Here is a 57,355-nt window from a genome sequence, read left to right as displayed (position 1 = left end):
CTACACCACCACGTTCCGCTACGACCTCGACCACCGGCTGCTGGAGACCACCGACGCCGCCGGCAACGCGACGACCAGCACCTATGACTGGGACGGTCTGACCACCGCCGCCACGGACGCCGACGGCAACCGCACCGAGATGGTGCTGGACGCACGCGCCGCCCTGGTCGAGGCCCGGGTCCCGCACGACGGGGACGGCGACGACGCGGTCGTGCGCAGCACCCGCTTCGAGTACGACGAGGCCGGCAACCAGACCCGGGTCGTCACCCCGCGCGGCGTCGAGACCGGTGACGACCCGAAGGACTTCGCCGCCGAGACCGTCTACGACGAGCTGAACCGCGTCAAGGAGACCCTGAGCCCCTACGACCCGGACGACGCCCGCTACAACGCGCCGGACCGCACGACGTACGAGTACGACGCGCTGAGCCGGGTGAAGAAGGTCAGCGCCCCGCCGTCGGAGGGCCAGAGCGTCCGCAACGAGACGGAGTACACCTACTTCGACACCGGCTGGATCAAGACGTCCACCGACGCCTTCGACATCAAGAACACCTACCGGTACAACGACCTCGGCCAGCAGATCCAGAACACTCTGAGCAGCGGGGGCGGTTCGGTCACCCGCACCCTCGACTCCGCCTTCTACCCGAGCGGTGCGTTGAAGTCCCGCTCGGACGACGGCGTGCCGGTCGGTCTCCAGGTCGCGCTCGTCGACAACTCCGACATCAACAACACGGCCGCCCAGGGCACGTGGGCCGAGGCGGCCGCCGAGGGCGCGTACGGCTACAACGCGCAGACCCACCCGGCCGGTTCGGGCGAGGACCGCTTCGTCTGGCAGCTGACGATCCCGCAGGCCGGCGACTACACGGTCTACGTCCGGTACCCGAAGGTCGACGGGGCGGCGAAGGACGCCTCCTACGAGATCAAGCACAAGGACGGCACCGAGACCAAGACCCTCGACCAGACCGAACTCCCGGGTGAATGGCGGTCCCTCGGCAAATACGCCTTCGGCGAGGACACCGGCCAGGCCGTCACCCTCACCGACAAGGCGACCGGCACGGTCGTCGCGGACGCGGTCCGGCTGGTCCGCGACCACTCCAAGGACACCGACAACGAGGAGAAGGACTTCTCCTACCGCTACGACGCCAACGGCAACCAGATCGAGATCACCGACCGCAGCCCCGGCGTCGAGACCGACCGCTACACCCTGGCGTACGACGAGCTCAACCAGCTCGGCACGGTCGTCGAGCACGACGGCGACGCCGTGCGCAACACCACGAAGCTGACGTACGACGCCAACGGCAACACGCTCACCACCACCCACGACCTGACCTGGAGCAAGCTGGACTACGACGTCCTGGACCGGGTCGAGCGCATCACCAACGCGGCCTCGCCGACGGCGGGCGACCGGCAGGTCACGGAGCTGGAGTACACGGACCGGGGCGAGTTGGCCAAGCAGACCAAGCCCAACGGCAACGTCCTCACCGTCGACTACTACCGCGACGGTTCGACGAGGAGGACCAGCGAGAAGAAGTCCGACGACACCCTCGTCGCCGAGCACGCCCTGAAGTACAACGCCAACGGTCACAAGGTCGAGGACGTCCTGAAGCTCATGGACGCCGACGACCACGGCTCCACCATCGACAACGCCTACGCCTACACCTACGACCCGCAGGACCGCATCGCCAAGGTCGCCAAGACCGGCGACGACGAGACGACGGAGGAGTACCGGCACGACGCGGCCGGCAACGTGGTCTGGCAGAACGTGGCCGACACGACCACCACCCACCGCTACGACCGCAACCGGCTGCTCACCTCCACGGCGGACGGCGCGTCCTCGACGTACAACTACGACCCGCTGGGCCGCCTCGACACCGTCTCCTTCGGCGGCGAGACGATCCAGAAGTACCGCTACGACGGCTTCGACCGCCCCGAGTCGATCACAGCGGGCAGTGGCGAGTCGGCGAAGACGACCCGCATGACCTACGACGCCTTCGACCGCACGGTGAAGGAGACCGCGGGCAGCGGCGACGACGCCAGGACGACCCTCTTCACCTACCTGGGCATCACCTCGCACTCCCTGAAGGAGGAGGTGACGGACGAGGGCGTCACGGCCTTCCAGTACGCCTCCTGGGGCCAGAAGCTGACCCAGATCAAGGACGAGAAGGACAAGGACCCGGAGACGGCCCAGTACCTCTACCACCCGCACGGCGACGTCGAGGCGCTGACCGACAAGGACGGCAACACCAAGACGACGTACGGCTACACGGCGTACGGCAAGAACGACGCGGCCCAGTTCACGGGCGCGGACAAGCCGGGCGCGGGCGGCGGCGAGTCGGCCGCCCCGTACAACTCCTACCGCTTCAACGGCAAGCGCTACGACACCACGTCCGGCACCTACGACATGGGCTTCCGGACCTACGACCCGGGCCTGAACCGCTTCCTGACCCGGGACATGTACGGCGGCGCGCTGGCGGACATGGGCCTGACCACCGACCCCTACACCGGCAACCGCTACGCCTTCGCCGGCGGCAACCCGGTCTCCTTCATCGAGATCGACGGCCACCTGTTCGGGATGTCCTGGTCCGACATCGGGCACGCGGCCCTCGACGTGGTCGGCCTGATCCCGGTCGTCGGCGAGGCCGCCGACCTGGCCAACTGCGGCTGGTACGCGGCCGAGGGCAACGTCGTCGACGCGGCGTTGTCCTGCGCCTCGGCCATCCCCTTCGCGGGGTACGGAGCGACGGCAGCGAAGGCCGCCAGGTACGGCGACAAGGCCCTGGACGCCATCGACTCGGCGGGCGACACCGCACGCGCGGTGGACAACGCGACGGACGCGGGGCGTGCGGCTGATGCCGGTACACCCCCGGCCGGCGCCGCTCCGGACGCCCCCGCCGCGCCTCGGGACGCGGCCCCTGCCGACGCCGCACCCGCGGCACCGGCCAACCCGGCGCCCGCTCCGGCTCCGGCGGCGCCGAAGCCCCCAGAGGCGCCCCCCGCGTCCTGCCCCGTCGGCAACAGCTTCGTCCCGGGTACCAAGGTGCTGATGGCCGACGGCACGACGAAGGCGATCGAGGATGTCGGGGTCGGGGACAAGGTCGCCGCTTCCGACGTGGAAACGGACGACGCCCAGACCCGCACGGTGACCCGCACGATCAGTGGCGAAGGCGCCAAGCACCTGGTCACCGTCACGATCGACACGGACGGCCGCGCGGGCACCGACACCTCCACGCTCACGGCCACCGACGGCCACCCGTTCTGGCTTCCGGACCTGGGGCGTTGGGCGGACGCCGAGGATCTGAAGCCGGGTCAGTGGCTGAGCACCGGCAGCGGTACCTGGGTCCGGATCACGGCGGTCGAATCCCGTACCAGCCCGGCGAAGGTCCACAACCTCACCGTCGCAGGCGTGCACACGTACCTGGTGGTGGCCGGTGCGACGCCGGTCCTGGTGCACAACGCGACCTGCGGACCCGTACCGTACGGATCGACCGATCTCAGTCAGATGGCGATCAACCACCGGCGCACCGCCGGTGTGGGATCGGGCCAGAACGTCGCGATCTACCAGGTGGAACTGCCGAACGGGCAGATCGCCAACCTTCCCTTCGCCAACAACGTCCGCGGCCCGCACTCCGAAGCCAACGCCGACGACTTCCTGGAGTCGATCGGGTTCGGCCCGGAGACGGTCGTGGGCATCTACTCCGAACGCAACTTCTGCACCACGGCAGGGCATGCGTGCGCCGGCCGCATCGGGAAGTACACGAGAGCCGCCAACAACCTCTCCTGGAGCTTCGAAGCCGGCGAGAACGCCATGGCCGCGATCTCCCGGACGGTGTTCGGGCGAGGGCGGTGACCTTGTCGGCCGGGCGCGGCCATGGCTACCGTTTTCGTGGCCGCGTCCGGCCGACCAGGAGGCTCACGTGAACGCAGACGAGGCCCGCACCGAGGTGGCCCGCGTCCTCGGCGCCGAGCTCGGCGAGTTGACCGACAGGGGCCGGCTCGCCGTACTCCCTCCCGTTCACGCGGGAGACTGGGACCTGTCAGAGGCGGACAGACGGGCTCTGTGGAGCCACGGTCTGCCCCTGCCCGGGCAGGGCGACATCCTGAGCGTCGTCGGCGACTACCAGCGAGGGGCGGAACCCGGTTTGGACGAGGAGGGCACACCGCTCTACCGTCTCGGCTCCTACGGCGAAGCCACCATCGGGGCCGAGCGCGGCACCGGAGCCGTGCTCGCGTTGCCGAAGTACCGCGAGGTGCACTCCGCTCTCGGCCATCTCCACCCGGACGGCATCACCCCCAGCGCTGTCAACGCCACCGTCGCGGGGCTCGTCGACTGTGCCTGGCGGTGGTACTGGCTCGCGCCGCTCCTCGCCGAGCAGGAGATCCGGGCAGGAGAGGCCGAGGTCGAGGCCTGGCGGGCGGCGACATCGGCCTCCGGCGCGGAGGAGGACACCGAGCGCGACTACTACGCGGACTGCAAGGCGCTCTGCCGGGACGTCCTGGCCGACTTCGGAACACGCGACCCGCTCATCGCCTCGCACGAGCGTTCCTTCTGGTCGGACGTCATCCGCGGCGGACTGCTCTGAGGGGCTATGCCACCACTCGCCCGTTCAGCACCACCCGCAGTGGGTCCGCGAGCACGCGGACATCCGTGCGGGGGTCCCGTTCGTACACCACCAGGTCCGCCGCCGCGCCCTCCTCCAGGCCGGGGCGGCCCAGCCACTTGCGGGCGTCCCAGGTCGTCGCCGCGAGGGCCTTCAGCGGCGGGATACCGGCCGTCACCAGTTCCGCGACCTCCGCCGCGACCAGGCCGTGGGGAAGCGTGCCGCCGGCGTCCGTGCCGACGAAGACCGGGATGCCGGCGTCGTAGGCGCCCCTGACCGTGTCGTAGCGGCGTTCGTGCAGGCGGCGCATGTGGGCGGACCAGCGGGGGAACCGGGACTCGCCGCCCTCGGCCAGCCGCGGGAACGTGGCGATGTTGACCAGGGTCGGGACGATCGCCACCCCTCGCGAGGCGAACAGCGGGATCAGGTCGTCCGTCAGGCCCGTCGCGTGTTCGATGCAGTCGATGCCGGACTCGACCAGGTCACGGAGCGAGTTCTCGGCGAAGCAGTGGGCGGTGACGCGGGCGCCCAGGCGGTGGGCCTCCGCGATCGCCGCCTCGGCGGCCTCCCGCGGCCAGCTGGGTGCCAGGTCGCCCACCTCGCGGTCGATCCAGTCGCCGACCAGCTTCACCCAGCCGTCGCCGCGCCGGGCCTCCTGGGCGACGTACGCCACCAGGTCGTCCGGTTCGATCTCGTGGGCGAAGCCCCGGATGTAGCGGCGTGTGCGGGCGATGTGCCGGCCCGCGCGGATGATCTTCGGCAGGTCCTCGCGGTCGTCGATCCAGCGGGTGTCGGAGGGGGAGCCCGCGTCGCGGATCAGCAGGGTGCCGGCCTCGCGGTCGGTCAGCGCCTGCTTCTCCGCGACGTCGACGTCGACCGGCCCGTGCGGGCCCAGGCCCACGTGGCAGTGCGCGTCGACCAGGCCGGGCAGCGCCCAGCCCGACATCGTGCGGATGTCACGGGCAGCGACGGGGCGGTCGTAGGAGATCCGGCCATCGATGATCCACAGCTCGTCCCGGACCTCGTCCGGGCCGACCAGGATCCGCCCCTTCACGCGCAGCACCGTGCGATCACTCATGCACCGCACCTTAGTCAGCCCGGCGTCACTGCTCCCAGGGTGGTGGTCCCTCGAAGGCGAGCCGGTACACGTCGAAGAGGACCGCTGCCTCGACACCGAGCGCGCGCCCGGCCTGTCGGGCCGACCATGTCAGGAACGGGCGGGGCTCGAAGGCCTGGGCACCGAGGCCCTTGGTGTACTCGGCGTGGGCGGCGAGCGAGGCGATGCCCCGCTCCAGTGGTGTGCCCGTCACGTCCACGCCGTGGGTGGGCCGCTCGGCGCCGGCGAAGCACACGAAGCGGACTCCGCCCCAGGGCTCGAGCCCTTCGTCGGCGAGCTCCGGGAAGATCCACCGGTTGCCCGCGTCCCGCGCCGCGTCGAGGGCGGCGAGGCCGACCACGCGGTGGTCGGCCTGGTTGACGACTCCGGCGACCATCCGCACGGTGTACGCGCCCGTCAATACGACCTCGGGCCGGTGCCGGCGGATCGCCCGCACGAGGTCGCGGCGCAGGGCGGGCCCGTCCTCGACGCTCCCGTCGCGGTGGTCGAGGAACTCGACGGTGTCCACGCCCACTTCACGGGCTCCGGCCCGCTCCTCGGCCTCGCGCAGCGGGCCCGCCTCGTGCGGGGGCAGTCCGTCGATGCCCGCCTCGCCCCGGGTGACCAGCAGGTAGGTGACCTGCTTGCCCTGAGCAGTCCACCGGGCCACGGCGGACGCCGCCCCGTACTCGATGTCGTCCGGGTGTGCGGCCACGGCGAGGCAGCGTTCCCAGTCCTCCGGCAGTGAGGGCAGCGCGGTGCCGGCTCCGGAGCCGGCCGCGTCGTCGAGAGTCGTCATGTCCGAATGATGACGCTTCGCGGGCTCTGACCGATAGAGGAACGTATGTCCTCTTCAGTCACTGCCGCCCACCTGGTCCGACGTCTCCTCCTCCACCTCGGCCATCGCGGGATCGAGGAGGCGGGAGAGGAAGTGGCGGGTGCGTTCGTGGCGGGGGCCGGTGATGACCTGCTCGGGGGTGCCGTCCTCGACGATCACTCCTCCGTCCATGAAGACGACCCGGTCGGCGACCTCGCGCGCGAAGGTCATCTCGTGGGTGACGACCATCATCGTCATGCCCTCGTTCGCCAGTCTGCGCATCACCGCCAGGACGTCCCCCACCAGTTCGGGGTCGAGCGCTGACGTCGGCTCGTCGAACAGCATCACCTCCGGGCCCATCGCCAGCGCGCGGGCGATCGCGACGCGCTGCTGCTGGCCGCCGGAGAGGGAGGAGGGGTAGGCGTTCGCCTTCTCGGACAGTCCCACCCGCTCCAGGTTCTGGGCGGCGATCCGGGAGGCCTCCGCCTTGCCGCGCCGGAGCACCCTGCGCTGCGGCAGCGTGAGGTTCTCGGTCACCGACAGGTGCGGGAAGAGGTTGAACTGCTGGAAGACCATGCCGATACGGCGGCGTGCGGCGTCGATGTCGACGTCGGGGTCCGTCAGCTCGGTGCCGCCGACGAAGACCTGCCCCCCGGTCGGCTCCTCCAGGAGGTTCACACATCGCAGCAGCGTCGACTTGCCCGAGCCCGACGGCCCGATCACGCACACGACCTCGCCCCGGTCGATCTTCAGGTCGATGCCGCGCAGCACCTCGTTGTCGCCGAAGGACTTGTGCAGGGCGCGTACGTCGATCTCCGGGTGCGCCCCAGGAGTCTTCTCGCTCATTTCACGGCCTCCTGGGCCTTCGTCTCCATCCGGCGCACGACGAAGCCGAGCGGGACCGTGACCAGCAGGTAGCACAGGCCGGCGACCAGGATCGGCGTGGAGTTGGCGGTCGTGCTGGCCAGATCGCGGCCGTACTTGGACAGTTCGCGCTCCTCCAGGGTGACGCCGAGGAACAGCACCAGCGAGGAGTCCTTGAAGAGCAGGACCAACTCGTTGGTGAGCGGCGGCAGGATGATCCGGAACGCCTGCGGGATGATGATCGAGACCATCGCGCGTGCGGGCGAGAAGCCCAGGGAACGGGCCGCTTCCATCTGGCCCTTGGGGACCGCCTGGATGCCCGCGCGGATCGTCTCCGCCATGTACGCGGCGGCGACCAGCCCCAGCGCGAGGGCGACCTTGCCGTAGGTGCCGCCGATGATCTCCGTGCCCGGGAAGGCTAGCGGGACGGCGACGCCGATGAAGATGAAGATCAGCAGGGCGGGCAGGCCGCGGAAGATCTCGATGTACACGCCGGCGAACCAGCGGTACGGCCCGACCGACGACAGCCGCATCAGCGCGATGACCATGCCGAGCACCAGGCCGACGACGAAGCCGGACAGGGTGTAGAGCACGGTGTTCTTCAGCGCCAGCGTGATGACGTCCGGGAACATCTGCTCGGCGATGTCGGCCTGCGCGAACTGGTTCTTCAGCCGCCCCCAGTCCGCCGAGACCGCGAAGGCGATCACGACGGCGACGAAGACGGCGTACTGGATGCCGCGGGACAGGCTGCGCTTCTGACGCCTGGTCAGACCCTTTTTGCGGGGCGGGACTTCGAGCTTGGTGTCGTCACTCATGAGGCGGACGGAGAGGCCGCGGTCTCGTCGTACGGGCCGATCCACTGCTCGTAGAGCTTCTTGTACGTGCCGTCGGCCCTGGCGTCCGCGATGGCCTTGTTGATCGCGGCGAGGAGCTTGGTGTTGCCCTTCTTCACCGTGAAGCCGTACTGCTCACCGGTGTTGAGGTTGTCGACCACCTTGAAGGCGTCGGCGTTGGCCTTGTCCTTCAGCCAGCCCTGGACGACCGGGTAGTCGATGATGACGGCCTTGACCTGGCCGGAGCGCAGTCCGTTGAGGACGGCGTCGGAGGACTCGAAGGAGACCGGGTCGAAGCCCTGGCCCTTCGCGTAGTCCTCGCCGGTGGTCTGCGCCTGGGCGCCGAGCTTCACCTTCTTGGACTTCACGTCGGCGAGGGAGCCGACCCCGGCGTTCTTGTCGACCAGGACGGCCTGGGTGGCGTCGAAGTACGGGTCCGAGAAGTCGACGTTCTTCTTGCGTTCCTCGGTGATGGTCATGCCGGCCGCGGCGAGATCGCACTGGCCGGCGTTGAGGGACCCGCCGGTCTTGAAGTTCTCGAAGGGCTGGTCGAGGATGTCCTGCTTCACGCCCAGGTCCTTGGCGGCCAGGTCGATCAGCGAGACGTCGAAGCCCTGCACCTTGCCGTCGATCTCCGACTGGAAGGGCGGGTAGGGCAGGTGCGTGCACGTGGTGAGCTGTCCGGCCTTGACCAGCTCGACCCCGCCGGCGGCGGTCTTCGAGCCGCTGCCGCCGTCGTCGGTGGACGTGCAGGCGGACACGAGCACCAGCCCGGCCGTCGCGGTGATGGCAGCCAGGACGCGGGTCCGGCGCCCGAGGGGCGTGTTCACGGCGGGCCTTCCTATGGGGGAACTATGACGTCAGAGGCTTCAGATTATAAGGAGAACTTTGGGTTCCTCAAACCAAACCAATGGTTGCCGGTCCGTCCGGCCTAAGAAGGCTTCGGCCGGAGAGGGGCGGCGGGGGGCGGTTACCCTCGTCTCGTCTACCCCGTGAGTGACACTCGTTACCCCGCGAGTGGGAGTCGTTGCCCCGTGAGTGAAGAGAGCACTGCCGTGACGCATCCGTTTCTGGATCTGGCCCCGTTGACCGCGGCGCACTTCGCGTCGATCGAGGACCGCGTGGCGCGTCTGCTGAGCACCCGGCAGGACGTGGTGATCATGCAGGGCGAGGCACTGCTGCCGCTGGAGGGTGCGATCCGTTCCACCGCCGGACCGGGCACCACGGCGCTGAACGTCATCACCGGTCCGTACGGGCAGACCTTCGGCGACTGGCTACGGGACTGCGGCGCGCGGGTCATCGACCTGGCGGTGCCCTTCCACACGGCCGTCACCGCCCAACAGATCCGGGACGCCTTCGCCGAGCATCCGGAGATCGACTTCGTGTCCCTGGTGCACGCCGAGGCCGCGACCGGCAACACCAACCCGGTCGCGGAGATCGGCGAGGTCGTACGGCGGCACGGTGCGCTGTTCTACCTGGACGCGGTCGCCTCCATCGGCGCGGAGCCGGTGCTGCCGGACGCGTGGGGCGTCGACCTGTGCGTGATCGGGGCCCAGAAGGCGATGGGTGGGCCCGCGGGGGTCTCGGCCGTGTCGGTGAGCGAGCGGGCGTGGGCGCGGATGGCCGCGAATCCGGGGGCCCCGCGACGGTCGTACCTCTCCTTGCTGGACTGGAAGGAGCGGTGGATCGACGGCGGCCGCAAGGCGCTGCCGCACGCGCCGGCGCAGTTGGAGATGCTCGCGCTGGGGGCGTGCGTCGAGCGGATCGAGGCGGTCGGGCCGGACACCGTGATGGACCGGCACCGGCGCGCCGCCACGGCGACGCGGGCCGGCGCCCGGGCGCTGGGCGCGGGCCTGGAGCCGTACGTGTACGAGGACGCGGAGGCCGCGCCTGTCGCCACGACGCTGAGGGCTCCTTCGGGGGTGGTGGCGTCGGAGCTGGTGGCTCGGGCCCTGGAGTCGGACCCGGCGGTGCCGCTGGTGGCGGGCGGGGGTGCGCTGGCCAAGGAGATGATCCGGGTGAATCACTACGGGGCGGACGCCACGCAGGGGGCGGTGCGGGCGAGTCTGGCGGCCCTGGGGGCCGCGTTGCGCAACCAGGGACTGAGCGTGGATGTGGAGGGGGCGCTGCGGGCGGTCGAGGGTGCGTGGCGGTAGTCGCCGGCTGAGCCCCGCCTCGGCCCGCGGCGACTCGTCCCCAAAGGCCGGACCGGCCGCGAACCCCCGTGGCATGCTCGGTTCATGACCACCGACACTCCCTCAACTCTCCCCGACGGCCGCCCCGTTCCCCTTCTGACCGGCGACGAGCGCCCCATGCTGGAGAGCTGGCTCGCCTTCCACCGGGCCACGCTGGAGCTGAAGTGCGCGGGGCTGGACGACGTGCAGGTGCGCAGGGCGTCCGCGCAGCCGTCGCCGCTCACACTGCTCGGGCTGGTGCGGCACCTCGCGGAGGTGGAGCGGAACTGGTTCCAGCGGGTGGCCGCGGGGCAGGACGTACCGCCGTTGCACGGGGAGGGACACGGGTACGTCCTCGATCCGGAGCGGGGGCTCGACGAGGCGCTGGCGGTGTGGCGCCGGGAGGTCGCCCGCGGGGACGAACTGTGTGCGGCGCGGTCGCTGGACGACGTGGGGCGGATCGCCGACGGGTTCATGGCCGGCGTCGAGGTCAGTCTGCGGTGGGTGTACATCCACATGATCGAGGAGTACGCGCGCCACAACGGGCACGCCGACATTCTGCGGGAACGGATCGACGGAGTAACAGGAGCCTAATTCCGAGATAATTCCGGGTATTCTTTTACGTGCAGCTTCCCGTATTCTTCTGCCCGCTTTTTCTCGACCTAAACGCAAAGATTCTGCGAACGCCCATCGGTGGAATTCGGGCAGATCTCGTGGGGATTACATGGCTGTGACGCGTTACACATGCTGTCCATTTCGCCCCTTATTTTCCTTTCAAATCAGCACATTCCTCCGCATGCACCCGCGCGAATAACATAAACAGCGCCCGGACGTAACCCCATCCGGCGATGCATTTTTCAATTTCCCTCGGTAAATTCACTGGGCATGACTGCCGCACAAGCAGACCTGCAAATCGACCGCCCGGTGGTGGCGGACGGAGCCGCGCTGTGGCGGATGGCAAGGGACTCGAAGGTTCTCGACCTGAACTCGTCCTACAGCTATCTGCTGTGGTGTCGCGACTTCGCCGCCACGTCGGCCGTCGCTCGCGACGAGCACGGCGAGCCGGTCGGCTTCGTCACCGGCTACGTCCGGCCGGACCGCCCCGGCACCCTGCTCGTCTGGCAGGTGGCCGTGGACGAGTCGCACCGCGGGCGCGGGCTCGCCGCCGCCCTGCTGGACGGGCTGGTCGCGCGCACCGCCGCCGAGCGCGGGGTGACCGGCGTCGAGACCACCATCACGCCGGGCAACACCGCCTCCGAGCGGCTGTTCACGTCGTTCGCCGAGCGTCACGGCGCCCGCCTGGAGCGCGAGGTGCTGTTCGACGCCGGTGTGTTCCCCGACGGCCCGCACGACCCCGAAGTCCTGTACCGCATCGGGCCCCTGTCCCTCACTCCCGCCGCCTGACCCCCACGCAACGAGGAGCGATTCGTCGTGACCATCACCCAGCCCGACCTCAGTGTCTTCGAGACCGTCGAGTCCGAGGTGCGCAGCTACTGCCGCGGCTGGCCCGCCGTCTTCGACCGTGCGCAGGGCAGCCGCATGTACGACGAGGACGGCCACGAGTACCTCGACTTCTTCGCCGGAGCGGGCTCGCTCAACTACGGCCACAACAACCCCGTTCTCAAACGGGCGCTGATCGACTACCTGGAGAGGGACGGCGTCACGCACGGTCTCGACATGTCGACCACCGCCAAGCGGGCCTTCCTGGAGTCCTTCCAGAACCTGGTGCTGCGGCCGCGCGACCTGCCGTACAAGGTCATGTTCCCCGGGCCGACGGGCACCAACGCCGTGGAGGCCGCGCTGAAGCTGGCGCGGAAGGTGAAGGGGCGCGAGGCGATCGTGTCCTTCACCAACGCCTTCCACGGCATGTCGCTCGGCTCGCTCGCCGTGACCGGCAACGCCTTCAAGCGGGCCGGCGCGGGCATCCCGCTCGTCCACGGCACGCCGATGCCGTTCGACAACTACTTCGACGGGCAGGTCCCGGACTTCCTCTGGTTCGAGCGACTGCTCGAGGACCAGGGCTCCGGGCTCAACAAGCCCGCCGCGGTGATCGTGGAGACCGTGCAGGGCGAGGGCGGCATCAACGTCGCGCGTCCGGAGTGGCTGCGCGCTCTCTCCGAGCTGTGCAAGCGGCAGGACATGCTGCTCATCGTCGACGACATCCAGATGGGCTGCGGACGTACGGGCGCCTTCTTCTCCTTCGAGGAGGCCGGCATCACGCCCGACATCGTCACCGTGTCCAAGTCCATCAGCGGCTACGGCATGCCCATGTCGCTGTGCCTGTTCAAGCCCGAGCTGGACATCTGGGAGCCGGGCGAGCACAACGGCACCTTCCGCGGCAACAACCCCGCCTTCGTCACGGCCACCGCCACGCTGGAGGCGTACTGGGCGGACGGCTCCGTGATGGAGAAGCAGACCCGCAAGCGCGGCGAGCAGGTCGAGCAGGCGTTCATCTCCATCACCGAGGAGAACCTCGCCGACGTGAAGGAGTACCGGGGACGCGGGCTCGTGTGGGGCATGGAGTTCCACGACAAGGAGCGCGCCGGCAAGATCGCGCACCGCGCCTTCGAACTCGGGCTGCTCATCGAGACGTCGGGCCCGGAGAGCGAGGTCGTGAAGCTGCTGCCGGCGCTCACCATCACGCCCGAGGAACTGGACGCCGGGCTGAGCATCCTCGCCCGTGCCGTCCGCGAGACCGCCTGAACCCTTCGGGCCCGACCCATCAGCACATCCACCTAGGAGGCATCGCAGCACCGTGATCGTCCGTTCGTTCAAGGACCTCGAAGGCACCGACCGGCACGTGAAGGCCGAGTCCGGCACCTGGGAGAGCAAACGCATCGTCCTCGCCAAGGAGAAGGTCGGCTTCTCCCTGCACGAGACGGTCCTGTACGCGGGTACGGAGACGTCGATGTGGTACGCGAACCACGTCGAGGCCGTCGTGTGCGTCGAGGGCGAGGCCGAGCTCACCGACGACGAGACCGGGCAGAAGTACGCGATCACGCCCGGGACCATGTACCTGCTCGACGGCCACGAGCGGCACACGATGCGGATCAAGAAGGACTTCCGCTGCATCTGTGTCTTCAACCCGCCCGTGACCGGCCGGGAGGACCACGACGAGAACGGTGTCTACCCGTTGCTCACCGAACCCGAGGAGGTGTGACATCACCATGACGACCGCCACCAGGATCCCCGATCTCTATCCCAGTCGTGGCGCCACCGAGGTGGCCACCGAGCGCAAGGACCCGGTCGTGTGGTCCGCGCCCGGCACGCCCGGCCCGATCGCCCATGCCGGACTGCAGTCCTTCGAGCGCGACGGCTTCCTCGCCGTCGACCAGCTCATCGGCCCGGACGAAGTACCCCTGTACCGCGGCGAGTTGGAGCGGCTCGTCACGGATCCCGCGATCCGGGCCGACGAGCGGTCCATCGTCGAGCCGCGGACCCAGGAGATCCGGTCCGTCTTCGAGGTGCACAAGATCAGCGAGATCTTCGCGAACCTCGTGCGCGACGAGCGGGTCGTCGGCCGGGCCCGGCAGATCCTCGGCTCGGACGTGTACGTCCACCAGTCGCGGATCAACGTCAAGCCCGGCTTCGGCGCCAGCGGCTTCTACTGGCACTCCGACTTCGAGACCTGGCACGCCGAGGACGGCCTGCCGAACATGCGCACGGTGTCGGTCTCGATCGCCCTCACCGAGAACTACGACACCAACGGCGGTCTCATGATCATGCCGGGGTCGCACCGTACGTTCCTCGGGTGTGCGGGGGCCACGCCGAAGGACAACTACAAGAAGTCGCTGCAGATGCAGGACGCGGGCACGCCGTCCGACGAGGCGCTGACCGCCATGGCGAGCGAGTACGGCATCAAGCTGTTCACCGGCAAGGCCGGTTCGGCGACCTGGTTCGACTGCAACTGCATGCACGGCTCGGGCGACAACATCACGCCCTTCCCGCGCAGCAACGTCTTCATCGTGTTCAACAGCGTGGAGAACGAGGCGGTCGAGCCGTTCGCGGCACCGGTGCGCCGGCCCGAGTTCATCGGGGCCAGGGACTTCACGCCGGTGCGGTAGGTCCTCGGGGAGCGGGCGGTGTCACAGCCAGGCGAGTGACGCCGCCCGCTCCAGCACGTTCCGTACGGCCTCCTCGTCCCCGTCGGCGCCCCGCGGCACCTCGTCGGGTGCGTACCGTCCGCCGACCAGGAGGCAGAAGTCGACGGGGTTCAGGGCGAGTTCGGCGCGTACGGGCTCGTCCTCGGAGCCCAGCACCCATTCCTCGCCGCCGGTGACCGCGAACAGCACCGGCGGCGCGGTGGGTCCCAGGGCCAGGCCGAGGACGCGGACGGCCAGCCGGACCAGCTGCCACAGGTGTGCCTCGGGCGGCGGCGGGACGGACAGGCCGAGGGCGCGACCGATGTCGTCGGTGTGGATCCACACCTCGAAGGCCCGCACCAGGAAGTGCTCGGCGACCGGCAGCCGCATCCCCATCAACGTCACGGCCGACGCCGCCGGTTCGGGATCACGTGCCTCGGGCGTGGCGAGCAGCGCGTCCGCCTGTGCGGCCCAGTCGGCAACCGTCTCTTCGGGCGTACGGCCCGACTCGTGGGCGATGACCTGGGCGGTACGCCGGTTCCAGGCCTGCTCCCAGTTGGGGCCCTCGACGGCGGGCGGCGCGGCCGGCACCCGAGTGCCGACGCCGAGCCGCCCGGCCAGGGGCTCGTCCGCGGCGAGGAGGTGGGCCACGGTCGCGTGCACGTCCCAGTCGTGCACCACCCAGGTTCCCCAGCGGCCGTCCGCCTCGGGCAGCAGCGCCCTGAGCCCGGCGACGGCGGCGGCGTAGGGGGCGGCGTGCGGGGCGACACGGGGTGCGGGCGGGCGGACGCGCAGGGCGAGCGGCAGCACGCCGGGCGTCGCGGCGGGCCACTGCGAGGGCTCGGCCGGCGGCGGTCCGTCCAGCAGTCGTACCGTCTCCCGCAGCCGTTCCGCCTGCGCCGCGCAGTCCTCGCACTCGGCCAGGTGCCGGGAAACCCTCTTCTCGTCGGCCGGTTCCAGGGCGCCCAAGGCCCAGGCGGCCAGCAGGTCCCGTACGCCGTCGTGATCCGTGGTCATCGCACACCTCCTTCCCGCTCTTGCCGCGGTTCCCCGCCTGCCATCATGCGCCTGCCTCCCACGCCGGGTCGGGCGGGTCGGGCGCATCCGCCAAGGACGCGGCCAAGGTGCGCAGCGCCTTGCGCAGGCGGGTCTTGGCGGTGCCCTCGGGGATGCCGAGTTCGACGGCGGCCTGCCGGTAGGTGCGGCCCGCGAAGTAGGCGAGGTGCACCACCTCCCGTTGGGACTGCGGGAGTTCGGCGAGCGCGGAGTGCAGGAGCAGGGAGCGTTCCCGGTCGACGACCGCCTCGTCGGGGCCGGGAGCGGCATCGGGGATGGTGTGCAGAGCGAGGTCGTCGGCGCGGGCGTCCTTGCGGTGCCGGGCCTCGCTGCGCACCCAGTCGACGGCCCGCCGGTGGGCGAGCAGGGACAGCCAGGTGCGCAGGGTGCCCCGGCCGGCGTCGAAGGCGTACGGCCGGCTCCACAGCTGGGCGAAGACCTCCTGCGCCACGTCCTCGGCGGCGGCCGGAGTCCGGGTGACCCGCAGGGCCACCCGCCGCACCAGCCCGCCGTACGCCGTGTAGGCCTCCGTCAGCGCCGACTCGTCGCCGTGCACCAGCCGCCGGTGCAGCTCCGCGTCGGCGGACGGTTCGACGGACGTCTTGCCCCTGGACTCCAACGGCACCACCACCCCTGCGCCCTTCCTAGCGTCCCGGGCGGGCCGGCGCCACCGGTTCAGCCGGACAGGACCTCCAGCAGCCGGTCCACGTCCGCCGTCGTGTTGTACAGGTGGAAGGAGGCGCGCAGGTTGCCCGCACGGTTGGAGACCCCGAGGCCGGCGCTGTCCAACTCCGGCTGGCGGTGGCCCAGTCCGGGCACGGACACGATCGCCGAGCCGGGTGCGGGCACCGGTTCGCGGCCGAGGCCGGCGAGTCCCGAACGGAAGCGGTCGGCGAGGGCGAGGTCGTGGGCGTGCACGGCGTCCACGCCGAGTTCCTCGATCAGTTCGAGGGAGCTGCGCATACCGGCGTACGAGAAGAGGGCGGGAGGCAGGTCGAAACGGCGTGCGGAGTGGGCGAGTTCGGTGACGGGGCCGTAGCAGCTGTCCCAGGGGTTCTCCCCCGCGACCCAGCCCGCCAGGATCGGCGTCAGGGCGCCGAAGTCCTCCGGCACGACGAGGAAACCCACTCCGTGCGGCCCGAGCAGCCACTTGTAGCCGACGCTGACGGTGTAGTCGTACTTGTCGGCCTCGATCGGCAGCCAGCCGGCGGACTGGGAGACGTCGAGGTACGTACGGGCGCCGTGCGCCCGGGCCGCTTCCCGGAGGGCGGGCAGGTCGGCGATCCGGCCATCGGCCGACTGCGCGGAGCTGACCGCGACGAGCGCGGTGCCGTGTCGGACGGACTCGGCGAGGCGTTCCAGCGGCACGGCCCGGACCTTGAGGTCGCCGCGGGCGTAGAAGGGGTTCACGACGGAGGTGAAGTCGTCCTCGGCGGTGAGGACTTCGCTGCCCGCGGGCAGCGAGGCGGCGACCAGTCCGGTGTACGCGACGACCGAGGACCCGGCCGCGACCCGGCCGACCGGGACGCCGGCCAGCCGGGCGAAGGCGGCCCGGGCGGCCTCCACGTCGGCGAACAGGGAGTCCAGCGGCCGGCCCTCGGCCCTGAGCCGCACGGCCTCGTGCAGGGCCGCGACGGTACGGGCCGGCAGCAGCCCGCTGCTCGCGGTGTTCAGATAGGTGTTCTTCGGGGCGAACTCGGCACGGACGCGGCTCTCGAAGGTCTCCATGGGACCACTGTGAGCCCTCCGACAACCTCCGGTCCATTGCGAATTTTTACGTGATTCCTCTTAGCGGCGCTTATACGTCCGCTCCGACCTGCGCGTTTCCTCAGTGCTGCGGCACCGCGCACCCGTCCGGGCCGCACGCCTGCGCGTCCGTCTGGTCGAGCAGCTGCAGCGGCGGACGCTCGCCCCAGGCCTGGGTCAGCGCCTGGGCGAAGACCTCGGCGGGCTGGGCGCCGGAGACGCCGAACTTGCGGTCGAGGACGAAGAAGGGCACGCCGTTCGCGCCGAGCTCGGCGGCCTCCCGCTCGTCGGCGCGGACCTCCTCGGCGTAGGCGGCCGGGTCGGCGAGCACCTCGCGGACGGCGTCGGCGTCGAGGCCCGCGGCGACGGCCAGCTCGACGAGCCGTTCCTCGCCCTCGGCGAAGACGGACCGCTCCTCGGCGAAGTTGGCCTGGTAGAACAGGGCGAGGAGTTCGTCCTGACGGCCCTGCGCCTTGGCGAGGTGCAGGAGACGGTGCATGTCGAAGGTGCTGCCGTGGTCACGGCCGTGGGTGCGGTACTCCAGCCCTTCGGCGGCGGCCTGCGCACCGAGGTTCTCCTCGCCGGCCTGGGCCTGCGCCTCGCTCATGCCGTACTTCTTGGTGAGCATCGTGAGCACGGGCTGGATGTCGTCCTTGGCGCGGCCGGGGTCCAGCTCGAACGACCGGTGCACCACCTCGACCTGTCCGCGGTGCGGGAAGGCCTCCAGCGCCTTCTCGAAGCGGGCCTTGCCCACGTAGCACCAGGGGCAGGCGATGTCGCTCCAGATCTCGACGCGCATGGTGGCAACACTCTCCAGGTCGTGGCGGTGCGGAGGCTTTCTCCGTAGGTGCGTGAACGTTCAAGCAGCGGGATTCATTCCCCCGGTCTCGACGGTCGTGGTTCCCAGACGGCTGAACTGCGCCCGGTACGCGCTCGGCGTCAGGCCGGTCCGCCGGACCAGATGCGCCCGCAGCGAGTCGGCCGTGCCGAGACCGCTCTCGCGGGCCACCTGGTCCATGGGCAGGCCGGTGGTCTCCAATAGCTCCTTGGCGCGCTCGATGCGCTGGTGGAGCAGCCACTGGAGGGGGCTGACCCCGCTCTCGGCGTGGAAGCGGCGGGTGAGGGTGCGTACGGAAACCCCGGCGTGGCGGGCCAGATCGGTCAGGGTGAGCGGCTTGTCGAGGTTGCGCATGGCATGGCCGCGGATGTCGGCGCAGGCGGTGCCGCGCTCGGGCGGCAGCGGGGTCTGCGTGAACTGGGCCTGGCCGCCGGGGCGGACGGGGGCGACGAGTGCGAGGCGGGCGACCTGGTTGGCCGCTGCGGCGCCGTAGTCGGTGCGGATGATGTGCAGGCACAGGTCGATGCCGGCGGCGTAGCCGGACGCCGTCAGGTACGGCCCGTCCTGCACGAACAGCACGTCTCCGCACAGGTTCACCCCCCGGGTACCGCCTGCGGAGTTCCTCGGCGTGCGCCCAGTACGTGGTGGCCCTGCGCCCCTCCAGAAGGCCGGCCTCGGCGAGCTGGAAGGCGCCGGTGCACAGCGCCGCGATCCGCTTGCCGTCGGCGGCCGCCTCGCGCACCGCGGCCACGATCCGCGCCTCCGGCTCGAACGGCGCCCCGGTGCCCGCCACCAGCACCGTGTCCGCGTCCCGCACCGCGTCGAGACCGCGCCCCACGGCCAGATCGAGGCCGCCGGTGGTGGGCACCGGTCCCGGCTCGGCCGTGCAGATCACCACCTCGTACCCCGGCCGCCCGTCCCTGACGACCTTGCCGAAGAGCATCTCCGGGATGGCGAGGTTGAACATCGACACGGGCGAGGGCGCGATGACGACGACGCGGTGCGGGACGACCGACTGGGTCATGGCCAGAACCTCCGGGCATATGGCATTCCGGCCACTACTGTACGTCGCCGGGGATCCGCAGCATGTAAGCCATGTCAACGAACCGGACCCTCAAGGCCGACGAACCCGCCATCGAGCAGCAGGAGTTGGACGCCGACCGGCCCTCACCCGCGCTCACCCTCACCGCCGCCCTCCTCGGCTTCGCACTGATCTGTCTCGACGCGTCCGTGGTGAACGTGGCGCTGCCCGCGATCGGTTCCTCCTTCGGCAGCGGCATGTCCGGTCTGCAGTGGGTGGTGGACGCCTACACGCTGGCCTTCGCCGCGCTCATGCTGTCCACCGGGGCGTTCTCCGACCGGGCGGGGGCGAGCCGCGCGTACGCGCTGGGCACCGCGGTGTTCACGCTCGCCTCGGTGGGCTGCGGGCTGGCGCCGAACCTGCCTGCCCTGATCGGCGCGCGGACGGTGCAGGGCGTGGCGGCGGCCGTCGTGCTCCCGGCCTCGCTGGCGCTGGTGCGGCAGGCCTACACCGATCCGGCCAAGCGGGCCCGGGCGGTGGCCCTGTGGGCGGCCGGGGGTTCGGCGGCGGTGGCGCTGGGCCCGGTGGCGGGCGGTGCCCTGACGACGGCCTGGGACTGGCGCGGGATCTTCTTCGTCAATCTGCCGGTGGGGCTGGTCATCCTGGCCCTGCTGGTGCGGGCCCCGCGCTCGGAACGCCGTCCGGCACCGCTGGATCTGCCGGGCCAGGTGACGGCGGTGCTGGCCCTGACGGCGCTGACGTTCGCCGTGATCGAGGGCGGGGCGGCGGGCTGGGCCGCGGGGGCGGTGGCCGTCGTCGCCGGTGCCGCGTTCGTCCGGATCGAGGCGCGCCAACCGCACCCGGTCGTCCCGCTCGGGCTCTTCCACGACCGGACCGTGACCGCGACGGTCGCGGCGGGAGCCGCGGTCAGCGTCGCCTTCTACAGCATGGTGTTCGTCTTCTCGCTCTTCTTCCAGCAGGTCCAGGGGCGCTCCGCGCTGGCCGCGGGGCTGATGTTCCTGCCGATGACCGGGCTGATCGCGGTGACGAACGTGGTGGCGGGCAAGCTCGCCGGCCGGTACGGCCCCCGGTTGCCCATGCTGGCGGGTCAGGGGCTGGCCGCCGCGGGACTGCTGGTGCTGCTGTACGTCGACTCCGGCACGCCGTCGGCTCTGGTGGCCGTCCTCCTGGTCCCCATGGCGCTGGGCTGCGCCCTGACGGTGCCGCCGCTGACCGCGGCCATGATGGACGCCGTACCCGCCGAGCGGGCGGGGCTGGCGGCCGGGGTGCTCAACTCGGCGCGCCAGGTGTCCGGGGGGCTGGGGATCGCCGTCTTCGGGGCGCTGGTCTCCGACGGGTTCGTCGAGGGGATGCGGCTGAGCCTGATCATCAGCGCGGCCCTGCTGGCGGTGACGTTCGCGCTCAGCTGCCGTCTCTCAGGTCCTTCGGCCAGCTAGGCCGGAACTCGATGTGGTCGTAGGTCACCACGCAGCCCTCCCCCATCGGCGACTGCGCCATGAACCCGACCAGGGCCGCGCCGGTCTCCTTCTCGTCCCCGAGGGTGAAGAGCCGGACGAAGGTCCAGCGCTGTCCGTCGCGGGAGGCGTGGAAGGCGAAGGCGCGGCCGGTGCGGCTCACCCTGAGCCAGACGGAACTGCCCTCGACGGTCCAGGAGTTGGCGTCGTCGGAGTGCCCCCGGGTGACCACCGTGCAGACGGTGGCCACGTCCGGGGAGTACTCCAGACACAGCTTGGCCCAGGCCCGCTCACCGACATGGACGTAGAGCACCCCCGCGTCGAAGGCCCCGGCGAACCCCACGGTGACGCGCGCGATCAGCTGGAAGTCCCCTTCGGGGTCACCCAGCAGCCGCGGCGCGTCGGAGGCGGGGTCCAGTCCCTCACCGGTGGGCGGCACGAAGCGGTCCTGGCGGGGACCCGCCCATCCGGTGAGCACACCGTCCTCGTGGGACCAACTGCCGTCGGGCCCATAGGCACGCAGGGGAAAGGGCAGTTCGGGAATCTCCACGTCCAGTACCTGTTCGATCAGGGGTCAGGGGAACGTCCCCAGGGGCGCGGGGAACTGCGCGACCGGCCACGACGGACCGGCAGCCGGCAGCCCACCGCACCCCTGCGGCGCTACCGCTCCAGTCGCCCGTTGAACCGCCGCGGCAGCCCCAGCGGATTCTCGTCCCGAAGCTCCGCAGGAAGCAGCGCCTGCGGAGCGTTCTGGTACGCGACCGGCCGCAGCCACCGCTCGATGGCCGTCCCGCCGACGGACGTCGACGTCGACGTCGTGGCCGGGTAGGGACCGCCGTGATGCTGGGCCGGAGCGACGGCGACACCCGTCGGCCACCCGTTCACCAGCACGCGGCCGGCCAGCGGGGTCAGCTCGGCGAGGATCTCCGCGCCACGCCCCTCACCGGCCGCCTCCTCCGTCGACAGATGAACCGTCGCGGTGAGGTTGCCGGGGAGACGGGACAGGACGGCCTGCGCCTGCGCGTCGTCGTCGTAGCGGGCCACGACGGTCACCGGCCCGAAGCACTCCTCCAGGAGCAGGTCGTAGGCGCCCTCGCTGGTCAGCTTCTCCGCCGACACCGTCAGGAAGCCCGCGCTCACCGTGTGCTCGCCACCCGCACCGGGTGTCACCGGGGAGTCCACCTCGGGCAGCTCGGCCCGCTCGGCGACGCCCGCGACGAAGTTGTCCCGCATGCGGTGGTCGAGGAGCACCCCGGCCTCGGTGTCGCTGACGGCGTCGGTCAGGGACTTCAGCAGACGGTCGCCCGACGCACCGGACGGGGCGAGGACGAGCCCCGGCTTCACGCAGAACTGGCCGACGCCCAGCGTCATCGAACCGGCCAGGCCCGCGCCGATCGCCTCGGGGCGTTCCGCGGCCGCCGCCTCCGTGATCACGACGGGGTTCAGCGACCCCAGCTCGCCGTGGAACGGGATCGGCACCGGTCGCGCGGCCGCCGCGTCGAAGAGGGCGCGTCCGCCGCGTACCGAGCCGGTGAATCCCGCGGCCGAGACCAGCGGGTGCTTGACCAGTTCGACGCCGGCCTCGAAGCCGTGGACGAGGCCGAGGACGCCGTCCGGGATGCCGTGCTCGGCGGCGGCCCTGCGCAGTACGGACGCGACCAGCTCGGACAGGCCCGGGTGGTCGGGGTGGGCCTTGACCACGACCGGGCAGCCCGCGCCCAGCGCGCTCGCGGTGTCGCCGCCGGCGACCGAGAAGGCGAAGGGGAAGTTGGAGGCCGAGTAGACGGCGACGACGCCGAGCGGCACCTTGTAGCGGCGCAGGTCGGGGATCGGCGGCGTCGCGGTGTCGTCGGGGTGGTTGATGACGACGTCGAGGAAGGCGCCCTCGTCGACGATGTCCGCGAAGGCCCGCAGCTGGTAGCAGGTGCGGGCGAGTTCGCCGGTCAGCCGGACCGGGCCGAGCGCGGTCTCGGCGTCGGCGGCCTCGACGAGGTGGTCCTTGGACGCCTCCAGGCCGGCCGCGGCGCTGCGCAGGAAGGCCGCGCGGACCGTGCGGTCGGCGAGGGCGCCGCGCGCGGCGTGCGCGGCCCGGACGGCGGCGTCCACCTCCTGGGCTGTGGCCTCCACCGCAACCTGTTCACGCTGCTTCCCGGTTCGGGGGTCGACACTCCAGACTGGTGCTGCTGCCACCGCGGGTCCCTCCACGTTGCTCGGCCGTCGGCGTGTTTGCCGCTTTATTGCCGCTGTTTCCAGGTCATCCACCAGGTCGTTCGATATGCTGAACGCTGTCTCTGATGGTGAATATGCTGTCGGAGACTATTTCCCGTCGAACGAAGGGGTCAAGGGCGATGTCGGCAGCCGAGACAGGCGGCGGGGCACAGGTCAAGTCCGCGGTACGGACCGTTGAACTGCTGGAGTACTTCGCCGGACGCCCCGGCATGCACTCCCTGGCCGCGGTCCAGGAGGCCGTCGGATACCCCAAGTCCAGTCTGTACATGCTACTGCGCACGCTCGTGGAGCTGGGCTGGGTGGAGACGGACGCGACGGGCACCCGGTACGGCATCGGCGTGCGGGCGCTGCTGGTCGGCACGTCGTACATCGACGGCGACGAGGTGGTCGCGGCGGCCCGTCCGACGCTGGACCGCCTCTCGGACGACACCACGGAGACGATCCACCTGGCGCGTCTGGACGGCACGAACGTCGTCTACCTCGCTACCCGCCAGTCCCAGCACTATCTGCGCCCCTTCACCAGAGTGGGCCGCCGCCTGCCCGCGCACTCCACGTCCCTCGGCAAGGCGCTGCTGAGCACCTACTCGGACGAGCAGGTCCGCAAGATGCTGCCCGAGACCCTGCCCGCCCTGACCGAGCACACGATCACCGACCGGGAGAAGCTCATCGAGGAGCTGCACCAGGTGCGGGACCAGGGCTTCGCCGTGGACCGCGAGGAGAACACCCTGGGACTGCGCTGCTTCGGCGTGGCGATCCCCTACCGCACCCCGGCGCGCGACGCGATCAGCTGCTCGGTGCCGGTGGCCCGGCTGACTCCCGCCCACGAGCAGATGGTGAAGGACGCGCTGTTCGACGCCCGTGACCGACTGACACTCGCCACTCGGAGGCTCTGACGATGCAGGTCGCACTCCGCGATGTCCACGACAGCGACCTGCCGGTCTTCTTCCGGCAGCTCAACGACCCCGAGGCCCTGCACATGGCGGCCTTCACCCCACGGGATCCGGCCGACTGGGACGCCTTCGAGGCCCGGTGGAAACAGCAGAGGTCGTCGGCCGACGTGGTGGCGCGGACGGTTCTCGTCGATGGTGACGTGGTGGGCAACGCGGCCGTGTACGGGGAGCCGGGCGAGCGCGAGGTCACGTACTGGATCGACCGCACGCACTGGGGCCGGGGCATCGCCACCGCCGCTCTGGGCGCGCTGCTGGCCGAGGTGCAGGAACGCCCGCTGTACGCCCGCGCCGCCGCCGACAACGAGGGTTCCCTGCGGGTGTTGACGAAGTGCGGCTTCCGCGCGTCCGCCCGGGCCACGGGATACGCGAACGCCCGCGGCGAGGAGATCGACGAGGTCGTGCTGACGCTGGACGCCTGAACGCGGGCGGTGGCCGGCTTCATGAACACCCGATGAGAAATCCGCCGGAAGGGAACGTTCCGTCCGCTTCCGCTCGTCCTTCTGAGCGGGATGAACAAAACGATCAGGCGCGCCTCCGTCTTCACGCTGCTGCTCGTGTTCGCTCTGTTGATCAGGGCGACCTGGGTGCAGTTCTACGACGGCACGGCGCTCGCGGACGACAAGGACAACCGGCGCAACGCGATCGAGCTGTACAGCGAACCGCTCGGCGACATCGTCGTGGGCGGAAAGTCGGTCACCGGCTCGGCGCCCACCACCGGCAGCGACCTCAAGTACAAGCGAACGTACACGGACGGCGAGCTGTACTCGGCCGTCACGGGCTACAGCTCACAGGTGTACGGAGCGACGCAGTTGGAGGGCATCTACCAGAACCTGCTCGACGGAACGGACACCCGCCTGAAGACCGTGATGGACACGGTCACCGGCAAGCGCGCCGAGCCGGGCAACGTGATCACGACGATCGACCCTTCGGTGCAGAAGGCGGCGTACGACGCGCTCGGTGACAACAAGGGCGCCGCCGTGGCGATCGACCCGGCCACGGGCAAGATCCTCGCGGTCGTCTCCACCCCGTCGTACGACCCGTCGGCGCTCGCCACGGGGACCGGCGACGCGTGGACGCGGCTGACCAAGGATCCGGAGAAACCGATGACGAACCGGGCGCTGCGCCAGCCGCTGCCGCCGGGCTCGACGTTCAAGCTGGTCGTCGCGGCGGCCGCGCTGGAGGACGGGCTGTACTCCTCGGTGGACGAGAAGACGGACAGCCCGGACCCGTATCAGCTGCCGCTCTCCAACAGGGTGCTCTCGAACGAGAACCCGTCGGCGCCCTGCGAGAACGCCTCGATCCGGGTCGCCCTGCGGTACTCCTGCAACAACGTCTTCGCGAAGATGGCCGTCGACCTGGGCCAGGACAAGGTCCGGGCGCAGGCGGAGAAGTTCGGGTTCGACGACGCCTCGCAGGACGTGCCGGTGCGGGCGTACGAGAGCGTGTACCCGAAGGACATGGACGAGGCGGAGACGGCCCTGACGGGCATCGGCCAGTTCGACGTGACGGCGACGCCGCTCGAGATGGCCATGGTGTCGGCGGCGATAGCCAACGACGGCAAGCTGGTCTCGCCGCACATGGTGTCGCAGATCACCGACAGCGGTGGTGACGTCCTGGAGGACTACGACGACAACACGGACACCAAGGAGATCGTCAGCTCCTCCACCGCCGAGCAGTTGCAGTCGGCGATGCAGACGGTGGTCGAGCAGGGCACCGGTACGAACGCGCAGATCTCGGGCGTGACGGTGGGCGGCAAGACCGGTACGGCCCAGCACGGCGAGAACAACAGCAAGACGCCGTACGCCTGGTTCACGTCGTACGGCAAGGCCGACGGCAAGGAGGTCGCCGTGGCGGTGATCGTGGAGCAGTCGAACGCGGCCCGGTCGGAGGTCAGCGGCAACGGGCTGGCCGCGCCGGTCGCCAGGGCCGTGATGGAAGCGGCACTGAAGAACTAGACAAGCCGGGGCAGCCTCGGCGGAGGCTGCCCCGGATCCGGTGTGTTCGCCGCAGCGCTACTTCGCGCCGAGGATCTGCTCGATCGGATCGATCGCGAAGTACACCAGGAACAGTGCCGAGGTCGCCCACAGCAGCCAGTGGATCTCCTTGGCCTTGCCGAGGACCGCCTTGATCACCACGTAGGAGAGGAAGCCGGCGCCGATGCCGTTGGTGATGGAGTAGGTGAACGGCATGACGGCGATGGTGAGGAACGCCGGGATGGCGATCTCGTACTTGTCCCAGTCGATGTTCTTGACCTGCGTCATCATCAGGAAGCCGACGGCGACCAGCGCCGGGGCGGCCGCCTGCAGCGGGACGATGGTGAGCAGCGGGGTCAGGAACAGGGCCAGGGCGAACATGCCGCCGGTGATCAGGTTGGAGAAGCCGGTGCGCGAGCCCTCGCCGACGCCGGCCGCCGACTCGATGTAGGACGTGGCGGAGGAGGACGAGGCCGCTCCGCCCGCGACCGCCGCGGCACCGTCGATGAGCAGCACCCGGCCGAGGTTCGGGACCTTGCCCTCCTCGTCGAGGAGGCCGGCCTCGGCGCTGATGCCGACGACGGTGCCCATGGTGTCGAAGAAGTCGGACAGGATCAGCGTGAAGATCAGCAGGACGACGGTGATCACGCCGACGCCGGCCACGTCGAAGGCGCCGAACAGGCTGAAGTGACCGATCAGCCCGAAGTCGGGGGTGTCGACGATCTTGTCGGGCCACGCGGGTGTGGTCAGGCCCCACGCCTTGACGTCGGCGATCGAGTTGATGATCATCGCGATGACCGTCATGGTCACGATGCTGATCAGGATGGCGCCCTTGACCTTGCGGGCGAGCAGTCCGATCGTCAGCAGCACACCGAGACAGAAGACGAGAATCGGCCACCCGGTGAGGGCGCCGGTGGCGCCGAGCTGCACCGGGACCGTGGTGCCCGCGATGTCCGGGATACGGGTGACGAAACCGGCGTCGACGAAGCCGATGAAGGCGATGAACAGACCGATGCCGACGCTGATGGCCTGTTTGAGGGCCTGCGGGATGGCGTGCATGACGGCCTCGCGCAGCCCGGTCACCACCAGGACGCAGATCAGGAGGCCTTCGAGGACGACCAGGCCCATCGCGTCGTCCCAGCTCATCAGCGGGGCGATCTGGAAGGCGACGACCGCGTTCAGGCCGAGGCCGGCGGCGAGCGCGAGGGGCAGGTTGCCGCCGACGCCCATGATGATCGTCATGACGGCGGCCACCAGGGCGGTGGCGGTGGTGAGTTGGACCGCATCCAGTTGGTCGCCGAACTTGTCCTTGGCGCTGCCGAGGATGATGGGATTCAGGACAAGGATGTAGGCCATCGTGAAGAACGTGGCGAAGCCGCCGCGTATCTCACGGGCGAAGGTGGATCCCCGCTCGGAGATCTTGAAGAACCGGTCGACACTGTTCGCCCCGGGTGGCGGGGCACTCTGCCGGTCGGCCACCTTCTGTGGTTCGGACATGGTTGTTGCTCCTTGTTGCCTGAATGATCGGTGCGCGGGTGCTGGCTGGATTGTTCCTGCGTTGAACCTGTTTCAGGTTTTCTCCGTGTTACGGAATCAGGGTCGGGGGACCATACAGCGTTCGAAGGCCCGTACGAAGCACGTGTTCGATCACTGCTACGCTTCCGGATCTCGTCCCGGCGGACGCCGGACGATCACATGTCATTCACATGACACGCACAGGGGCCCTGCGGGTGCCCGAGTCGCCGTGAGGAGAGGTCTGCCCGTGGGCACAGTCGTCGACGACGCCGCCTCCGTGGAGTTCCATGCCTTCTTCGAGCGTCACTACGCCGAACTGTCCCGCCTCGCCCATCTGCTGACCGGCGAGGCGGACGCCGCCGACGACCTGGCGGCCGACGCGTTACTGGCGCTGTGGCACCGCTGGGACCGGGTCCGCGCGGCCGACCATCCGGCGGCGTACGCCCGTGGTGTCGTGGCCAACCTGGCGCGTACCCGCATCCGCAGCGCGGTCCGCGAGCGCCGGCGCATCGCGCTGTTCTGGTCGCAGCGCGAGGAGAAGACCGAGAACCCGGACGTCGCCGGCGTGGTGGACGTTCAGGAGGCCCTGCGCAGGCTGCCGTTCCGCAAGCGGGCCTGCGTGGTGCTGCGGCACGCGTTCGACCTCTCGGAGAAGGACACCGCGCTCGCCCTCGGCGTCTCGGTCGGTACGGTGAAGAGCCAGACCTCGAAGGGGATGGCGGAGCTGCAGCGGCTGCTCGGCACGCAGACGGCACCGCTTAGAGTGCATGCGGCGATGGCGCGCACCGGTGACGCCGTGGGAAGGGACCGATGACCATGCAGCGGGACGTGCACGACGAGCTGCGCGCCCGGCTGCACGAGACGGCCGGAACGCACGAGCCCGACCGCGCCCGCATCCTGGCCCGGATCGAACGCGGCATGACCGAGCAGGCCCGCCTCGACCACCGGGCGACCCGTCCGCCGGTGTTCGGCTGGGTGCGGGTGGTCGCCGCGACCACCGCGGTCGCGGGCGTTCTCGGTGTCGGCGGCTACGCGGTGGCCTCCGCGGTGAAGGAGGACACTCCCCCGCAGAGGAACGTCGCGGTCACGGCGACACCGTCCCCCGACGCGACGAGCCGCGCGCCCGCCCCGCCCGCGGACCCGACGCCGAGCGCCCCGCAGCAGTCCCCCGAGGCAGACAGTTCGCCGGCGCGGACCCCGAGCGCCTCCGCCACCGTCGAGGCGCCCGCCGCCTCCGGCGTCGAGGACGGCCCGCTGTGGTCGGACGGCTCGGTGGACCCGCACAGCAACGAGTTCTGGGGGCAGAGCAACGTGACCCTCAAGACGAGCGGGAAACTCACCGCGCTCACCGTCCGGCTGAAGGTCAGACAGACCGGCGGGGTGACCTCGGCGGGTGCCTGGCGGTCCGCTCCCGAGGGCGACTTCACGGCGACGGTCGTCGAGCAGGACGGTTTCCTCGTCTACACCTGGGTGCTCAAGCCCGACCGTTCCCTGTTGGCGGGCGAGTGGGTGTTCGCGGGCCAGTACGACCACGACCGCGGCGGGCGGGACGCGCGGGACGACAACTACGCGATCACCGCCACCGTGGGCGGCGAACAGCGTGCGGTGGCGGGCGACTTCGCCGCGCGTGATGACGACGAGGACGACTCGTAGAAAAATCCCGAAGAGGCGGCAACCCTTTCCTCACCCCGTGGCGACCAGGAAACGCAAGGTTCCTCCCCCACGCAAGGAATGGGCATGACTGCACGAGCCGAAAAGCGCGTCCGACACCGCCGCCGGGTCACCACGAGGCGGGCCGTGATCGCCTCGACCGCCGCGTTAGGCATCACCGGCGCCGCGATCGTCACCACGTCACTGCTGTCCTCCGCCGGCGCCGCCTCGGCGTGGCCCACCGCCAAGGGCAGCAAGGCCGTGTCGTCGACCATCAAGGTGTCCGGCACGTACGACGGCAAGCTCACGAAGTTCTACGGCTCCGGCGCCCTGGGCGGCAGCGGCCAGCAGGAGGGTCAGGACCCGGTCTTCCAGCTGGCCGACGGTGCGGTCCTCAAGAACGTGATCATCGGCACCCCGGCCGCGGACGGCGTCCACTGCCTGGGCAGCTGCACCCTGCAGAACGTGTGGTGGCTGGACGTCGGCGAGGACGCCGCCACCTTCAAGGGCAAGTCCGCGTCGTCCGTGTACACCGTCCACGGCGGCGGCGCGAAGAACGGATCGGACAAGGTCCTCCAGTTCAACGGCGCGGGCAAGCTCGTCGTCAGCAAGTTCCAGGTCGAGAACTCCGGCAAGCTGGTGCGGTCCTGCGGCAACTGCTCCACGCAGTACAAGCGCACGATCATCATCAACGACGTCGACGTCACCGCGCCGATGAACTCGATCGTCGGCGTCAACGCCAACTACGGCGACACCGCCGCCCTGCGCAACGTGCGCATCCACGGCGACAGCGGCAAGAAGATCAAGACCTGTGTCCGCTTCCAGGGCAACAACACCGGCAAGGAGCCCACTCAGCTCGGTGTCGGTCCGGACGCAACGTCCTGCCGGTTCTCGGCGTCTGACATCACGTATCAGTGATCCTCTGACTCCGGGTCGTCGTTCAGACGTCCGACGGCCCGGATGCCGGTCGGCCAAGCCCCCCTTGGGCCGACCGGAAGCACTGGTCGAGCCCCCCTCGGCCGGTACGCGGAACGCCCCCGCCGGTGACGACCGGTGGGGGCGTTCATCCCTGCCGGCTCCGGCCCATCGCCGTACCGATGGCCGTCGACCCCGTGGTCAGGAACGTCGTGGCGGGCAGCGAGCCGTCCGCCTCGCGGGTGCCCTGGGCCGAGGTGGCGTCCGTCGACTTCAGCGCCGGTGTGCTGACGCCGCTGTCCCAGTTGTTCGCGGCGGAGACAATGGACGAACCCAGCTCGGACGGACCGCCCTTGTTGCTCACCGCGAGGTTCCGTGCCAGCCGCGCCTTCCCCGTGGCGAAGGAGAACCCGCTCCCGGCGTTGGCGTAGGCGGTGTTCCGGTTCAGCACGACCGCGCCGGGGTTGGAGCTCTCGGTGAAGCCGTTCGCCCTGTTGTCCCATGCCGCGCTGTCGTTGACGACGTGCGCGACCGTGACACCCCCGCCGCCCAGCTCGAACCCGTTGCCGTCGCCCTCGAATGCCGGGTCGGCCCACCGGTTCTCTCCGTTGCCGAAGGCCCACGTGTCCTCGACGGTGACCGGTGAGGAGAACTGCCACAGGTCGAGGCCGGCGTCGGAGTTGCCGTACAGCCGTGCGCCGGTGATCCTGTTCCCCGTCCCGGAGCCGAACGTCACCGCGATGCCGTCGGCGTTCTGCCCGTGCCCGGCCGGGTCGTAGTTGCCGTGACTGTCCAGGTTCTGCACGAGGTTGTCGCTCGTGCCGTCGCCGCGCAGGGTGAAGCCGGAGTCGCCGTTCCTCACGGTGACGAGGTTCTCGAAGACGCCCCCGACGGAGGAGGTGACGACCAGGCCCTGGGCCGGGGAGTTCTGGAAGGTGAGGTCCTGGACGGTCCAGTGGTCGCCGTGGATCCCGGCGAGCCAGGAGCCGTCGGCCAGCCGGGAGCCGTCGATCCGCACCTTCTCGCTGCCGTACGCCCGCAGCGTGATCCGCGCCGAACCGGTGCCGTCGGCCGTGGACTCGAGGGTGGCCGTCGGGTAGTACGTGCCGGCGCGGACCTGGATGACGGTGCCCGCGGACGCGTTCTTGACGGCCGCCTCCAGCTGGCCGGTGGTGGACACGGTGACCGTCGTCGAGGCGGCCTGGGCGCCGCCCTCGGACAGGCCGAGGTACACGCCGCCCGCGCACGCGGCGAGGGCCACCGTCGCGGCGATCGAGAGGGTCCGCGTCCTGCGGTGGCGTCCGGTGCTGGGGCGCACGGGGCGTTCCTTTCCTGGGGAATGGGGGCGAAGCGGACCGGAGGGGCCGCCCCGGCCCGCTTCTGACATCCGGTCGTCGCCCCGGCCGGAAAGGTTGCCGGGGCCTCGCGAAAACGATCGAAACTTTCGCTTCCGTCGGCCTCATCCGCACCGATTGACCAGCTGTCCCCCTCCCATGACACTCCGAAGGCGAACCGACTCCACAGAAACCCCCACACTCACACAGGATGTGTCATGCGACCCCCCAGAGGCCGTACCGCCCGCACGCTCCTGATCCCCTTCCTGGCCCTCCTCCTCTCCCTCCTCTCCCTTGTCGCCAGTCCGCCCAGCACCGCGCATTCAGGAGCACCACCCGTGAAGCAGCCCAAGTACGCCGGCTACCTCTTCGCCTACTTCACCGGCGAGGGCACCGCCGACGGCGAGCAGATCCGCTATGCCCTCAGCCGTGGCAACGACGCGCTGCACTGGCGTGAGCTGAACGCGGGCAAGCCGGTCCTCACGTCGACCATCGGCGAGAAGGGGCTGCGGGACCCGTTCGTGATCCGCTCCCCCGAGGGCGACAGGTTCTACATGATCGCCACCGACCTGAGGATGTACCGCAACAGCAGCGGCAGCTGGGACCAGGTCCAGCGGCACGGCAGCAAGTCGATCATGGTGTGGGAGTCCACGGACCTGGTCCACTGGACCGACCAGCGCCTGGTGAAGGTCTCTCCGGACAGCGCCGGTAACACCTGGGCGCCGGAGGCCTACTGGGACGACTCGCTCGGCGAGTTCGTCGTCTTCTGGGCGTCGAAGCTGTACGCCGACGACGATCCGGGCCACACGGGATCGACGTACAACAAGATGCTCTACGCGACCACGAAGGACTTCCGCACCTTCAGCGAGCCGAAGGTCTGGGACGACCCCGGCTACTCGGTCATCGACTCGACGGTCGTGAAGCACAAGGACACCTACTACCGCTACACCAAGGACGAGCGGGACCCGTCCTCCAGCTCGCCCTGCTCCAAGTTCATCACCGGGGAGAAGTCGACGAGCCTGACGGACACCTCGTACGACTTCGTCTCCGACTGCATCGGCAGCGGCTCGATCACCCGCGGCGAGGGGCCGACGGTCTTCAAGTCCAACACCGAGAAGAAGTGGTACCTGTTCATCGACGAGTACGGCGGCCGCGGCTACGTCCCCTTCGAGACCACCGACCTCGACTCGGGCAGGTGGACGATGTCCGCGAACTACCAGCTGCCCGCGAGCCCGCGGCACGGCACGGTGCTGCCGGTGACGCAAGCCGAGTACGACCGGCTCCTTGCCGCGTACCCGGCCACGCCGGCGTCGGTCGTGGACGCGACGGTGACCGGCCAGAAGGGGTACGCGGTCGTCACCGAGGCCGCGTCGAAGACCGTGCTGCCGATGGAGCCCGGCGTGGACGCGTCGCGGCTCGCCCCGAAGCTGCATGTGAGCGAGGGCGCGAGCGTGAGCCCGCGGTCCGGTACCCGCCGGGACTTCCGCAAGCCGCAGACGTACACCGTGACGGCCGCCGACGGGACGAAGCGCGCCTGGACCGTCGAGGCGGTCCGCACCCGCAGCCCGATCCTGCCGGGCCTCAACGCCGACCCCGACGTGCACTATCTGAACGGCGAGTACTGGATCTACCCGACGACGGACGGCTTCCAGGGCTGGGGCGGTACGCGGTTCACGGCGTACTCGTCGAAGGATCTCGTCCACTGGAAGGGCCACGGCGTCATCCTGGACCTCGGGCCCGACGTGACCTGGGCGGACAAGTACGCGTGGGCGCCCGCCATCGCCGAGCGCGACGGCAAGTACTACTTCTACTTCTGCGCCGAGCAGCAGATCGGCGTGGCGGTGGCCGACTCCCCCGCCGGTCCCTTCAAGGACGCGCTCGGCAAACCCCTGGTGGCCAAGGGCGGTGCGCTGAGCGGCCAGATGATCGACCCGGCCGTCTTCACGGACGACGACGGGACGTCGTATCTCTACTGGGGCAACGGACGCGGGTACGTGGTGCCGCTCAACGACGACATGGTGTCCTTCGACGCGACGAAGGTGCAGGACATCACCCCGGACAACTTCCGCGAGGGATCCTTCGTGATCAAGCGGAACGGCACGTACTACTTCATGTGGTCCGAGGACGACACCCGCAGCGAGAACTACCACGTCGCCTACGCGACCGGACCGTCCCCGCTCGGTCCGTGGACCAAGCGGGGGACGATCCTGTCCAAGCGTGCCGAGTACGGCATCCTCGGCACCGGCCACCACTCCGTGGTGAACGCCCCGGGCACCGACGACTGGTATGCCGTCTACCACCGGTTCGCCCTGAACGGCCCCGGCAGGCCGGGCGGCGACGGCATGCACCGCGAGACGACCATCGACCGCATGGAGTTCGCGGCGGACGGGACGATCAAGCCGGTGGTGCCGACGCTGGAGTCGATCAGGCCCGTGCGGTCTAACTGACGAAGTACGACGGGTTCGGCAGCTTGTACGTGCGGTCGGCGTAGCCGCCGTCGAGGTCGGAGTACTGGTCGCCGAAGTTGGCGACGATGTCGTACCCGAGGTCCTTCTCTATGTGCCGCCGGGTGCCGGACTTGTACTGCACGGTGGTGCAGGTCCAGGCGCCCGGCGTGGCGCAACCGCTCAGGTAGGACGGCGGGTTGGCCGTGTCCTTGAGGAACATGTGGCCGGCGTCGAGATTCACGTCCGCGCCGACCTTCTTCAGGTTGTCGACGGCGGCGGAGCGCTGCGCCGCGCTGAACCCCGAGACGTAGAAGACCTCGACACCCTTGGACTGCGCGTACCTGACCAGCTCGGGGCTGCCGAACACGGCCGGACGGTCGGCCTGGTTCACGTACGCGGCCCAGGTGGCGCTGTTGTAGCCGTAGTTGTACTTCTTCTCGTAGTCCAGGCTGAGCAGCAGCGTGTCGTCGATGTCGAAGACGACCGCGGGTCTCTCCCCCTTGTGCAGCGACTTGGGGACCGCCTGGTCGATCTGCTTCTTCGCGGCGACGTCGATGCGGGCGAGGTCCTTGGCGTACGGACTGTCCGCGGACGCCTGGTAGACACCGTTCGCGTCGAGGGTGGTGCCGTAGTAGGTGTCGATGTCCTTGGCCAGAAGCCCCATGTTGTAGGGCTCGTGGGTGGAGTTGGCCGTGGACTGGCCGGCGGTGGCCGCACCTGCGCCGTACAGGGCGGCACCCGTTACGGCACAGGCGGCGGTGACAGCAGCGATACGCAGTGACTTGTGCATGTGACAGGTTTCTACGCGCCGCACCATCGCGAGCACGAGACCCGTTGCCCGATCTTGACCACTTCAAGGAGCAAAAATCGGGTCGACGGCCTCGGTCGGCTCAGTTCATCGTCGCGCCGATGGTGGTCGAGCCCGTCGTCAGGAACGTCGTGGCGGGCAGGGTGCCGCTCGAACTGCGGGCGTTGTACGTGCTGCTCGCGTCCGTCGACCTGAACGCCGGGGTGGAGATCCCGGAGTCCCAGTTGTTGCCGGACGAGGCCACCGAGGAGCCCTTGTTGACGGATCCGCCGCCGTTGCTCACGGCCAGGTTCTTGCCCAGCTTGGCCGCGCCGGTGGCGAAGTAGTAGCCCCACTTGGCGTTGGCGTAGGCGGTGGTGCGGTTGATGACGATCGCGCCCTTGTTGCTGTTCTCGGTGAAGCCGTTGCCCGCGTTGTCCCAGGCGGCCGAGTTGTTGATGACGTGCGCGACGACCTCGCCGTCGCCGCCCAGCTTGTAGCCGTTGCCGTCGCCCGCGAAGGCGGAGTCGGACCAGCGGTTCTTGCCGTTGCCCATGGCCCAGGTGTGCTCGACGGTGACGGGCGAGGAGAACGACCAGAAGTCCAGGCCGTCGTCGGAGTTGTTGTAGAGGCGGGCCCCGGTGATGAGGTTGCCGGTGCCGGAGCCGAACTTCACGGCGATGCCGTCGGCGTTCTCGCCGTGGGTGGCGGCGTCGTAGTGGCCGTAACTGTCGATGTTCCTGACGGTGTTGTTGACCGTGCCGTCGCCGGTGAGCGTGAAGCCGGAGTCGCCGCCGTTGACGGTCTTGATGTTGTTCCAGTTGGTGCCGGTGCACGACTGGCAGACGACGGCGCTGTCCGGGGAGTTCTGGAAGGTCAGGTTGGAGACGTTCCAGTAGTCGGCGGTGAGCTTGAGGATCCAGCCGCCGGAGGGGAGCGACGACCCGTCGATCTTCACCGTCTCCGAGCCGTACGCGGTGAGCGTGACCGGCGCCGAGGAAGTGCCGTTGGCCGTGGACTGGAGGGTGGCGGTCGGGTAGTAGGTGCCGCCGCGGACCTGGATGACGGTGCCGGGTGTGGCGTTCTTGATGGCGTTGGACAGGTCGGTGGAGTTGCTGACGACCACGGTCGCCGCCTGTGCCTGGGTGGGGAGTAAGGCGAGGGCGGCGCCGAGGGCGAGGGCCGTGCCGAGGGTGGTCAGAGCGGTACGACGAGTCATGGAGTGCGGATCCTTTGACGTCGTGCGGATGGGGAGGGGGTCACAGGACGCGGTCCAGCCAGGTGAAGACCTCGTCCTGCATGCGGTCGACGAAGACATGGCCGAGGTCGGGCCAGGTCTTGAGGTGCAACCGCTCCTCGGCGTGGCGCGAGCGCCAGACGGCGCGCAGCTTGTCGTGGGCCACCCGTACGCCGTCGGCGGGGAAGAGGGTGTCCAGCGCGCCGCTGAAGAAGAGCATCGGCCTGGGTGCGGCGATGCCCGCCACGTCGGGGAAGTCGAGGAACCGGGGAAGCCCGGGGTGGAGCATGTAGTACGACGACTGCCCGCGCAGCGTGTTGTTGCCGGGCACCATCATTTCCTTCAGCCCGGTCATCCAGCACATGCTCGCCGCGGCGGCGAGGTGGTCGCTGAGCGCGGCGGTCTGCCAGGCGCGGTACGCGCCCATGGAGAACCCGACGGCCGCGACCCGGCGTGCGTCCACGCGGTCGAGGCCGGCCAGGAAGGCGGCGGCGCGAGCGTCCTCGCGGGCCATGAGTCCGGCGAGCGAGGAGCCGAGGTTGTAGAAGTTGGAGGCGAGGGCCTGCTGCTGCTCGTAGGTGAGGGGGCCGCGGTCGCCCCAGCCGAGCGCGTCCAGGCACAGGACGACGTAGCCGCGCCGGGCCAGTTCGTCGCCGACGAAGCGTCCGCTGAAGTACTTGTCCGCCCATGCCTGCCCGGAGGCGAGGCGGGTGTCGTCGTACCAGGGCCGGACGAGTTTCTCCTTCCCGATGTCGAACCTGGCTCCGTGGTCGTGCAGGAGCAGGACGGCGGGGAAGGGGCCGGTGCCGTGCGGGGTGAGCAGGGTGCCGCGGACGCGTTCGTACGAGGTGAGGGAGAGGGTCACCAACTCCCTGGTGTATCCCTCCCCTTGGGGGCCGGCGGTGAACTCGGGCGCGTAGGGCGTCTTGTCCTGCCGGTCGACGAGGAGGTGCTCCTCGACCTTGGAACGGGCGGCGCGGCGCCAGGACCTGAAGTCGCGGACGGGTGACGTGCCCCAGGCGAGCGGGAAGCGCAGCTCGTCCTTCAGCGCCGGGTGGAAGTCGGGGAGGTTGCCGCCGACGAGCTCGGCGGCCTGGGCCTGTCCGGGAGTGCCGCCGAGGAACGCCGCCGCCGCGGCTCCCGCCACGAAGGTCCGGCGGCCGAACAGCTCAGTCATACTGCCTCCCGGGGCCGGCGTGACGCAGGACGTGGTGCTCGACCGCCGACGGGGATCGGAGCGGCCGGTGGTCGTAGACGTCGGCGGGGTCCCAGCCGACGTCGTTCGTCAGGCCGAGGCCGTTCGCCACGGCGTTCAGGTGGGCGGGACGGCCGTTGAACCAGGAGCCGGTGTCCCGGAAGTGCTCGCCCCCGTAATCGGCGACCGCGAGGGCCGGGGTGCCGCGCGGGTACCGGAGGACGTTGCGCTCGGAGAAGATCGCGGACTCCAGGCCGGCGCCGAGCGCGTACAGGGTGTCGGCGGCCCGGCCCCGGTAGACGTTGTTGACGACGTGCACCTGTCCGAAGCGGACGCGGGGGGCGCGCTGCACGATGTCGGTGAAGAGGTTGCGGACGAAGGTGACCTTGAGGTGCCCGCGGTCCCGGTCGCCGCGCCCGTCCCCCGACCCGATGAGGATCGCCTTGTCGTGGTCGGTGAAGCGGCTGTCGGAGACGGTGACGAAGTCGGAGCCGTCCTCGATGTCGAGGAGGCCGTCGTGGCGCTGGACGTGCTCGCCGTGGAAGCCGAGGGGCGCCTCGCGGTCCGGGAAGCGGCCGTCGGTGAAGGTGCAGTGGTCGACCCAGATGTTCTTGCCGGTGATCACGGTCATCGCGTCGAAGCGGGCGTTCCAGTTGCCCTGTGTCCCGTCGTTTGGCGACCAGCTGGTGAAGTGGTCGACGGGGGCTTCGAGGTGGAGGTTGCGGACGATGATGTTCGTGCCGGTGTTGACGGTCAGGAAGACGCCGAGGAGCCGGGCGTAGCCGTCCACGCCGACCAGGGTGGTGTTGCTCGGCACGGTCAGCTGGATCTGCAGCTTCTCCTTCGTCGACCCGGTCTGCCGTAACTGGCGCTGCTGTTTGCAGTAGTCGTGGCGGGTGTCGGACCAGGCGCCGCCGTCCTCGCCGAAGCAGGACATGTACTTGGCGAGGTCGTAGCCGGGCGCGTAGTCCTGCTCGCCGAGCAGCGAACCGTCCGCCGCCTCATGGCCGTTGATGTCGCCGACGACCCGGATCACCTTGGGTGCGGCGGGGTCTCCCCCGTTGGCCAGGGCCTCCTTGAGTTCGGCGCGGGTGTGCACCGTCCAGGTGGTGCCGCCCGCCCCGCCGGTGGTGCCCGTGCCGGTGGAGGCCCAGCCGACGGGTGCGCGCTCGGCGGCGGAGGCCGTCGTCGGCACGAGCAGGAACGCGCAGGCCAGGAGGGCTGTCACGGCCCTACGCACGGGGCCGCCAGTCGCCGAGGTACGTCTGCTTGGTGTGCCGCTCGGCTTCGGACGCCGTCAGTTGCGGCCGGTTCTCCGGCACGGTGATCGCCGCGCCCGGACCGGTGTTGCGGTACTCCCGGAACCGCATGGTCTGCCAGGGATACGCCTCGCGCATGTTGGTGTACGGCGCCACCGCGTCGATCCCGGGGCCGATCCGGGTGTCCCGCACGACGAGGGAGGGCCAGGCGGTCGTCTCGTACGACGGCACCCACGGCCGTGCCAGCTTGTACGCCCCGTCCTCCGCGGCGGAGGTGATCCGGGAGCGGAGGGCGAGGATGCCGTGCGGGTTGGCACGGGCGGTGGACGGGGCGAAGACCATGCCCTTGGGCGTGAAGCTCACGTCCCGTCGCAGCGTGCGGAAGTGGCAGTCCTCGAAGACCGCGGTCGCCCGGCCGAAGACGAAGTCCACGTCGCCCTCGATGTAGCAGCGGTGGAAGTACTGCCGGTCGAAGACGTCCAGCGCGGTCGTCTCGACGAAGAGGGTGTCCTGGTGGGCCAGCAGGCGCACGTTCTCGAAGTGGGTGCGGTCGCCGTACGTGTACGCCGCCACCGCCTGCGTTCCGGTGATCTCGGGATGGTCGGCGCGCAGCCAGTCGTTGGCGAGGGTGAGGTCGCGGACGGTGAGCCCGGGGGCCGCCGAGGTGAAGGTGGCGGAGCCCGCGGTGCCGTACGTGCCCGAGCCGTCGGGTTTCTGCGTGCCGTTGGCGTTGTCGTGGACGATGACGACGTCCCGTGGGTCGCGCGTGGCACCCCGCAGGGTCAGCCCGGCCTTGTCGGCGGGGACCTTGACGACCTCGCGGTACGTCCCCGGGTGCACGACGATCGTCCAGCCGGGGCCGGTCACCGCGTCGACGGCCGCCTGAACGGAGTCTCCGGGGCGGACGTGCAGGACACGGCGGCCCACCGCCCACGCGGGACCGGCACCGGCCGCCACCAGTGTGCCGGTGATGCCCGTGAGCAGCGTGCGCCTGCGCATCAGCGCGCCCCCTTCCACGGCGTCCAGTCACCGAGGTAGGCCGCACGCGTCGCCGACCGGGCCTGTTCGTCGGTGAGCTGGGGACGGTTGGCGGGCACGGTGATCTCCGCGCCGGGCCCGGTGTTGCGGTACTCGGCGAACCGCTGGTTCTGCCACGGGAAGGCGTCCGACATGTTGGTGTAGGGCGCGACCGCGTCGATGCCCGGGCCGAGCCAGGTGTTCCGCACGGTGAGCGACGGGCGGGCGGTGGTGTCGGAGCTGGGGACCCAGGGCCGGGCCAGCTTGTAGGAGGCGTCCGGGGCCTCGCTGGTGATCCGGCTGCGGAGCACCAGGTAGCCGAGCGGGTTGGCGCCGGCCGTGGAGGGCGCGAAGACGAAGCCGTACGGGGCGCTGGTGAGGTCGGTGCGGTTCAGGGTGCGGAAGTGACAGTTCTCGTAGACCGCCGTGCCCCGGCCGAAGACGAAGTCGACGTCTCCCTCGACGTAGCAGTGCGCGTAGTACTGGCGGGCGAAGACGGACAGGGCGAAGGAGTCGGCGTACAGGGTGTCCTGGTGGCCGAGGAAACGGCAGTGGTGGAAGGCCGAGCGGTCGCCGAGCACCTTGATGGCGACGGCCTGGGTGCCGGACACCCCGGGGTGGTCGGCGCGCAGCCAGTCGTTGGCGAAGGTGATCCAGCGGGCGGTGAAGCCGTCGGTGCGGATCAGGGTGGTGGCGGAGCCGGTGGTGCCGTAGGTGCCGGAGCCGTCGGGCTTCATCGTGCCGGCCGCGTTGTCGTAGACGATGACGACGTCGCGCGGGTTCTCGCTCGCGCCGATCCAGGTCATCTCGGCGGCGGCCTCGGTGCGCTGCCCGGTGGCCGGGTCGACGACCCCGGCGGACACCGTCTCGCGGTACACGCCGGGCGCGATGACCAGGGTGTACCCGGCGGTGGTGGCGTCCCGCACGGCTGCCTGGACGGTGGTGAAGTCGCCGCGGCCCTGCTGGTCGACGTAGAGCGTCTTCGGGGTCAGGCGCGCGGCCGGGGACCCGTACCGGCCGAACGGGCGGGGCCGGGCGGCGGCCTCGGAGGGCGCGGCGGCCAGCCCGAGCGCGGCGCCCGCTCCGGCGCTCGCCATCAAGAATCCCCTTCTGGACAGGGGCAGTTGGACGTGGGGCGAGGACATGCGGGTGCTCCTTGGAGGTGCGGCTGGGCGGGGTGGTCCGGTGGGGTGCTTCCTCGCGGGCGGGGGGAGGAACAGGAGCCGGGGCGGGCGCATCCCTGATCGGGGTGCGGTGCGGTCCCGCCCCGGCCGGTTCGCGGGCGTCGGCGCGGAAGGCCGACGCCCACTTGGTCCGGTGTGCGTCAGTGCAGGCGGCCGGCGCCCGCACGGTGGCCGACGATCGCCGGGACGGCCTTCGGCGGGTCGACCTTGGTGCGCAGGGTCGGCGTCCAGCCCGCGCCCGACCGCAGGGTCTCGGCGGGGATCTCCGCGTTGTGCACGGCGATCAGGTCGGTCAGCTTGCCGTTGACGTAGTTGTTCTCGGCGGTCAGCGGCGAGTCGTTCCACCTCTTCAGGACCTTGCCGACGCTTGCACCGGCCGGCAGCGAGATCGCGTTGTGGGTGGCGTGGAGCTGTGAGGAGATGCCGACACCGAAGATGTAGTAGTCGGACTTCTGCTCGTCGGACACCACGTAGTGGTTGTTGTAGACGTCGACCTGTCCGAACCGCACCCGCGGGGAGCGCTGGAGGATCCCGTCGAAGAGGTTGTGGTGCATGGTGACCTTGAGCTTGCCGGCGTCGAGGGCGGCGGTGCCGTCGCTGTTGCCGATCAGCATGTTCTTGTCGTGGTCCTGGAAGCGGTTCCAGGACACGGTCACGTGGTTGGAGCCGCGCACGATGTCCGTCAGCCCGTCGTGCTGCTGGAAGACCTTGCCGAAGTAGGACGGCCGCTCGCTGTCGGGGTAGCGCCCGTCGGTGAACGTGTTGTGGTCGATCCACACGTGGTCGGTGCCGAAGACGACCACGGCGTCGTACTCGGAGTTCCAGTTGCCGGTGTTGTTGTCGTCGGTCGGGTCCCACTTCGGGAAGCAGTCGAGCGGGGCCTCGATGGTGAGGTTGCGCAGGATGACGTTCGAGACACCCTTGATCTGGAGGCTGCCGCCGAGGATGCCGGAGTTTCTGCCGACGCCGACGATGGTGGTGTTGCTGGGCACGTTGGCCTTGATGGCCGTGTCCTGGTTGGCGGCGGACGCGACCCGGGCGTCCTCCTGCGGACCGCTGGCGACCTTGTCGTTGCCCCAGACGGCGGGGTCGTAGTCCTTCAGGTACTGCTGGAGGTCGTAGCCGCCGGCGACGAAGGCCTCGCAGCCCTCCGAGACGGCGTCGATCATCCCCTTCACCTTGATGATCTTGGGTGCGGTGCCGCCGGCCTTCAGGGCGGCCTTGAACTCCGCCCAGGTGCTGACGGTGTAGACGTGCTCGGCGTCCGCGGCCGAACCGCCGGTCGTCCCGGCCCCCTCGGAGCCCCAGCCGTCGTTCGCCCCGAGGACCTGGCGGCCGAGGTCACGGGACCCGGACCCGGCCTGGGCGGTGGTGCCGGTGACACCGAGGACGAGCGCGGTGCAGCCGATCAGCACGGCGATCTTCTTGGTGACATGCCCATGCCATATACGTGTGTTCATGGTGCCGCTCTCTCTCGATGAAAGGTGGTTACGCGGTGGCCGTCGGCCAGGTGATCCAGGACTCCGGGATCTCCGCGTCGAGCCGGCGCACGTCCTGGCGCCCCAGCACCCGGTGGTGCAGCAGCTCGGCGGCGACCAGCCGGGCCACGGCGATCGCGCCCGGCGGGTTGAAGTGCGTGTTGTCCTGCTCGGTCGCGGTCCAGTTGAAGTACTTCTTCGTCTCCTCGACGCCGAGCTTCTGCCACAGCGCGAGTGAGAGGGCCTGCAGGTCGAGCAGCGCCACGCGCTCCTCCTCGGCGAGCGCACGCATCGCCGCCGGATACTCGCCGTGGGTCGGCAGGGCGTTGCCGTTCGCGTCGAACCTGCGACGTTCGACGGACGTGGCGAGCACGGGCCGGGCCCCGCGGGCCCGGGCGCCCTCGATGTACAGGCGCAGATAGTCCTGGTACGTCGTCCAGGGCTCGGTGTGACGAGTGGGGTCCTCGGTCTTCTCGTCGTTGTGCGCGAACTGGACGAGCAGGAAGTCCCCCGGCCGGATCGCGGAGAGTATGGCGTCGAGCCGTCCCTCGTCGACGAAACTCTTCGAACTCCGTCCGTTCACCGCGTGATTGGCGACGGGCCGGTCCTTGTGCAGGAAGAACGGAAGCGCCATGCCCCACCCGGTCTCGGGGGCGGCGGCGGAGTACTTCTGGGCGGCGGTGGAATCACCTGCGACATAGAGGGTCCGCGGACGACGGCCTGAAGCCTGCGCGGTACCGGTTGCGGCAAAAGCGAGAGGAGCGGCGGCGAGCGCCGCGGTGGTGACCTGTCTGCGGGTGAGCGACACGACGATGTGCCTTTCTCGACGGCCTTACGAGATAGAGGGTGCCTTTCACGTGGGGGGTGTCCCCCGCGCCCCCGAAGGGGCGCGGGGAACCGCGCGGCCGGCCACGACAAACCCGCGGCCGGCCGCAAAGCCGAACCTGCCGAGTTCTTAGCCCTTCTGCTCGTTCCACTCCGCCTGAGCCGTGTTCAACTGCTCGGCCAGCGTGTCGAGGAAGTCCTTCGCGCTCATCTTGCCGAGCAGCACCTTCTGGAAGTTCGGCTCGTTGTCCGACTTCGAGATGGTGCCCCAGTCGGGCAGGTAGTACGGCAGCTGAACAATGGTCGTGGAACCGTCACTCAGCGCATCGGCCGCCAGCTTCGTGGGCTCGGCCTTCGAAACCCACGCGTCCTTCGCGGCGTCGTTGTTCGCCGGAACCTGACCGGCCGACTCGTTGAACTTCGAGTTCTCCGCGTGCGAGGTGGCGAACTCGATGAACTTCCAGGCGGCTTCCTTGTTCTTGGACGTCTTGAACAGCCCGAGCCCGTCCACGGGGTTGGACACCTGGACCCGCTTGCCGGAAGCACCGATCGGCTGCGGAATACCCCGGAACTTGTCGGTCCCGAACGCCTTCACATGGTCCTGGTAGGAACCCAGGTTGTGGTTCAGCATGCCGATCGTGCCGGAGTCCCACTGCGCGACCATCTTGGTGAAGTCGTTGTTCAGGTCGGCGGCCGGCGTGACCTTCTTGAAGAGGGCCGCGTACTTCTTCAGCGCCTCGACGTTCTTCGGGTCGTTGACCGTGGTCTCCTCACCGGAGGCGTCCCAGAAGGACGTGATGCCGGACTGCCCGTACATCGCGTCCAGCGCCTGGGCGATGGAGCCGGCACCACCGCGGATGGTGTAGCCGAACTTGTTCTTGCCGCTGTCGGTGAGCTTGTCCGCGGCCTCGTAGAACTTGTCCCAGGTGGTCGGCGCGTCCAGGCCCGCCTGCTCGAACAGGTCGGTGCGGTAGTAGAGCACACCGTTGTTGGCGGAGGTCGGGATCGAGTACAGGGTGCCGTCGCCGCCGCCGGCCGCCTTCAGCGACTTGACCATGTCCTCGTTGAGCTTGCCGTTGAGGGAGGACTTGGCGAGACGGTCGTCCAGCGGGTCCAGCGCGTTCTGTGCGGAGATCGCCGCGATCATCGCCGCGCCGACACCGCCGACGTCCGGCAGGCCGCCGCCCTGGATGGCGGTGTCGACCTTGGACTGGTACTCGGTGGAGGCGATCCCGACGTACTCGACGTCGATGTCCGGGTTCGCCTTCTCGAAGTCGGCGATGATCTCCTTCCAGATGTCGGTGCGGACACCACCGTTGTTGTCCCAGAAGAGGACCTTGCCCTTGCCGCTGCCCTCGGCGCCCTTGTCACCGCCGGAGCCGCTGCCGTCGTCACCGCACGCGGTGGCGGTGAGCGCGAGCACGGAACCCAGGGCGACGGCTATGGCAGCGCGCCTGCTTCTACGGATGCTGATCTTCATTGGTCGGCTCTCTTCTTCTGGATCCAGCGGGGACATGAAGTTGTGGGGGTCAGTGGCGGGCATACGGAGCCCAGTTGTCCGTGCCCTTGAGGTAGTTCGCGACGGTGTGCGCCTTCGCGTCGGCGTCGCTCAGCTGCGGCCGGTCCGCGGTGATGCCCGCCCCCGGCCCGGAGTTGCGGTACTCGGCGAACCGCGCGTCCTTCCACGAGAACCCGCTCATGTCGGTCCACGGGGAGGACTTGACCGCGGCGGGCAGCTCGGTGTCGCGGATCAGCACCTGGGCGACCGCGGCCGGTTCACCGCCCGGGTGCCAGGGCCGGCCGAGGTGGAAAGACCCGTCCGGCGCGTCGCTCACGACCTTCGACTTGGTGATCAGGAATCCGTACGGGTTCCCCGTCCAGGTCGAAGCCGCCGTGATGTAGCCGTTGTTGGTGGCGGAGCCCCGGCTGAGCGCCTTGATGACGGACCGCTCGATGACGGTGGTCGCGCGTCCGTAGACGAAGTCGACATCGCCCTCGATGTACGAGTCGCGGATGTAGACCCGGCTGATGACGTCCAGCTTGGGGCTGTCGGTCATCAGGGTGTCCTGGTTGCCCAGGAAGGCGGTGTTCTCGAAGACGATCCGGTCGCCGGTCGTCTTCATGGCGAGTGCCTGCTCGGCGCTGAGCTCGTGCGCGGCCTCGTCGAAGTCGTTGCTGAAGGTGAGGTTGCGGGCCGTGACGTCGTGCGCGGCGATCCGTACGGTCGCGCTCCCGGTGGAGCCGCCGTACGCGGCGGGCGTGTCGTAGACGATGACGGTGTCGGACCGGCGTTGTCCAGTCCCCTGGAGCACGATGTTCGGCTTCGTCGCGGGGATGAGGACCTTTGCCCGGTACGTGCCCGGCGCGACCGCGATCGTCACGGGCACGGCGTTGCCGTCGGGCACGGCGTCCACGGCGGCCTGCACGGTCGGATAGTCGGCGGGGACGTGCAGCGTGGTACCGATGCGCTTCTGCGGCCCGGAGAACCGCTGGACCAGAGCCGGCACGGCGGCAGCCGGATCCAGCCGGTAGTCGTAGAACTCCCGAGGATCGAAGGCCGCGCCCCACTCGTCGGTCCGCCCGCTCGTGTTCCGCAGGATCGATCCGCGTTCCACCAGCTCGGCGGTGGTGTCGGCCTGGTAGGGGTGCTGGACGTCCCGGTAGTAGCTGTTCTCGATGACCATCTTGGTCCGGCCGCGCGACCAGTTGCCGTACGTCCACACGGGGTCGCCCGGATCCGCCTGTGCCGTCAGGTGGTTGTTGTACAGGTGCGCGTAGGCGGCGTTGTCCACGGACGGGTTGCGCTGCTTGGTGTGGGCGAACAGGTTGTGGTCGATCGTGATCTGCGTCTTGACGTTGGTCGTCCAGCCGAGTCCGAACGTCTTGTTGTTGTTCTCGAACCGGTTGTACGAGACGGTCACGTACTCGCTGTCCTTGCGGACGTCCAGCTGCCCGTCGCAGATGTTCGAGAAGCGGTTGTGATCGACCCACACGTGGTGGACGGTGTCCATCTGGATGCCGTCGAAGTCGGTGTCCTTGCAGTCCCAGTTGCCCTCGACCGCCGAGTCGCGGATCGTCAGGTTGCGGATGATCACGTTGTGCGTGCCGGGGTTGAGGTGCAGCTCGCCCTGGACGATCTCGCCGGTGTCACCGACGCCGATGATCGTCTTGTTCGAGGTCACGACGATCTCCGCACCGAACGGCTCGACGGCTATCGCCCCCGACACCCGGATGACGTACGGCTCTTCGGCCGCCGCGTACGTCGCCAGCGCGGCCTGGTCGGTGACGGTCACGACCTTGCCGCCCGCGCCGCCGGTGGTACCGCCGGCGAGGGAGGCGAATCCGTGGGCCCGGTCGCTCCAGCGGTCGGTCGCGGCCGGTAAAGGGTCCGCGGCCTTCGCCTCACCGACCGTGCCGAGGCACAGGGCGGCCACCAGGCCGAGCGCGGCGGCCACGACTCTGCCGTGCCCCGACCTCGGCAAGCGCTTGCTCTGGGGGTGCGTCATTGCGGCTCCCAAAAGGCGTTCTACGTGCGATCAACAGACGTACGCGAGCGGTGTGTTACGGCGGGACTGATCTACAGCGGGCTGATCCTGAACTGCGTGAAACTCGCCGCGCCCGCGTGTCCCGGGCCCACTGGCGCCAGGGCGAACAGGCCGAGCAGGGCGCCGACCCAGCGCCAGGGGGTGGCGGCGAAGACCTGGCCGGAGGGGCGCAGTCCGTCGCCGACGTCGTAGAAGAAGCGGCAGCGTGCTCCGGCGCCGATCTCGATGCGCAGCCTGGCCCGCCCCTCGGGCGCGAGCCGCGGGTGGTCGGCGTCGCGTTCCTTCTCGGCGACGGTCTCGGCGAACCGGTGCACGAGGTGGACCGTCCCGTCGGCGCCCCGCTGGAGTCCGATCCAGTTGAAGGCGTCTCCGAGGACCGCGAGGCCGGCCCGTGCGCCCGGCTCCTCGCCGTGCAGGGTCAGCTCCACCTCGACGGCGGACGGGACGCCCGGCAGCCGCTGGGTGAGGACGTTCGGCAGTTTGCGCAGGTCGTGCGCGTCGGCCGTGCGGACGCAGGCCAGTCTGAGGCCGTCCCCGGAGTGCTGGGTGGCCCAGCCGTCCTGCGGGTTGGCCGTCCACTGCCACTGGCGGCCGAAGCGTCCGCCGGGGAAGTCGTCGTCGGTGGCGGGCGCCGCGGCCGGCTGTGGTGGCAGATCGGGCCTCGGGTGTTCGGCCACGGGGGCGCCGTCGTCGCCGAGCACCGGCCAGCCGTCCGCGCCCCAGCGCATCGGCTGGAGGTGGACGACCCTGCCGTAGGCGCCGCGCTGCTGGAAGTGCAGGAACCAGTCCTCGCCGGACGGGGTGCGCACCCAGCCGCCCTGGTGGGGGCCGTTGACGTCGGTGTCCTTCTGCTCCAGGACGATCTTCTCCTCGTACGGCCCGAAGAAGCCACGCGAGCGGAAGGCGCCCTGCCAGCCGGTCTCGACGCTCCCGGCCGGGGCGAAGATCCAGAACCAGCCGTCGTGCCGGTAGAGCTTGGGGCCCTCGATGGTGAACCAGCCGGGGATGCGGTCGCCGTCGACGATCACCTTGCCCTCGTCGAGGAGTGACGTGCCGTCGGGGTGCATGCGGTGGCCGGTGAGCCGGTTCTTGATGCCCGAGCGCGACTTGGCCCAGCCGTGCACCAGGTAGGCCGCGCCGGTCTCCTCGTCCCACAGGGGGCAGGCGTCGATGAGCCCCTTGCCCTCCTTCAGCAGATGGGGGCGGGTCCACGGGCCGCGTATCTCGGGGGCGTTGATCTGGAACACGCCCTGGTCGGGGTCGCCCCAGAAGATCCAGAAGCGGTCGTCGTGGTGACGCAAGGCGGGTGCCCAGACGCCGCAGTCGTGCCGCGGGGACCTGAACTCGCTCGCCGGTTCCAGGCGTTCCAGCGCGTGGCCGACCAGGGTCCAGTTGACCAGGTCGCGGGAGTGCAGCAGGGGCAGGCCCGGGGCGCGGCCGAAGCTGGACGCGGTGAGGTAGAAGTCGTCGCCCACGCGGACCACGTCCGGGTCGGACCAGTCGGCGTTCAGGACGGGGTTCGTATACGTCTCGGCGGTCGGAACGGCCTCCGGGATCGTCTCGGCGGTCACAGGCTCACCGCCTTGCGGATGAGGGCCGCGGCCCCGTTCCGGTCGAGGCGGCCGTCGGCGACCACGGTGACGATCCGGCGTACGACGGTGTCTCCCGGCTCGATCGGCACCCGTTCCTCGTACGCCAGGGACGAGCCGACGCCCGGGTACTCGGCGGTGCGGACGAACCACGGGTCCCGGCGGGTCTGCTCGGTGGCACCGGCGAAGACCAGGGTCCAGGTGGCGCCGGCCAGGGCGAGCCAGTCGGCGCGGGTGCCGTGGATCCGGGCCTCGCCCTCGGTGCCCGCGGTGAAGACCTGCGGGGCCTCGTCCTCCTTGCGCGCCCGCCAGAAGAAGCCGCCGTAGGCAGCGCCGGGGCGGCCGTTGGTCGCCGGGCTGCCGATCGACAGCGGGTCGGCGGTGACGTTGGTCAGGGAGAAGGTGAAGTCCAGCGCCCAGGCGGTGTCGGTGAGTTCGGTGGCGGCGACGGTACGGCGTTCGCGCAGGAGCTCACCGTCCGCGGCCACCCAGCGCAGCTCCTCCACGAACCCGTCGGGGTCGCGCAGCTGGAACGTGGTGTGGCGCTGGGCGCCGTGGTTGTCGAGCTCGGTCGGGCCCTGCTCGCGGACGTAGGTGCGTCCGCCCCAGAAGTTGAACCCCTCGACGTCGGGAACGGCGACACCGACGCCGAGGTGGTGTGTGTGGTCGGCGGGGCTGAGCTCGGTCACCGCCGTGCCGGCCAGGGTGGTGACCGGGTGCAGGTACGGGCGCGGGGAGAGCCGGGCCGGCAGCTCGGGCCGGGTGACGTACCGGCCGACCGGTCGGCCCGCGACGCGCAGCACCGCCGAGTCGTTGGTCGTGGTCGTCATCACGTGCTCACCTCTTTCGGTAGGGCCCAGGGGGCGCCCAGCTCGGAGTAGAGGGCGAGGTTGTCGGCGGCGGCCGCGACGAGTCCGTCGATGCCGGACACGACCCGGCGCTGCTCGTCGGGGAGCAGCTGCCAGGTGCCCTCCGGCAGCGGGGCCGGGTCGGGGGCTTGCCGGATCGCCTCGACGACCTTCATGAAGGAGCCCGTCACGTCCGGCGTGACCAGTAGTTCCGTGCCGTCGGTGAGGTGCTCGACGAGGTTCTCCAGCAGGTCGGTGCGGCCGTACTCGTACTCCTCGGGGCCGTGGTCGGCGCGCTGGAGCAGCACGCGGTCCTGCTTGTACCAGAGGGTGATCCGGCCGTGGCTGCCGTGCGCGACGACGTACGGCTCGTCCGGGTCCTCGGCGCACAGGGTCGCGGCGACGGTGACCGGCAGGCCGCCCGTGGTGGTGACACGGACGCAGGAGGTGTCGTCGGACTCGATGTCGTTGGCACGCAGCAGCTCGGTCTCGATCCCGGCGACGTCCTCGGCGCGCGGGGCACCGGCCAGGGCCAGGGCGGTGGCGACGGCGTGCGCGAGGGGGTTGGTCAGCGCCCCGTCGATCACGTCGACGCCGTTCAGCCGCCGCTTGCCCGCCCAGGGTGCCCGCCGGTAGTAGGCCTCGGGACGCGCCCAGGCACCGGCCCCGCCGACGCCGGCCAGCTCGCCGATCGCGCCCTCGGCGATCAGCTCGCGGACCGCGGGCACGGCGTGCGAGCCGAGCGACTGGAAGCCGATCTGGCAGACGACCCCGGCCTCGGCGACCCCGTCCGCCATGCGGCGGAACTCGGCGTACGAGGGGGCGGGCGGCTTCTCCAGCAGGAGGTGGACGCCCCTGCGCGCGGCCGTCAGCGCCAGGTCCGTGTGGGTGTGGATGGGCGTGCAGATCACAGCGATCCGGGCGCCGGTGGAGTCGAGGAGGGCACCGAAGTCCGCGGACTGCTCGGGCGCGCCGAGGCCCTCGGGCAGTTCGTCCGCGGTCAGCGGGGTCAGCTCGCAGATACCGGCGAGCCGGACGATCCCCTTGTCCTGGAGCCTGCGGATGTTGTCCAGGTGCCAGTGGCCGTGGCCACGCGCGCCCGCCAGGACGATGTCTACGGTCATGGGGTCCTCCCTGCGCCCGCGCCGCGTGCCACCTCTCGGTCGGCCGCCTCGGCGCTGTCGATCTTTGTGTGCAGGGTAGGTGTCCAGCCGACGTCCGCTGTGAGGTCACGCTCACTGGCCGAGTTGTAGGCGTTGTAGATCGTGAGCAGGTCCACCGGATAGCCGTTGAAGAGGTTGCCGCTCGTGTGCAGGGCGGTGCCGTTCCAGCTCTTGACCAGGTCGGCGGCCTCGATGTGGCCGGGCACGTGGAAGACGTTGTTCTCGGCACGGATCGCCGATTCGGTGGACGCCCCGATGGAGTAGCGGTAGTCGTGTACGTCTTCCGGGACGACGTACCGGTTGTTGTACAGGTGCACCTGCCCGAAGCGGACGCGGGGCGCCCGCTGGACGACGGACTCGAACTCGTTGTGGTGCAGGGTCACCCGGAGCTTGCCGCGGTCGCCGGTGGCCGAGTCGCTGTTGCCGATGAGCATCGCCTTGTCGTGGTCGGCGAAGCGGCTCCAGGAGACGGTGATCAGGTCGGAGCCGCCTGTGATGTCCAGCAGGCCGTCGTGGCGGAGGTAGTTGCGGGCGAAGTGGGTCGGTTCCTTCTCGTCCGGGTGGCCCTTGTCGGAGGCCGTGACGTGGTCGATCCAGACGTGCGTGGCACCGCGCAGCCAGAGGGTGTCGTACGCCGTCTTCCAGTCCCCGAGGCCGCCCTTGTTGGGCTGCCAGACGGGGAAGCAGTCGTAGGCGTCGCGGAGTTCGAGATTGCGGATGATCACGTTGTCCGCGTTGCTGACCTGGAGGCCGGCACCCTTGAGGACGGCCTTGGAGCCGAGGCCGACGATGGTGGTGTTGGAGCCGACGGGCAGGACGACCCGCTCGGCCTGTCTGGCCGCCGAGGCCTGGCGGGCCTCCTCCTGCGGGCCGCTGGGCGGGTCCGAACCCCAGGTGCGGGGGTCGTAGGCGGCCAGGTACTTCTTCAGGCTGTAGCCGTCGGTGGCGTAGTCGGCGCAGTCCAGGCGGTCGCCGTCGTCGTCGGTGTTGGCGTCGATGGTCCCGGCGATCTTGATGATCTTCGGGGTGGCGCTGCCGCCGTCGAGGGCGCGGACCAGTCCGGCGCGGTCGGTGACCGTGTACACGTGGGCGTCGTCGGCCGCCGCGCCCCCTGTGGTGCCGCCGTCGGCGGCCGCCCAGCCGTCGTTCGGGGCCAGGGTCTCGCGGCTGATGTCACGGGCCTCCGCGTGGGCGGGGACGCAGAGCATCCCCAACAGGCCGAGGGCCACGGTGAGGTGACGCTTCCTCATCCCTTCACCGCCCCCGCGCTGAAGCCCGTGATCAGCCACTTCTGGATGAAGGCGAAGACGAGCACGACGGGTACGGCCGCGATGATGCCGCCCGCGGCGAGAGCGCCGAGGTCGACGCTGTCCGCGCTCATCAGGGTGTTGAGGCCGACCGGGATGGTCTGCTTGCTCTGGTTGTTCAGGAACATCAGGGCGAACAGGAAGTGGTTCCACGAGTGCACGAAGGCGAAGGAGCCGACGGCGATCAGACCGGGCCGCAGCAGCGGCAGGACGACGATCCGGAACGCGGTGAACCGGTTGCAGCCGTCGACCCAGGCCGCCTCTTCCAGCGAGTACGGCACGTTCTTGATGAAGTTGCTGATCAGGATGATCGACAGCGGCAGCTGGAAGACCGTCTCCGCGATGATGACACTGCCCAGCGAGTTGATCATCTGGAGCTCGGCGAAGATCTCGAACAGCGGGACCAGGAGCAGCGCGCCCGGTACGAACTGGGAGCACAGCAGGGCCAGCATGAAGGCCTGCTTGATCTTGAAGTCGAACCGGGCGAGCGCGTAGCCGCCGGCCAGCGCGACGAGGGTCGTCATCACCAGGGTGGCGAGACCGACGAGCAGACTGTTCTCGAAGTAGGTGGCGAAGCTGCGCTCGGTCCACACCTTCTCGAAGTGCTCGAAGGTGACCGGCCAGGGCACGAGCGAGGTCGAGCCCGCCGGGCGCAGCGCGAAGAGCAGGATCCAGTAGAAGGGGATCAGCGTGAAGACGAGGTAGATCGACAGGGGCAGGTAGATCTGCCAGCGAGGGGCCTCGTCCCAGGCGGGACGCTTCTTGACCGGGCGCTGCGGTTCGAGAACCGTGCGCCGGGGGGCCGGTGCCACCGCGGTGGCCTCCTTGGTGCTCACTTGTCCCCACCTCCGAACTTGCTCAGGCGCAGATAGACCATCGAGCAGAAGAGCAGGATCACGAACGCCACCGTGGTCAGGGCGGACGCGTAGCCGAAGTTGTGGGCGTCGACGCTGGTGTTGGCGATGTAGAGCGGGAGTGTCGTCGTCTCGCCGGCCGGTCCGCCGCCCGTGAGGGTGTAGAGGAGGTCGACGTTGTTGAACTCCCACACCGCTCGCAGCAGCGTGGACAGGATGATCGCGTCCTTCAGGTGCGGCAGCGTGATGTGCCAGAACTGCTTGATCCGGCTCGCCCCGTCGACCTCGGCGGCCTCGTACAGGTCCTTCGAGACGGACTGCAGGTCGGCGAGGATGAGGATCGCGAAGAAGGGGACACCGCGCCACAGGTCGGCGACGACCGCCGCCGAGAACACGGTCGAGGTGTCCGACAGCCAGCTGGTGCCGTAGCTGCCGATGCCCATGTCCGCGAGGTAACGGGTGATGCCCGTCTGGGAGTTGTAGAGCAGCACCCAGATCGCGGAGGTGAGCACGCCGGAGACGGCCCACGGGGAGAAGACCATGGCGCGTCCGAGCGAGCGGCCCACGAAGGTCTGGTTGACGATGAGGGCCAGCGCCAGACCGAACATCAGCTGGAGCCCGACCTCGACGAAGACCCACTTGGCACTGAAGGTCAGCGTGTCCCAGAAGATGGGGTCGTCGGTGAAGGCGTGGACGAAGTTGTCGAAGCCCGCATAGCCGTTCCGCCACGGTTTGGTGGGGTTGTAGTTCTGCAGGCTGTAGTAGAAGACGCTGATGACCGGGTAGGCGATGAAGCCCAGCATGAGCAGGGCCGCCGGCGCGATCAGCAGGTAAGGGAGCCTGCGCGGCGTGGCGGAGGCACGGCGTCGCCGGGGTGGCCCCGGCGGTTTCGCCACGGCGGCGGCTTGGGCCATGACTGTTCTCCGTTTCTGGTACGTCGTGCGTTGTGGTGCGGTGTCTCGCGTTCGGGTGAAGCGCTTTCTCTCAGGGCGCGCCCGGTTCTTGTCCTGGTGAGGGACAGGGCGGTTCAGCCCGCGTACGGGTCCTGCACCTTGCCGGGGCGGGCCAGGAACTCGAAGTCGCAGCCCGTGTCGGCCTGGGTGATCTGTTCGTTGTAGAGCGCGCCGTAGCCGCGCTCGTAGCGCACCGGCGGCGGTGTCCACTCGGCCCGGCGGCGCTCCAGCTCCTCGTCGTCCACGTCCAGATGGAGGGCGCGGGCGTCGACGTCGAGGGTGATGCTGTCGCCGGTCCGGACGAGGGCCAGCGGTCCGCCGATGTACGACTCGGGTGCCACGTGCAGGACGCACGCGCCGTAACTCGTGCCGCTCATCCGGGCGTCGGAGATCCGGACCATGTCCCGCACCCCCTGCTTGAGCAGGTGGTCGGGGATGGGCAGCATGCCGTACTCGGGCATGCCCGGTCCGCCCTTGGGCCCGGCGTTGCGCAGCACCAGCACGCTCTCGGCGGTGATGTTCAGCGACGGGTCGTTGATGGTCCGCTGCATGGTCCGGTAGTCGTCGAAGACGACCGCGGGACCGGTGTGCTTGAGCAGGTGCGGCTCGGCGGAGATGTGCTTGATGACCGCGCCGTCCGGGCAGAGGTTGCCGCGCAGGACGGCGACCCCGCCCTCGTTCGCGACCGGGTTGTCCCGGAGCCGGATGACGTCGTCGTTGTGCACCTGCGCACCGGCGATCTGCTCGCGCAGGGTGTCGTACGAGACGGTCGGCCGCTCCAGGTGGAGCAGGTCCGGGATCCGGGAGAGGAAACCGGGCAGACCGCCGGCGAAGTGGAAGTCCTCCATCAGGTAGGTCTGTCCGCCGGGCCGTACGTTGGCGAGCACCGGGACCGTGCGGGCGATGCGGTCGAAGTCGTCCAGGGTGAGCTTGACTCCGGCCCGGCCCGCCATGGCGATCAGGTGGATCACCGCGTTGGTGGAGCCGCCGAGGCCGAGCACGGTGGTGACCGCGTCCTCGAAGGCGTCACGGGTGAGGATCTCGCTCAGCCTGCGGTCCTTGTGGACCAGTTCGACGATCCTGAGGCCCGCGGCGGCGGCCATCCGGTCGTGCCCGGAATCGACGGCCGGGATGCTGGAGGCGCCCGGGACCGTGACGCCGAGGGCCTCGGCGGCGGCGGTCAGCGTGGACGCCGTCCCCATCGTCATGCAGTGACCGGGAGAGCGGGCGAGCCCGGACTCCAGTTCGGTCATCTCGCAGTCGCCGATGAGGCCGGCCCGCTTGTCGTCCCAGTACTTCCACATGTCGGTGCCGGAGCCGAGGATCTCGTTGCGCCAGTGGCCCGGCAGCATGGGCCCGGCCGGCACGAAGACGGCGGGCAGGTCGACGGTCGCGGCACCCATGAGGAGCGCGGGCGTGGACTTGTCGCAGCCGCCCATGAGGACGGCCCCGTCGACCGGGTAGGACCGCAGCAGCTCCTCGGTCTCCATCGCCAGCATGTTGCGGTAGAGCATCGGGGTCGGCTTCTGGAAGGTCTCGCTGAGCGTGGAGACCGGGAACTCGAGCGGGAAACCTCCGGCCTGCCACACCCCCCGCTTCACGGCCTGCGCGCGGTCCCGCAGATGGACGTGGCAGGGGTTGATGTCGGACCAGGTGTTGAGGATCGCGATGACCGGCTTGCCCAGGTGCTCCTCGGGCAGGTAGCCGAGCTGCCGGGTACGCGCGCGGTGGCTGAAGGAGCGCAGGCCGTCGGTGCCGTACCACTGGTGGCTTCTGAGGTCCTCGGGGCGCTTTCTGACCGGCCCGTTCACATCGACCACCCGGCGGCTATCGCGGCGACTTCCGCCCGCTCGTCCTCGGGCAGGTGCCTGCTCGGCGGCCGGACCTCGCGGCGGCACAGACCGAGGGAGGCGAGAGCTTCCTTGACGACGGTGACGTTGTTGGCGGAGCCGTTCGCGGCGCGCAGTTCCTCGAACCGGCGGATCTGCTCCCAGACCTTCATCGCGCCCGGGAAGTCGCCGGACCGCAGCGCTTCGATCATGTTCAGCGAGACGGACGGGGCGACGTTCACCAGTCCGGAGGTGAAGCCGGTGGCGCCCGCGGAGAAGTACGAGGGGGCGTACGGCTCGGCGAGGCCTGCGACCCACACGAAACGGTCGAGGCCGGCGTCGCGGGCGAACGCCGCGAATCTGGCCGCGTCCGGGACCGCGTACTTCACGCCGATGACGTTCGGGCAGGCGTCGGCGAGTTCGGCGAGGCGGACGCCGTGCAGTTGGGCGTTGCGGATGTACGGGACGACGCCCAGCTCGGGCACCGCCTCGGCGATCGCGCGGTGGTAGTCGACCCAGCCGCTCTGCGAGACGTAGGGGTGGACGGGCTGGTGGACCATGACCATCTGGGCGCCCTGCTCACGGGCGTGCCGTGCGGAGGCGATGGCGGTCGGCACGTCGTGTCCGACCCCGACGAGGATCACGGCACGGTCGCCGGCCTCGTCGATGGTCCACTCGGTGACGAGCTGCCGCTCCCGGGGGGTGAGGGCGTAGAACTCCCCGGTGTTGCCGTTGGGGGTGAGGGTCCTGACTCCTCCGTCGAGCAGACGACGCAGCAGGGCCCGGTGGGTGTCCTGGTCGAGGCGGCCGTCCTCGGCGAACGGGGTCACCGGGATCGCCACCACGTCGGCCAGGGCCGTCCGCTGGGTCTCGAACGTCGTTGTCATGCCTGACCGTCCTCTCCCTGGGCCTCGGACTCCGCATGCGGAAAGGCCCGCTGCACGAACGACCCGATGTGCGAGTGAAGGGCGCGGGCGGCTCCGTCGGCGTCACCGGCGAGGGCGAGCCGCAGGATCTCCCGGTGCTCGCCGGCCTCCCGCTCCCAGGACGGCGAGGCCGCCCAGGCGACGGCGGAGACGAGGGCCGCCTGGTCGCGCACCTCGTCGAGCATCCGGCCGAGCAGCGGATTGCCGCAGGGCAGATAGAGGGCGCGGTGGAACTCCCGGTTGGCCAGGGAGCGTTCGGCGGTGTCGGTGGCCTCGTCGGCCCTGGTCAGCGCGGAGCGGGCGGCGTCGAGGGACGCCCCACGCTGCACGGCGCGCTTCAGCGCCTCGGGCTCCAGGAGCAGCCGGACGTCGTAGACCTCGCGCGCCATGTCCGCGTCCACCATGCGCACCGTGACGCCCTTGTACTGGTTCATCACGACGAGCCCGGTGCCGGCCAGGGTCTTGAGGGCCTCGCGCACCGGGGTCTTGGACACCCCGAACTGTGCGGCGAGCTCGGTCTCGACCAGAGCCTGCCCCGGGGTCAACTGCCCGGTGAGGATGCGGTGTTTGATCCCTTCCAGCACGTACTGCGTGCGGGAGGGGATCGGCGTGGGCACAGAGGTCATGCGCGCCTCTCGGATATCGCGTATCGGATCTCACGTATCGCGTCTCATATATGACGTACGAAGTACGACGCGTTGAAGGTAGGGAGGGCGCGCGTGTTTCGTCAATGCTTCTGACAAAGGAAGGTCAGGTTGCGGCAAAGACGGCGTCAGACGGAGCGGGTCTCCCCAATCCGGGCGGCGGCGGTCGGCCCGCCGAAGACCGAGGCGGCACGGGCGGTCGCCGCCTCGGGGGTGAGCGTGGGCCCGACATGCGTCACGAGCAGCTGCCCCACGCCGGCCGCACGGGCGGTGTCGCCGACGTCCTCGGGGGTCAGATGCACCTGTTCGCCTTCGCGATGCGCGTCGATGTCGGCCTCGCAGAGGAACAGGTCGGCGTTCAGGGCGAGTTCGGTGAGCGCGGCACAGGGCCCGCTGTCACCGGAGTAGGCGAGGGTGCGTCCGCCGGTTGCGGCGCGCAGGCCATAGGCCTCGACGTCGTGCGTGACGGCGTGCGCGGTGAGGACCAGTTCGCCGTGCCGCGTGGTGTGGCCGTCGTGCAGGGTCCGGAAGTCGAGGATGCCGCTCAGGGACCCGGCGTCCGGCCGCCCGAAGAACCCGGCGAGGCGCTCGGCGCAGCCGGCCGGGGCGTAGACCGGGATGGGGGCGGCCGGGGTGAGCCCGCCGTAGGCGAGCCCGTAGACGGCGGAGAGCAGATCGGCGTGGTGATCGGCGTGCAGATGGGAGATCCAGATGGCGCTGAGCCGCGCGGGATCGGTGTGCCGCTGCAACTCCGCGAAGGTCCCGGGCCCGGCGTCCACCCACACCTCGGCACCGCCACCACGCACCAGATAGCCGGAGCAGGGCCGGTCCGGCTGCGGGTGCGGGGAGGCGGTGCCGAGGACGGTGAGGGTGAGCGCGAGGGGCATGTGGGAAGCGTAGTTCGCCGCCCCGGGCCGCACGCCCGCCGACTACGACTACGGCCTCGGCGTCCACCCCGGGTCGCGTCCGCTCAGCCCCACCGCCCGGTCGAGCAGCGAGGCCTTGGCGGGGACCGGGACGATCGGGCCGAAGATCTCGCCGCGGCCGGGGTCGTCGGCGGAGGCGAGGAGGAAGTCGTACGACGCCTGCAGGGCGGTGGGGTCCG

50 protein-coding genes and 1 pseudogene (2 of these 51 cut by a window edge) are annotated in these 57,355 nt (G+C 70.0%); 16 read left to right on the top strand and 35 right to left on the bottom strand.

Going from position 1 to position 57,355, the window contains the following annotated elements; genetic code table 11:
- Together KUM49_RS06805 and KUM49_RS06800 are read left to right on the top strand one after the other, a co-directional pair.
- Positions 1-3,844: the 3' portion of a polymorphic toxin-type HINT domain-containing protein gene (locus KUM49_RS06805; protein ID WP_217235790.1), read on the top strand. 3,164 nt of this gene lie to the left of the window's left edge; 3,844 of the gene's 7,008 nt are visible here — the last part of the coding sequence; its start codon lies off the left edge, out of view; its stop codon occupies positions 3,842-3,844.
- Between the two features lie 67 nt (positions 3,845-3,911).
- Positions 3,912-4,577: an SUKH-4 family immunity protein gene (locus KUM49_RS06800; protein WP_217235789.1), complete on the top strand. Its 666-nt coding sequence runs from the start codon at positions 3,912-3,914 to the stop codon at positions 4,575-4,577.
- Positions 4,578-4,581: 4 nt separating this feature from the next.
- Here KUM49_RS06800 and KUM49_RS06795 read toward each other — a convergent pair whose 3' ends face one another.
- The 5 genes from KUM49_RS06795 to KUM49_RS06775 are packed head-to-tail and all read right to left on the bottom strand — an operon-like array spanning position 4,582 to position 9,035.
- Positions 4,582-5,673 (bottom strand): amidohydrolase family protein, encoded by a 1,092-nt coding sequence (locus tag KUM49_RS06795; protein WP_217235788.1) that lies wholly within the window; start codon positions 5,671-5,673, stop codon positions 4,582-4,584.
- A gap of 25 nt (positions 5,674-5,698) precedes the next feature.
- A complete protein-coding gene (locus KUM49_RS06790) occupies positions 5,699-6,490 on the bottom strand; it encodes a PIG-L deacetylase family protein (RefSeq protein WP_217235787.1) in 792 nt (263 codons plus the stop codon).
- A gap of 54 nt (positions 6,491-6,544) precedes the next feature.
- On the bottom strand, positions 6,545-7,354 hold the full coding sequence (locus KUM49_RS06785) for an amino acid ABC transporter ATP-binding protein (RefSeq protein ID WP_217235786.1): 810 nt from the start codon (positions 7,352-7,354) through the stop codon (positions 6,545-6,547).
- Positions 7,351-8,187, bottom strand: a complete 837-nt coding sequence (locus tag KUM49_RS06780; protein WP_217235785.1) for an amino acid ABC transporter permease — start codon at positions 8,185-8,187, stop codon at positions 7,351-7,353. The genes KUM49_RS06785 and KUM49_RS06780 overlap by 4 nt, the downstream gene beginning before the upstream one ends.
- Positions 8,184-9,035, bottom strand: a complete 852-nt coding sequence (locus KUM49_RS06775; protein WP_217235784.1) for a transporter substrate-binding domain-containing protein — start codon at positions 9,033-9,035, stop codon at positions 8,184-8,186. Before KUM49_RS06775 ends, KUM49_RS06780 begins: the two co-directional genes overlap by 4 nt.
- Positions 9,036-9,260: 225 nt before the next feature.
- Here KUM49_RS06775 and KUM49_RS06770 point away from each other — a divergent pair, with 225 nt between their 5' ends.
- From KUM49_RS06770 to thpD, 6 genes are all read left to right on the top strand, one after another.
- Positions 9,261-10,361, top strand: a complete 1,101-nt coding sequence (locus KUM49_RS06770) for an aminotransferase class V-fold PLP-dependent enzyme (protein ID WP_217235783.1) — start codon at positions 9,261-9,263, stop codon at positions 10,359-10,361.
- Positions 10,362-10,445: 84 nt separating this feature from the next.
- Positions 10,446-10,973, top strand: a complete 528-nt coding sequence (locus KUM49_RS06765) for a DinB family protein (RefSeq protein WP_217235782.1) — start codon at positions 10,446-10,448, stop codon at positions 10,971-10,973.
- A 291-nt stretch (positions 10,974-11,264) separates the two neighbouring features.
- Positions 11,265-11,783, top strand: coding sequence for a diaminobutyrate acetyltransferase (gene ectA / locus KUM49_RS06760; protein WP_217235781.1), 519 nt, complete (start codon positions 11,265-11,267; stop codon positions 11,781-11,783).
- Positions 11,784-11,810: 27 nt separating this feature from the next.
- On the top strand, positions 11,811-13,082 hold the full coding sequence (gene ectB / locus KUM49_RS06755; protein WP_217235780.1) for a diaminobutyrate--2-oxoglutarate transaminase: 1,272 nt from the start codon (positions 11,811-11,813) through the stop codon (positions 13,080-13,082).
- 52 nt (positions 13,083-13,134) lie between these two features.
- Positions 13,135-13,539 (top strand): ectoine synthase, encoded by a 405-nt coding sequence (locus KUM49_RS06750; RefSeq protein ID WP_217235779.1) that lies wholly within the window; start codon positions 13,135-13,137, stop codon positions 13,537-13,539.
- A 7-nt stretch (positions 13,540-13,546) separates the two neighbouring features.
- Positions 13,547-14,443: an ectoine hydroxylase gene (gene thpD, locus KUM49_RS06745; protein ID WP_217235778.1), complete on the top strand. Its 897-nt coding sequence runs from the start codon at positions 13,547-13,549 to the stop codon at positions 14,441-14,443.
- A 21-nt stretch (positions 14,444-14,464) separates the two neighbouring features.
- Here the strand turns inward: thpD and KUM49_RS06740 are convergent, their stop codons facing one another.
- From KUM49_RS06740 to KUM49_RS06720, 5 genes and pseudogenes are all read right to left on the bottom strand, one after another.
- Entirely contained in the window at positions 14,465-15,478 is a 1,014-nt protein-coding gene (locus KUM49_RS06740) for a maleylpyruvate isomerase family mycothiol-dependent enzyme (protein WP_217235777.1), read from the bottom strand.
- A gap of 43 nt (positions 15,479-15,521) precedes the next feature.
- On the bottom strand, positions 15,522-16,148 hold the full coding sequence (locus tag KUM49_RS06735; RefSeq protein WP_217235776.1) for an RNA polymerase sigma factor: 627 nt from the start codon (positions 16,146-16,148) through the stop codon (positions 15,522-15,524).
- Between the two features lie 44 nt (positions 16,149-16,192).
- Positions 16,193-17,245 (bottom strand): aminotransferase class V-fold PLP-dependent enzyme, encoded by a 1,053-nt coding sequence (locus KUM49_RS06730; RefSeq protein WP_217235775.1) that lies wholly within the window; start codon positions 17,243-17,245, stop codon positions 16,193-16,195.
- Between the two features lie 100 nt (positions 17,246-17,345).
- Positions 17,346-18,062, bottom strand: coding sequence for a DsbA family oxidoreductase (locus KUM49_RS06725; RefSeq protein ID WP_217235774.1), 717 nt, complete (start codon positions 18,060-18,062; stop codon positions 17,346-17,348).
- A gap of 60 nt (positions 18,063-18,122) precedes the next feature.
- Positions 18,123-19,125: pseudogene (locus KUM49_RS06720) on the bottom strand (GlxA family transcriptional regulator).
- 71 nt (positions 19,126-19,196) lie between these two features.
- Here KUM49_RS06720 and KUM49_RS06715 point away from each other — a divergent pair.
- Positions 19,197-20,579: an MFS transporter gene (locus KUM49_RS06715; protein WP_217235773.1), complete on the top strand. Its 1,383-nt coding sequence runs from the start codon at positions 19,197-19,199 to the stop codon at positions 20,577-20,579.
- Here the strand turns inward: KUM49_RS06715 and KUM49_RS06710 are convergent.
- Together KUM49_RS06710 and KUM49_RS06705 are read right to left on the bottom strand one after the other, a co-directional pair.
- Positions 20,545-21,153, bottom strand: coding sequence for a DUF1349 domain-containing protein (locus KUM49_RS06710; RefSeq protein WP_217235874.1), 609 nt, complete (start codon positions 21,151-21,153; stop codon positions 20,545-20,547). The two genes, KUM49_RS06715 and KUM49_RS06710, sit on opposite strands and share 35 nt — an antisense overlap.
- A gap of 104 nt (positions 21,154-21,257) precedes the next feature.
- Positions 21,258-22,787, bottom strand: a complete 1,530-nt coding sequence (locus tag KUM49_RS06705) for an aldehyde dehydrogenase (NADP(+)) (RefSeq protein WP_217235772.1) — start codon at positions 22,785-22,787, stop codon at positions 21,258-21,260.
- Positions 22,788-22,945: 158 nt separating this feature from the next.
- Between KUM49_RS06705 and KUM49_RS06700 the strand changes: the two genes are divergently transcribed.
- From KUM49_RS06700 to KUM49_RS06690, 3 genes are all read left to right on the top strand, one after another.
- Positions 22,946-23,719 (top strand): IclR family transcriptional regulator, encoded by a 774-nt coding sequence (locus tag KUM49_RS06700; RefSeq protein ID WP_217235771.1) that lies wholly within the window; start codon positions 22,946-22,948, stop codon positions 23,717-23,719.
- A 2-nt stretch (positions 23,720-23,721) separates the two neighbouring features.
- The gene (locus KUM49_RS06695) at positions 23,722-24,195 is read left to right on the top strand and encodes a GNAT family N-acetyltransferase (RefSeq protein ID WP_217235770.1); all 474 of its coding nucleotides are present in this window, start codon (positions 23,722-23,724) and stop codon (positions 24,193-24,195) included.
- Between the two features lie 90 nt (positions 24,196-24,285).
- The gene (locus KUM49_RS06690) at positions 24,286-25,731 is read left to right on the top strand and encodes a penicillin-binding protein 2 (protein WP_217235769.1); all 1,446 of its coding nucleotides are present in this window, start codon (positions 24,286-24,288) and stop codon (positions 25,729-25,731) included.
- 57 nt (positions 25,732-25,788) lie between these two features.
- On the opposite strand, the gene KUM49_RS06685 is transcribed toward KUM49_RS06690, so the two are convergent.
- Entirely contained in the window at positions 25,789-27,246 is a 1,458-nt protein-coding gene (locus tag KUM49_RS06685; RefSeq protein WP_217235768.1) for an NCS2 family permease, read from the bottom strand.
- A gap of 265 nt (positions 27,247-27,511) precedes the next feature.
- Here KUM49_RS06685 and KUM49_RS06680 point away from each other — a divergent pair, with 265 nt between their 5' ends.
- The 3 genes from KUM49_RS06680 (at position 27,512) to KUM49_RS06670 (ending at position 29,832) form a co-directional block, all read left to right on the top strand.
- Positions 27,512-28,078, top strand: coding sequence for a SigE family RNA polymerase sigma factor (locus KUM49_RS06680; RefSeq protein ID WP_217235767.1), 567 nt, complete (start codon positions 27,512-27,514; stop codon positions 28,076-28,078).
- Positions 28,075-28,917, top strand: coding sequence for a hypothetical protein (locus tag KUM49_RS06675; RefSeq protein ID WP_217235766.1), 843 nt, complete (start codon positions 28,075-28,077; stop codon positions 28,915-28,917). Before KUM49_RS06680 ends, KUM49_RS06675 begins: the two co-directional genes overlap by 4 nt.
- Positions 28,918-29,001: 84 nt before the next feature.
- The gene (locus KUM49_RS06670) at positions 29,002-29,832 is read left to right on the top strand and encodes a pectate lyase (protein WP_217235765.1); all 831 of its coding nucleotides are present in this window, start codon (positions 29,002-29,004) and stop codon (positions 29,830-29,832) included.
- Between the two features lie 145 nt (positions 29,833-29,977).
- Here the strand turns inward: KUM49_RS06670 and KUM49_RS06665 are convergent, their stop codons facing one another.
- Positions 29,978-31,147 (bottom strand): right-handed parallel beta-helix repeat-containing protein, encoded by a 1,170-nt coding sequence (locus KUM49_RS06665; protein WP_217235764.1) that lies wholly within the window; start codon positions 31,145-31,147, stop codon positions 29,978-29,980.
- Positions 31,148-31,381: 234 nt separating this feature from the next.
- On the opposite strand from KUM49_RS06665, the gene KUM49_RS06660 reads away from it, so the two are divergent.
- Complete coding sequence (locus tag KUM49_RS06660) at positions 31,382-33,610, top strand: family 43 glycosylhydrolase (protein ID WP_217235763.1); 2,229 nt, start codon at positions 31,382-31,384, stop codon at positions 33,608-33,610.
- On the opposite strand, the gene KUM49_RS06655 is transcribed toward KUM49_RS06660, so the two are convergent.
- The 21 genes from KUM49_RS06655 to KUM49_RS06555 all read right to left on the bottom strand — a co-directional run.
- Complete coding sequence (locus tag KUM49_RS06655; protein WP_217235762.1) at positions 33,603-34,400, bottom strand: HAD family acid phosphatase; 798 nt, start codon at positions 34,398-34,400, stop codon at positions 33,603-33,605. The two genes, KUM49_RS06660 and KUM49_RS06655, sit on opposite strands and share 8 nt — an antisense overlap.
- A 100-nt stretch (positions 34,401-34,500) precedes the next feature.
- Complete coding sequence (locus KUM49_RS06650) at positions 34,501-35,616, bottom strand: chondroitinase-B domain-containing protein (protein WP_217235761.1); 1,116 nt, start codon at positions 35,614-35,616, stop codon at positions 34,501-34,503.
- Between the two features lie 40 nt (positions 35,617-35,656).
- On the bottom strand, positions 35,657-36,811 hold the full coding sequence (locus tag KUM49_RS06645; RefSeq protein ID WP_217235760.1) for a dienelactone hydrolase family protein: 1,155 nt from the start codon (positions 36,809-36,811) through the stop codon (positions 35,657-35,659).
- A complete protein-coding gene (locus tag KUM49_RS06640) occupies positions 36,804-38,057 on the bottom strand; it encodes a polysaccharide lyase family 1 protein (RefSeq protein WP_217235759.1) in 1,254 nt (417 codons plus the stop codon). Before KUM49_RS06640 ends, KUM49_RS06645 begins: the two co-directional genes overlap by 8 nt.
- Before the next feature lie 4 nt (positions 38,058-38,061).
- Positions 38,062-39,087 carry a pectinesterase family protein gene (locus KUM49_RS06635; RefSeq protein ID WP_217235758.1) on the bottom strand — a complete coding sequence of 342 codons (1,026 nt, stop codon included), beginning with the start codon at positions 39,085-39,087 and terminating at the stop codon, positions 38,062-38,064.
- On the bottom strand, positions 39,087-40,250 hold the full coding sequence (locus KUM49_RS06630) for a pectinesterase family protein (RefSeq protein ID WP_217235757.1): 1,164 nt from the start codon (positions 40,248-40,250) through the stop codon (positions 39,087-39,089). The genes KUM49_RS06635 and KUM49_RS06630 overlap by 1 nt, the downstream gene beginning before the upstream one ends.
- Positions 40,251-40,429: 179 nt before the next feature.
- Positions 40,430-41,749, bottom strand: coding sequence for a polysaccharide lyase family 1 protein (locus KUM49_RS06625; RefSeq protein WP_217235756.1), 1,320 nt, complete (start codon positions 41,747-41,749; stop codon positions 40,430-40,432).
- Positions 41,750-41,777: 28 nt separating this feature from the next.
- Positions 41,778-42,575, bottom strand: coding sequence for a rhamnogalacturonan acetylesterase (locus KUM49_RS06620; protein ID WP_217235755.1), 798 nt, complete (start codon positions 42,573-42,575; stop codon positions 41,778-41,780).
- A 147-nt stretch (positions 42,576-42,722) separates the two neighbouring features.
- The gene (locus KUM49_RS06615; protein ID WP_217235754.1) at positions 42,723-44,072 is read right to left on the bottom strand and encodes a sugar ABC transporter substrate-binding protein; all 1,350 of its coding nucleotides are present in this window, start codon (positions 44,070-44,072) and stop codon (positions 42,723-42,725) included.
- 49 nt (positions 44,073-44,121) lie between these two features.
- Positions 44,122-46,098 carry a pectinesterase family protein gene (locus KUM49_RS06610; protein ID WP_217235753.1) on the bottom strand — a complete coding sequence of 659 codons (1,977 nt, stop codon included), beginning with the start codon at positions 46,096-46,098 and terminating at the stop codon, positions 44,122-44,124.
- Positions 46,099-46,169: 71 nt separating this feature from the next.
- Complete coding sequence (locus tag KUM49_RS06605) at positions 46,170-47,708, bottom strand: family 43 glycosylhydrolase (protein WP_308406558.1); 1,539 nt, start codon at positions 47,706-47,708, stop codon at positions 46,170-46,172.
- A complete protein-coding gene (locus KUM49_RS06600; RefSeq protein ID WP_217235752.1) occupies positions 47,705-48,556 on the bottom strand; it encodes a PmoA family protein in 852 nt (283 codons plus the stop codon). The genes KUM49_RS06605 and KUM49_RS06600 overlap by 4 nt, the downstream gene beginning before the upstream one ends.
- A complete protein-coding gene (locus KUM49_RS06595; protein WP_217235751.1) occupies positions 48,556-49,698 on the bottom strand; it encodes a Gfo/Idh/MocA family protein in 1,143 nt (380 codons plus the stop codon). The genes KUM49_RS06600 and KUM49_RS06595 overlap by 1 nt, the downstream gene beginning before the upstream one ends.
- Positions 49,695-50,987: a polysaccharide lyase family 1 protein gene (locus tag KUM49_RS06590; RefSeq protein ID WP_217235750.1), complete on the bottom strand. Its 1,293-nt coding sequence runs from the start codon at positions 50,985-50,987 to the stop codon at positions 49,695-49,697. The genes KUM49_RS06595 and KUM49_RS06590 overlap by 4 nt, the downstream gene beginning before the upstream one ends.
- Complete coding sequence (locus tag KUM49_RS06585) at positions 50,984-51,880, bottom strand: carbohydrate ABC transporter permease (protein ID WP_217235749.1); 897 nt, start codon at positions 51,878-51,880, stop codon at positions 50,984-50,986. The genes KUM49_RS06590 and KUM49_RS06585 overlap by 4 nt, the downstream gene beginning before the upstream one ends.
- Positions 51,877-52,812, bottom strand: coding sequence for a carbohydrate ABC transporter permease (locus KUM49_RS06580; RefSeq protein WP_217235748.1), 936 nt, complete (start codon positions 52,810-52,812; stop codon positions 51,877-51,879). The genes KUM49_RS06585 and KUM49_RS06580 overlap by 4 nt, the downstream gene beginning before the upstream one ends.
- 113 nt (positions 52,813-52,925) lie before the next feature.
- Positions 52,926-54,662: an L-arabinonate dehydratase gene (gene araD / locus KUM49_RS06575; protein ID WP_374200135.1), complete on the bottom strand. Its 1,737-nt coding sequence runs from the start codon at positions 54,660-54,662 to the stop codon at positions 52,926-52,928.
- Complete coding sequence (locus KUM49_RS06570; protein ID WP_217235746.1) at positions 54,659-55,567, bottom strand: dihydrodipicolinate synthase family protein; 909 nt, start codon at positions 55,565-55,567, stop codon at positions 54,659-54,661. Before KUM49_RS06570 ends, araD begins: the two co-directional genes overlap by 4 nt.
- Positions 55,564-56,232 carry a GntR family transcriptional regulator gene (locus KUM49_RS06565; protein WP_217235745.1) on the bottom strand — a complete coding sequence of 223 codons (669 nt, stop codon included), beginning with the start codon at positions 56,230-56,232 and terminating at the stop codon, positions 55,564-55,566. The genes KUM49_RS06570 and KUM49_RS06565 overlap by 4 nt, the downstream gene beginning before the upstream one ends.
- 146 nt (positions 56,233-56,378) lie before the next feature.
- Entirely contained in the window at positions 56,379-57,137 is a 759-nt protein-coding gene (locus KUM49_RS06560; RefSeq protein WP_217235744.1) for an MBL fold metallo-hydrolase, read from the bottom strand.
- Between the two features lie 48 nt (positions 57,138-57,185).
- Positions 57,186-57,355, bottom strand: partial view of a TIGR03086 family metal-binding protein gene (locus KUM49_RS06555; protein WP_217235743.1) — the end only. The gene runs 424 nt beyond the window's last position; 170 of the gene's 594 nt are visible here — the last part of the coding sequence; the start codon falls outside the window, past its right edge; it ends in the stop codon at positions 57,186-57,188.

Origin of the sequence: Streptomyces sp. AC555_RSS877, from assembly GCF_019049245.1 — a bacterium.
Lineage (GTDB): Bacteria > Actinomycetota > Actinomycetes > Streptomycetales > Streptomycetaceae > Streptomyces.
This window is presented reverse-complemented; position numbering and strand designations above follow the sequence as displayed.

Excerpts from the sequence above, each read along its gene's own strand:
- KUM49_RS06795 (WP_217235788.1), bottom strand. The coding sequence starts at position 5,673 with ATGAGTGATCGCACGGTGCTGCGCGTGAAGGGGCGGATCCTGGTCGGC.
- KUM49_RS06790 (WP_217235787.1), bottom strand. The coding sequence starts at position 6,490 with ATGACGACTCTCGACGACGCGGCCGGCTCCGGAGCCGGCACCGCGCTG.
- KUM49_RS06785 (WP_217235786.1), bottom strand. The coding sequence starts at position 7,354 with ATGAGCGAGAAGACTCCTGGGGCGCACCCGGAGATCGACGTACGCGCC.
- KUM49_RS06780 (WP_217235785.1), bottom strand. The coding sequence starts at position 8,187 with ATGAGTGACGACACCAAGCTCGAAGTCCCGCCCCGCAAAAAGGGTCTG.
- KUM49_RS06765 (WP_217235782.1), top strand. The coding sequence starts at position 10,446 with ATGACCACCGACACTCCCTCAACTCTCCCCGACGGCCGCCCCGTTCCC.
- ectA (WP_217235781.1), top strand. The coding sequence starts at position 11,265 with ATGACTGCCGCACAAGCAGACCTGCAAATCGACCGCCCGGTGGTGGCG.
- thpD (WP_217235778.1), top strand. The coding sequence starts at position 13,547 with ATGACGACCGCCACCAGGATCCCCGATCTCTATCCCAGTCGTGGCGCC.
- KUM49_RS06740 (WP_217235777.1), bottom strand. The coding sequence starts at position 15,478 with ATGACCACGGATCACGACGGCGTACGGGACCTGCTGGCCGCCTGGGCC.
- KUM49_RS06730 (WP_217235775.1), bottom strand. The coding sequence starts at position 17,245 with ATGGAGACCTTCGAGAGCCGCGTCCGTGCCGAGTTCGCCCCGAAGAAC.
- KUM49_RS06725 (WP_217235774.1), bottom strand. The coding sequence starts at position 18,062 with ATGCGCGTCGAGATCTGGAGCGACATCGCCTGCCCCTGGTGCTACGTG.
- KUM49_RS06715 (WP_217235773.1), top strand. The coding sequence starts at position 19,197 with ATGTCAACGAACCGGACCCTCAAGGCCGACGAACCCGCCATCGAGCAG.
- KUM49_RS06700 (WP_217235771.1), top strand. The coding sequence starts at position 22,946 with ATGTCGGCAGCCGAGACAGGCGGCGGGGCACAGGTCAAGTCCGCGGTA.
- KUM49_RS06695 (WP_217235770.1), top strand. The coding sequence starts at position 23,722 with ATGCAGGTCGCACTCCGCGATGTCCACGACAGCGACCTGCCGGTCTTC.
- KUM49_RS06690 (WP_217235769.1), top strand. The coding sequence starts at position 24,286 with ATGAACAAAACGATCAGGCGCGCCTCCGTCTTCACGCTGCTGCTCGTG.
- KUM49_RS06685 (WP_217235768.1), bottom strand. The coding sequence starts at position 27,246 with ATGTCCGAACCACAGAAGGTGGCCGACCGGCAGAGTGCCCCGCCACCC.
- KUM49_RS06675 (WP_217235766.1), top strand. The coding sequence starts at position 28,075 with ATGACCATGCAGCGGGACGTGCACGACGAGCTGCGCGCCCGGCTGCAC.
- KUM49_RS06670 (WP_217235765.1), top strand. The coding sequence starts at position 29,002 with ATGACTGCACGAGCCGAAAAGCGCGTCCGACACCGCCGCCGGGTCACC.
- KUM49_RS06660 (WP_217235763.1), top strand. The coding sequence starts at position 31,382 with ATGCGACCCCCCAGAGGCCGTACCGCCCGCACGCTCCTGATCCCCTTC.
- KUM49_RS06655 (WP_217235762.1), bottom strand. The coding sequence starts at position 34,400 with ATGCACAAGTCACTGCGTATCGCTGCTGTCACCGCCGCCTGTGCCGTA.
- KUM49_RS06650 (WP_217235761.1), bottom strand. The coding sequence starts at position 35,616 with ATGACTCGTCGTACCGCTCTGACCACCCTCGGCACGGCCCTCGCCCTC.
- KUM49_RS06645 (WP_217235760.1), bottom strand. The coding sequence starts at position 36,811 with ATGACTGAGCTGTTCGGCCGCCGGACCTTCGTGGCGGGAGCCGCGGCG.
- KUM49_RS06635 (WP_217235758.1), bottom strand. The coding sequence starts at position 39,087 with ATGCGCAGGCGCACGCTGCTCACGGGCATCACCGGCACACTGGTGGCG.
- KUM49_RS06630 (WP_217235757.1), bottom strand. The coding sequence starts at position 40,250 with ATGTCCTCGCCCCACGTCCAACTGCCCCTGTCCAGAAGGGGATTCTTG.
- KUM49_RS06625 (WP_217235756.1), bottom strand. The coding sequence starts at position 41,749 with ATGAACACACGTATATGGCATGGGCATGTCACCAAGAAGATCGCCGTG.
- KUM49_RS06615 (WP_217235754.1), bottom strand. The coding sequence starts at position 44,072 with ATGAAGATCAGCATCCGTAGAAGCAGGCGCGCTGCCATAGCCGTCGCC.
- KUM49_RS06610 (WP_217235753.1), bottom strand. The coding sequence starts at position 46,098 with ATGACGCACCCCCAGAGCAAGCGCTTGCCGAGGTCGGGGCACGGCAGA.
- KUM49_RS06600 (WP_217235752.1), bottom strand. The coding sequence starts at position 48,556 with ATGACGACCACGACCAACGACTCGGCGGTGCTGCGCGTCGCGGGCCGA.
- KUM49_RS06595 (WP_217235751.1), bottom strand. The coding sequence starts at position 49,698 with ATGACCGTAGACATCGTCCTGGCGGGCGCGCGTGGCCACGGCCACTGG.
- KUM49_RS06590 (WP_217235750.1), bottom strand. The coding sequence starts at position 50,987 with ATGAGGAAGCGTCACCTCACCGTGGCCCTCGGCCTGTTGGGGATGCTC.
- KUM49_RS06580 (WP_217235748.1), bottom strand. The coding sequence starts at position 52,812 with ATGGCCCAAGCCGCCGCCGTGGCGAAACCGCCGGGGCCACCCCGGCGA.
- KUM49_RS06570 (WP_217235746.1), bottom strand. The coding sequence starts at position 55,567 with ATGACAACGACGTTCGAGACCCAGCGGACGGCCCTGGCCGACGTGGTG.
- KUM49_RS06565 (WP_217235745.1), bottom strand. The coding sequence starts at position 56,232 with ATGACCTCTGTGCCCACGCCGATCCCCTCCCGCACGCAGTACGTGCTG.
- KUM49_RS06560 (WP_217235744.1), bottom strand. The coding sequence starts at position 57,137 with ATGCCCCTCGCGCTCACCCTCACCGTCCTCGGCACCGCCTCCCCGCAC.